A 57,671-nucleotide genomic window follows, 5' to 3' on the forward strand; every position below is an offset into this window, starting at 1 on the left:
CCCCTTTTATTTAATGATACGCCGACCAGCGTGATCTACACGCGTACGATCGTCGGCTGCGTCAGATTGGAATAAGAGACAGGGCCTATAGCTCAACGGTTAGAGCAGGGGACTCATAATCCCTTGGTTCCAGGTTCGAATCCTGGTGGGCCCACCAAATTGGCAGGCGGCATGCTTCGCTGTACGTTGACCCAAAGTTTGGCCGCTTTGGCCAAACTATCTGACAATGTCAAAAAGTTTGGCCATCGGGGCCTGTCGGAGCGGCACCAAGCCCTTTGGGGCGGGCTGGGTCTAAGACTGGGTGCGAGTCGTTCGGGGGGATTGGCGAAAGGGGAGAAGCTGCTTGGCAGCAGGCAGTGGGGTAAACACTTCTGTTGCCCTTCGATTTGCGACGGCTGTTAGACCTGTGACAAGCCTTAATGTCCTAGGACTGAAGCAGTATCTACCTCATAAATAGCCCGCGTCCCTTCCTCTCTTTAGCATTACTCGGTTGTTTCTTGTCAGTTGAGGACTTTCTGCGAGCACTCTTAGCCGCTCATGGGTCCGCAGCACATCAGAAACTAAAAGCCTTGCCACGTGTTTCTTCACTAGAAAATTGGCATGCAAGTGGTCGACGAGATCATCTTGACTCCTGAATTTGCCACCTATGTAAGCGAGCATTGCTCCACCTAGCGTTAGCTCAGTCTTAGCTTGGCGCTTCCTCAACTTGTTGGTCTCACGCACCTGGCGTCGAAATTCTTCGACGTAAACTTTGCACAATGCGGGTTGCCGATAGCGAAGGAAACCCTTCGATACGCCAAGGGACTTTGCAAACTCCGGGAACGACACTAGGGGTTTTTCGGGCAATCCAGCGATAGCATTCAGGAGGCTTGTTTTAGCCTCCGTACACACATCTTGGGCTCGTCGTGGCTTATCGCATTTTGGAAGCATTAGTTCGTCAAGAGCTAAGGAGCCGGCGATATGAGCGGCTCCACGAGGGTCTGTAAGAACATCTGCGAGCTTCACGCCAGCTACATGGCAACGTTTGAGCATTGTCGAAAGCGTTGGGCGATGTTGCTTTGAGCTCCAGGTTCTGATCGCTCCCTTCGTGGAAACGTCGTTCCGATAGGCCATGGCAGGACCAATGATCGAGACCGACTCTTGGCAGAATAGGCCAAAGGCTCGAGGCACGGATTCGCGCAAAGCGCCGGTCGCTATAGCCTCTATCAGTCCTCGGCAATCCGTTTCACCGAAAACCGGGCGATCGACTCGTGACCATGTCTTCGGACCTTGAACTAGCGAACTTAGGCATTTGGCGCACTTCGTCATGCCAGCAGTCGAATGGTAGGCGAGTTGCTGCGCTCTACAAGCGGGGCATCGGTTCACGAGCGACACCTGGTGCATAACACAGCGCCCAGTAGGCGCCAATGCCCAGAACAGCCTGTCGTAGTAAGGAGTGCCCTCACGTTCGCTCCAGTACATACAGGCCGGGCACCACGCTCTTCCTCGGCGAAGTGCGCCATGGGCGACAGCGTCTGCCGCGTTTCGAATTGGTAAGAGGGTTGTCCTATACAAATCTGGCTGATTAGCGGCGAGAGATACCACCTTGACGTAGTTCTCCACAGCCTCACCGTAGCCGCATAGTGGGAGACGATTTGCCTTGTACAGAAATACCTGCTTTAGTTCGACCGCTTCCTTTTGTTCACGTGACCACCATTGCTCGAGATGGCGCGCCATTGGAATCATGGTTGTAGAGTGAAGTGCCGCAAACCGATAAAAGTAAGAATGAAACTGTTCCACGTCTTCGGTGCCCCATCCAAGGGGGGCAAGCATGAAATAGTCATTCATTCGACACCTTCGGGTAGGTCGGCAGTTTGCGATTTGGATTCCGCTGGAACGGGCGGCGACGCTGCTTGGTTCGTGGTGTCGACGCAGAGGCGGATGTATCGAACGAAGGATTTCTTAGGCGCGCAATCGCCCTCTGTCCGGCTTCAATGTCACGTTTAATGACGTCGTGCTCCGCCTGCGTAGGAAAGGCGGAGCGTAGAACTTCTCGCGTAATCGCTTTGCCGTGACTTCTAGCGCGCGCCAACCAAAGAATCTTTTCCAAAAGCCCGAAGACACCGTTTGCCGCGTAAAGTAATGTTTCGACCTCCTCCAGAAGAAGCGAAGGAGGATGGAGAGACATGTGCTTGCCAAACAGCTTTAGTATTCGGCTCCACTCGATAAGATCGTCAGGACAGTTGGTGTACGGTGCAATTTCTACGCATATCAATCTTCCAGCAAAGTGCGCGGAGTCAAACAACCCCCGGTAGACCAACTCGTAACCTCCGAAGAGGGCTAGGGTGCGATCAATAGCTCCGAGACATTTAATCGACTGCAGGACATTTGATCTCAACTCGCGATCTTTTGTGTGCGTGAGATGGTGAGCTTCGTCAAGTAAAGCCAAGAGCGTTTCACGAGCTATCATTCCTAACTCAAGCGAAAGCCTTAGCGAAGTCTCATCACGACCGCGAGACGGTCGATAGTGATCTGATTCGTCAAAATCGCCCACATGCTCATGCATTGGATGCCGAATGAGTTTGAGCAGGCGAAGTGTTAGATATTTAGGTGAAATGCGCCCGTCTTGGCTTGTCGCGACGACAAGGTGAACAAATGGAATGTGTGCTGGAGATTTGGGCTGCAGTTCAACGCTAAGATTCCTGACAGCATATTGAAAGATGAGGGACTTGCCCGCTTGGGTAGGGCCAACAAGAACGATAACCTTGCCTGGCGGTGAGAGACGAAGAAGCTCCGTGATCTCGTCTCTCGCCCGCTTGAAATTTCTGTGGAGAACCGGGCCTGGAAGAAGCATGGGTTTCATGTTGGATCCTCCTCTATCTGCAAGTCTTCGATATGCTCCATCTTCTCTAGGTAGCACTTAGGCGTTGAGGATTGACGTTGCTCTCCATTAGGTATTCCTATCGATGGTTGGAACTGTTCCTGCTTATCGATGATCGAGGTGAGCAAGTCTTTCTTTAACTGGTAAGTGCGCTTTTCGGCCTCCAGCGCTAGAGATGCGATGAGGTTTCTCAAATGCCGTTTTTCTTCAGTTCGAGCGATGACCTCGGATGAATGAAGCGCATCGTTGATAGCTGCCGTGGAGCTACGGCAAACGTGCCACTCATGATTGAGGCACGCGTAAACGATAGAGCTATCAAAAGGCTCGACACGAACATAGGCGCTTTTCTTGGGTCCACGATAGGCAAGAAGAGCGGGGCAGCTGTATGAGATGCCATAGACCCTAATGCCGCGACCCACCTGTAAGCGATAGCACTCAGCGGGTGCATCGACGGCAGTTTGTATTAGAAATCGAAGATCCAACGTCACCTTCTTACCGCTGAAGGGAAACGCCTTGTCGCACATATTTCTAAGATGCGCTCGCGATTCCAGACAACCGGGTTTGTTCTCTTGGTTGTATCCACTAAAGGTGAATACTTCGAGGAGTTCGATAAGGTCCTGGATGTTTAGCTTTGCTCGGGCAGCTGCTTTCCACTTTCCAGATGTCTTTCGAGCATCCGCCACCGGTGGTATGAATCCTGGTAGGCCTCTGGCGAATTTTTCTTTGAATGTCCCGAACAATCGCTCGATTTCCTTGCCAAACTTTGGATCCTCGGGAGGCCTCTCGAAGCGCGTAACGCCTAGACTTGCAAGAAGCGTTGTAAAGTGAACGCTGTCGAACTCAGGCCCACCATCTACGACCAGAATTTCGGGAAGTCTGTGATGTCGCCGTACGCAATCACGTATGACCATTGCGCATGAATGACGACTTGGCGCTTCGTAAGATATCCATAGCCCTAATACTTCGCCTGTGTACGCGTCGACCATGCCGGTTAGCCAAGCCCGTTTGGAAATGACCTGGCCATCCTCTGTGCCTAGTGATAAAGCAACGTCAACGGCATAGTGGTCGATATGGGCTATCGAGAAAGCTCGCGTTGGAATTAGCGTTCTGCGCTGAGGGTCGACCGGGGAGGCCGCCGCATTGAAGGCACGCCTTCCACCCCTCCTCATCGCTAGATCGGTTCTGAGGGAGAAACGTCTGAAGCGGCGATAGAACGTTGATCGAGCCACCGGTCTATCTTGTCCTCCTTTCATGGCCTCCTCAAATTGAGAGAGGTATTCAAGGTAGCCATTTGCGGCTGAGGAGAGATTTGGGTCAGCTCTTGTCTTGATGACAATGCTGTCTAGTAGTTCCAAGTGGTTTTGTGCGAGCCGTGGTGCGCGATTGCCGGAGTTTGCCCAGCGGGGGAATAGCACTGACCGATCGCCATCACTTTTCCTCAAGTCTTGCTTGTAGCGACGTTTTGATCTCTCAGATTTCTCCTTAAGTCCTTCACTTTGATCGATGAAACCACAGGCCGCAAATCGAGAGGCGACTTCGCAAACGTGCCTCGGATCCGGGAGATCGTTGGTGGAGACGGTATTCTTTTCCACGATCACACTGTGGAAGGGAAAGCCGATATCGTTAGGCAGATCTAAGAGGTCTTCGCTTGTCGATATCCACAGCTTACGAGGAGAAGAAAGTAGGCATCGATCCAGGTCTGCATAGAGGACGCCTTGATCAATTAGTTGCATCACAGCTGTCGTATCTTCGACCCCGAGCTGATCTAAAACGTTGCCAATTTGTATTAGGTCGACCCGCCGTACGATTTTTTCTATCCTGCGGCGAAGAACCGCCAGACTATCGCTGTCTTCCGCATGGCGTGCAGCCAGTAGCATTCGAAGGTTGTCAGCGCGTACGGCAGATGTTTTGCTGTTTGGTACTACGACGTGTTCGATACCAAGCATGGCGAAATAGTCTCTCGCCGGCCTGTGAGTAAAGCTCCCTTGTTCGCATACCCAGTCGTTGCTTCGTTCTTGGCAGTTCTTTGTTAGAGCATCATCAGCTTTGATCTCGTACACGACGATGCGGTCGCTATGAACCACTAAGAAGTCGGGTGTGTAGGTCGTTTTAGTTCGTATCCCTCTTCGATTCACAATTGATAGCGGTACTGCTTGAGGTTGGTCATACACGGCAACGACATCACGTCGGTGCATCATCTCAAGGAGAAAGAAATACTCGCCAGACGCTGATTCGGCTTGAAGTAGTACCTGCAGCTCCGGGATTGGAACGTCTGCGATCATGTTTCGCACACGGTGCTTTCCGATCTTCCGGCTGGGAGGCGATGAAGCGACTGCCTCTACATATGCCTTACCCACCTCTGGAAGATCTAATTGATCGATCTTGCGCGTTAGGGCTTCAGCGTATTCGTCACGTGATGTCTCCGGCGCGATCGAGTGTGCCCCGCGACTGTCGGCATTGATATTCATTGCTCTCACTCCTCATGGGTGCTCCACATAGAAATGTGTGCATTGGGAGGGCCAAAGTCTTAAGGTCTCTTGCAATACCCGGACGGGAACTGCGTACAGCGATTCGCCCTTCTATTCTTAGATAAGTGAGAAGGGGCTTGACTTTGGCAAGTAAGGCTCTGAATATGCAGACAAGCGGCGACTCCTAACACTTGCCGCACACGAAGGGCCTCGCATGGCTGTGCGGGGCCTTTCGCTTTTCAGGGCCTTATATGGCTTAACTATCCGCTCATGCCTCGGCCCTCCTCGGCTGCGATCTTCTTGGAAGATGAGCTTGTAAGCGCTGTCTCTAACCACGCTTTGACGAGATGCCTTGCGGCAAACCAGCCTCGTCTGCCTGGAATCTGAAACATAGGGATCGGAAGGCGGCCGGCTTGTCGAGCCTTATTCAACGCCTCACTTGATTGGAAACCCATGATGCGAGCGGTATCGGCCGCGCTGAGGATGGGCGTGCGGGGGAGAAATAACTCGACTTCGGAAGCTAGCTCGTTAGGAACAGCCATACGGCGAGTCCTTCACGGATTTGGACAGCCGGTCATGCCAAATCCGGGTCTGTCGTCACTGGGGCACGAAACTCCGATTGTTCAGTGATAGACTGGCACGCAGGAACTATTTCGTCAATAAGTTATTGAATTTGATATATTTATATCACTCCAATAGATTCGCTTTACACCGCTATGCAACGTATGCCGGGCGACGTCCAGCTAGTTATATGCACCGGGTCTCGCGAGGAGGGACGGCCGAGATTCGCTGCGGCGATGGATGGTCAACGACAGGTGAGCGTCGTTCGAGTACCGAAGGACGCACGCCGAGGGGTTGAGCAAGAGCGCGCTGTACGCGTGATCGCAGTGGGCCATGGCCGCGAAATGCTTGCAGCGATCGGTATGAAGCTAAGTGTGAGAGAGGAGGAGTTGGTCGAGCGTTTTATTGATGCGACGGCCGACTATGTCGAGTTGGTGGGAGTGCCTTGTGTCTGAGCGGATTAGCGAGAGTGAACGCGCCCGGAGGCAGGAGATCTTGGACTTCGCCTATGCGAACGTCGGCTTGGAGAGATTGATGCCAAGCGAGAAGGTAATTGCTGCGGCACAACGCTGGGCTCGAGGCGAGATTTCGTTTGAGGAGCTACAGATTGAAGCCGATAGCTCTTTATCCAATCGAGACAGCAGTGAAATTTGAGATTGGAGCCGTCTACAACCCGCAGCGGTATATCCAAGCATCCGTTTTCACTTTATTCGCGCTCGCTCGTTTACAGCGCGTTGTCTTGACGGAATGAAATCCCAATCGAATCTGGACACTCCTCGCCCCGTGTCTAGACGCCTAGCAACGCGACGACCAATCACGCCCTCGTTGATGTCGCTCAAGCATTGCTAGTCAAGGCGGACAACCCGGTCAGCCTTTCGCTAGCTACAAGTGCACGGGTTTGCTTGGAGATCCGTAAGTGTGGCATTGGAATGGCAGCAGAGAAACCACTTCGGCGGGCAAACTCTCACTGCGCCGCGGCGCGGTACGAAGAGTTGGGCGGCGCCCATATCGATGATCTGGCGTCGCCCTAACGCATACATGCCTCAAGGCTCAATCAATGATTTTGATCAGCCGCAATCACTCGCTCGACATCTTGCTTTAGAAGATAGATTGAAACGACCAACAAAACGAGGTCTTTCAGCAGGAACGCAGAAACGATTGTCATCGCGGGGAATCCGCCCGCGGCAGCTTCCCATGCACCAGGAGCGAACGGCAGGATGGTGAAGGTGGCAATAAAAGTGAAAGTGGCCCCAAGAGCACCCAGTACGCCCAGTTTCTTATTCCAGAATCCGAGAAGCAGCAGCAAACCAAAGGTCCATTCCGAAGTTCCCAACAGATAGCTAGTGCCACGTACACCCAACACCGGAATCGTCCAGAAAATAAGTGGTCCATGGGTGATAAGCGGAATCAGTCCTATGATTTCAGCTTCGAACCATTTGTCGTACCCGAACCACGCGAAGATGATGACCATTGATGCGCGAAGTAGGTGGTAGTCGACATCTTTCTTCAAGAGACCGGTTTTAGCGAAAAGCTGGACGAGCGCGTTCATCATTTTTTTCCTTCGATAGTGAGTCGGGAAGTCGGTTGCCGTACAAATCGGTCTACGACGGCCATGTGGTGTGTGCATTTGCCGTGTCGTTCGATGTGGTTACTTTACGACCGACGATCGAGATGATTAATATCGAAAAATTCAAATAACATGCTTGAAAGTTTCAAGCGGAGGTCATTGTGTCCCCACCAGGTGATTGGTTGAGCCGATTTCTGGAAATCACCCCTGTGCGCGGGAAGCTTGAAGTGCACTGCCAATACGGTGCGCCCTGGCGTATCGATCAGGGGGAGGCGGCAGCTGGCGAAATGCCCTACCACATCGTGCTTGATGGCTCGGGTTTGCTCGAGGATCCGGCAGGTGGCCCGCCGATTCCTTTGGCAGCGGGAGATATCTTGCTTATCGCCAACGGGGATGCGCACGTATTGCACGACGGTAGCGGCAAACGGGCCAAGCCTGCTATGCGACGAACGGCTGCGAACCTGGTTTTCAGCGAGAACAAAGGACGCGGCGCGCAGCTCGATATGCTATGCGGTCGATTCGTCCTCTCTCCGTCACACGCGCAGTTGCTGCGCGGTTATTTACCGCCATTCCTCGTGGTGCATGCTGCTGGCGACGTATCGGATGACGCGCGCGAAACTGGAGCCCAACTATGGGGGTTGATGGCACTGATGCGGGCAGAGAGTGGCATCGATTGCCTTGGCGGTCGCGCCATGCTCAATGCATTGTCCACGGCATTGTTCGCGCTGGTATTGCGCTTTGCCAGTAAGGCGAGCGAAGCGCCGGCAGGGTTGCTGGCGTTGGCCGGCTATCCGCGACTTGCTCCTGCGTTGGAGAGCCTCTTTCAGGATCCTGGCGCCGCATGGACACTTCCAGTCCTCGCGCGCAAATGCAACATGTCACGCTCTTCCTTCGTGCGTCTATTTCAGGAAAAGCTAGGCCGATCAGCAAGCGAGCTTTTGACAGACATCCGCATGACCCTGGCCGCAAATCAATTGCGCGAGTCGTCACTTTCGACCGGTGCTATTGCAGAAAGCGCGGGATATCAGTCAGAGGCAGCTTTCCAGCGGGCGTTCAAGCTCCACCTGGGAGTAACGCCGGCTCATTGGCGACGGGCTGCGCAGGTTCAAGACAGCGTGCCCTGAACCCGCTAGCTAAGGGGAGTGTAGGTCCCCGATCAATTATCCCTTTGGGGATCTTTTGCTCATCGCGGAGCGCTGGTAATACAGCGCTCCGCGATGAAGTTACTTCACTGCCGGAAAATCGATCGACGTATCGTTGATGCGGTTGAAGACGTTGGTGAAAACGATCAATGCAATGGCCAAGCTGATATCGACCAGCTGCGCGTCGGTATAACCCGCGCTCTTGATGGCAGCAAATTCTTCCGCAGAAATGGTGCCGGAAGTCTTTACCAATGTCCGCACGAAATGGACCAGCGCATCACGCTTGGCATCGTCTGTTGACTGACCCGCACGGATCTTACCCAACGCGTCGGGTTTGAGACCTGCCATCTTGCCGAGCAACGAGTGAGCAGCCACGCAGTAGTCGCAACCGGCCACTTCGCTGACTGTCAGTTTGATGGTTTCCTGATCTTGTTTGGTCAAAGTACCGGCTGCCAGGACGCCGTCAGCTTGCAGGACTGCTTTGAGGGCAGCGGGATTCAGCGAGCCAATCGCCCCAAAAGCATTGGGCACACGACCCACTGCTTTTCGAATCTGGTCGAAAACTTCCGCCGTCGCGCCAGTGGCTGTTTCAAGGTCAGGGGTAAGGATGCGAGACATGAGTGACTCCAAGAGGATTAAGGTGGAGCCACTTTAGAAGGTGGAAACGATCTCTTTAATGCCGCTTTGTGCGAAATACATGCTCAAAAGTTTCATCTAGCGAAGTCCATGACGGATCGATCGAAGACGTGGTGGCTGCGTCTCTAGAGTGGAGCGGCTCGCAATCCAGTCCGGCGATGTTTCGCAGACGTCGCCGCCCGTTCAACGACCTATCTCCCAAGACCCCATGAATGTCCCTGTTTCCGGGGATACATGACTCACTGGCTATGGCGCCCCCCTTGCGAGTCTTAATGAGAGTGCCTTGATATCGGTGCCACGCATGCTGCCCTACGATTGCCGCGCCGTGCCACCGGAGTAGCCCGTGCTGCCGCCCTAAATCGATGGGCGGCGAGGACTACAGCTCAGTTAGGCGGTGGAGGGCAACGGCTGCAACACGCCACCCCGAAAGAAGCGAACGCCGACTGCTAGCAAAGCTGCGTCTATGTATTCGTGACCGCCAGACTAAGGCAGTTGGCCACCCGATCACTTCCTGTCGTATCCACTCGCCAATCACCTAGGTTTGCATTGCCACCCATCCCTGGTGCTAAGCGACCGCGCGCTACGTCGATGTTGGTACGAGGTGTGGCAGGTCAAGCAGGCATCCCAAGTCCCAGCCGTCTTCGGCCGAATCGTTTCGCTTCCCGATCCAGGTAATCAATTTATTAGGGAGGAGGCGATGCCGGTGGGTTGATTGGCAAAGGGGCGCATCCGCTTGCGCGCAGCATAAAGCGAGAGTAACCTCTCTAAAAGTATTTATGAAGTTACTCAAAGTGACGGCACCTTACTGCAATTGTTTGCAGGAGGTATGGTGCAAGCGAGTCGACGAACGCATGAAAACCTCAATCGGCAACGAAGAGAGACTAGAAATGGCTCAGCTATCCGCTACTGTGGTGTTGGTTCATGGGGCATGGGCTGATGAATCGAGCTGGAAGAAGGTGAGAGATTGGCTCGACAAAATCTCTGTCAAGACGGTTACTGTCGGGTTGCTCATGGCGTCCCTAAAAGAAGACGTGACAACGCTCGACATGGTGCTGGCGGCGATTGATGGACCCGTGATCTTGGTGGGTCACGCTTACGCCGGTGCCGTCATCGCCGAGACGCAGAGCGCGCAGGTGAAGGCGCTCGTTTATATCGCGGGTCTTGCGCCAGATGAAGGTGAAACCGTGGTGGACGTCTTCAATCGCTTTGGACACGACGACCAAGCGCCGGTACTGGAGCCTGCAAGCGATGGACGCATCTGGTTATCGCCGGAGGCATTTGTGACGGCATTTGCGCAATACGCCACGGCAGAAGAACAAAAGGCACTTGCTACAGCTCAGCGACCAATTTCGCCAGCGTGCATTGTGACGCCTGTTGGTACACCTCTGTGGAAACGCGTCCCGACGTGGTACCTGGTGGCACAGCATGACCACATGATTCCTGAAAAAACACAGCGCTTTATGGCTGATCGGATAGGGGCACATACGCGTGCCTATCCTGTTGATCACTTGCCAAGTGTGACGGCACCTTCACTGGTGGCCGACATAATTGTTGATGCGCTCAACGTTAGCGCAGCTTGATGGGTACGCCCTCCAAATTATCGTAAGGGAAATTGCCATGTCTACTATTCACTTCCGTAGCGCTCAGGTCGACGGTGTTGAGGTTTTCTATCGTGAGGCCGGCACGCCGGGTAAACCGAAGTTGCTTTTGCTCCATGGTTTTCCAAGCTCAAGTCATATGTTCCGAGATCTGATCCCCTTGCTCAGTAACGACTTTCATATCGTCGCACCTGACCTGCCGGGTTTTGGACGAACAGATATGCCTTCGCGCGATACATTCAAATACACCTTCGATCACCTGGCAGACATCATCGATGGCCTGACAGAGGTGATTGGTTTTGATCGCTACATCGTTTATGTATTCGATTACGGTGCACCGACGGGATTTCGATTGGCCATCCGACATCCGGAGCGGATCCAGGGGATCGTTACTCAAAACGGAAATGCGTACGTTGAAGGTCTCAGTGATGGCTGGAATCCGATTCGCACGTATTGGGAGAACGCAACGGTGGCCAACCGCAACGCGTTGCGTGCTTTGTTAACACCGGAAACGACGCGGTGGCAGTACGTGCACGGCACTACTGACGAGTCATTGGTGTCGCCGGACGGCATTGCTCTGGATAACTACTATCTTGCGCGCAAAGGCGCTGACGAGGTGCAGTTGGATTTGTTCCTCGATTACCAAAGCAATGTCGCTCTCTACCCTGCGTTCCAAGCATATTTTCGCGAACACAAGCCGCGTTTGCTGGCGATTTGGGGTAAGAACGATCCATTCTTTCTTCCACCAGGTGCTGAGGCATTTAAGCGTGACATCCCCAATGCGCAAGTGACCTTTCTTGATACCGGGCACTTTGCGCTAGAGACTCATGCGTCTGAGATAGCAGATGCGATGCGCTCGTTCTTCAAATAACCAGCAGCAACAACCTAGGAAGTAGGGGTGCGCTATGTCTGAAACGACCGCTATTGTAACGGGCGCCAGCCAGGGTATTGGCCAAGCAACTGCGATACGCCTCGCGAAAGATTTTGGTGCGCTTGTACTCGTCGCACGAAGTCGGGAGAACTTGCAGCACACGGCGGAGGCGGTTGAAGCTTTGGGTGCAAAGGCACTACTCGTCGATTGCGATCTTAGCCAGCCAGCTGCTGCAAAGCTCGTCGTCGAGGCGACTCTGTCCGCCTTTGGTCGCATTGATGCACTGCTTAACATTGCTGGTGCCGTTCCTCAGGTGGATCTCTTCGAGATGACCGACGAGCAATGGGATGCAGGTATGGCGCTGAAGTTGCACGGTGCCCGTCGCTTGACCTTGGAAGCGTGGAGTGCGCTGCGAAACGCCAAAGGCGCGGTCGTATTCACTTCGGGTAATTCCGCGGCCATCCCCAAAGCGCCCTATGCAGCGGTAGGTACGATCAATGCGGCCATCGTAGCGTTGGCCAAGGCTTTCGCAGATCGCGGTATCGCAGATGGCGTCCAGGTAAACAGTGTATTGCCAGGCCCTGTTATGACGGGACGCAGGCGTTCTTACCTAGAGCATTGGGCGCCGTCGCACAACATGAACGTTGCGGAAGCGATGGAGCACTTTCCCCGTGAAGCGGGTATTGCGCGTTATGGCCAGCCCGAGGAAATCGCAGAGCTGATGGCTTTTATGGTGTCGCCAGCAGCCCGTTGGATGACTGGTGCAATGCTTCGCATGGATGGGGGCGAAGTCAAATCGTTGTGACAGTGCGACGTTGCGGCCGTGGTCTTGTGGGCCATTGGCATGGGTGTGGCAAGGAGCGCGCAGTGATGAAACGATTTCGGCTAATACAGTGGACGATGTAAGGACTCGGCTGGACTAAAAAGTTCGCTGAGGGTGATGTCATCCAGTGATGGGATGAATGCAGTCAACTACCGACGGTAAGGCATCTGCCAAGTACCTAAAGGTCGAGTTCGACGTCACCCCGGGGTCGCGAGCAACAAATCAGAACGTCGCCTCCACCTGGGGCATCAAGGGGGACTGGTTCGTAGTCGACTTGACCATCAATGAGGGGTGTAACGCAGTAGTGGCAAACACCCGTGCGGCAACTCCAACGCACGGGTACGTCGCAGGCTTCCGCTAGCGCTAGCAAAGATGGAAATCGGGCATCCCAGTGAACGGATAAACGACTGCGCGCAAATGTAACGCTCGGCCCGACCGTTGCGGCCTCGATAGGCGGGTGCGGGGAGCGCACAGTACGTTGTGTGACGCCAGGTTCAACGGGCGCATCGGCAACAAAATTTTCCATGTAGATGTCGCCCCACTCCACACCACTCTTCAGAAGCTCGGCTTTGAGTCCTTCCATGAAAGCGCTCGGTCCACACAGATAAAAGGTGCTCTCTAGTGGTACACCAAGGGCGAATAGCCCCGCCGCGGTGATACGCCCCTCCACGTCATAGCGGCGCTGCAGGCGATCATCATCGGTAGGCCGACTCAAGAACGTCAAAGCGCGAACTTTTGATCTGTCCTTCAAAAGGCGTGATATCTCGTCCGCAAAGGCGTAATGGGTTCCATCGTGAGCACCGTGGACCCACCACAAGCGCGAATCTGCTTCGTCAAGTTCCGATACAACGGTTTGCGCAAGCATTCCCAGCAACGGCGTGATTCCGATGCCAGCACTAATTAGGACTATGGGTTTCACGGTTGGATGGAGGAAAAAATTGCCCCGCGGCGCACTGACCTCAAGGGTATCGCCTACTTTGAGGCTATCGTGCAAGTAAGCACTCACACCACCCTCGATTCGCTTTACACCGATGCGGTAAATGCCCGCATTGTCATCGCATAGTGAATAGCTACGGATCTGACGTGAATCCGTTGCTGAGCGTGCCACGCGTATGGCTACATATTGTCCGCCGCGATGAGGTGGCAACGGCTCGTCATTTGGGTCCGCGAGACTAAATGCACACACGTCATCGGACATCTTCACTCGGGCTACCACCCTCAATCGGCGGAAACCAGGCCAAGCAATTTCGGGTTGGGAGGGTGCCGCGGAAGCGGTAAGCAAATCTTCGAAAGATTTTCGCCACCCCACGCTGAGCGCTGGCAAATTAGCCGCGCGGCGAAGATCTTCCTTGCTGCGGTTCCCCTTGTATAGCAACGAATCTATGTCGGCGACACTCATCGCATCACTCGCGCGACTGATGCGCTCAATCCGATCCCCAGCACCAACTTCCCCAGTCTCCAGCACGCGCATATAAAACCCTGGCCGGCGGTGCGCAACCATCAGTGATGGTAATTCGGGATGCTTCATACGGAAGCCCACCTTGTAACACGTGACGCGTGGCTGAGTGACCTCAAATAGAGCTGAGCCGATTCGGTATCGATCACCTATACACACATCCTCATCGGAAAGCTCCGTTACGGTGAAATTCTCTCCAAATTGCCCAGGCTCTAGTCCCTCGCGCTCCAATACTTTCGCCCAATAGCGAAGGGATTCCTCCTGATACACGAGGATCGCGCGATGTTCGCCACCATGACCAACAAGGTCGCCTTGTTCATCACCTGCCAGGTTGAGTTTTGTCATGGTTACGCGACCGGCAACCGGCGCTTTCCAAATAGCTGTCCGAACCACCTTGTCTTGCCAGGTGATGTCCTTGGCCCTGCCCACGTTGATCGACAGTAAGACAGCCATCGTTATCGATCCTTCCTCATCTTCCCCAATCGCTTGAGAAAGTGTTCTTACTTCGTAGCGGCGCGTGCTAAATACACCGAAAAGCGCCCCCGGGAATCTGTCCATTCTCGAATCGGCACCCAGCGGCTAGCGCGCAGCAATACAGAAGCGCCATGCGAATCGTATTTGTGACTATTCTCTGTATGGATGGTTTGCCCGGCCTGTAATTCAAATTCCTGAGAGTCAACCGTAAAGCGAACGTCTCGCACCGCCTCCAAATGCATTTCGATGCGGGACTGCTTAGCGTTCCAGCGCGCGCGATGGCAAAACGCACTCACCGGAATCGACCCATCCAGTTCACGATTGATGCGTTCTAGTAAGTTGAGGTTGAACTTGGCAGTGACACCTTGTGCATCATCATAGGCCGCTACTAAGGTGCGCTCGTCCTTGATTCGATCAATACCGATCAGCAGCATGGAATCCGGTCCAAGCGTGTCCGCCATGAGTCGCAACAAGTCCACCGCTTCGGCGGCTAACAAATTGCCTACTGTCGACCCAGGGAAAAACGCTAGATACGGTGCGTGCACTGCCGATGGCAAGGCAACGCGCGACATAAAGTCCCCTGCAATGGGATGCATGGGCAATGACGGGAATCTTTGACCTAACACGCTAACCGACGCGGCAAGAAACTCGCTTGAGATATCGATCGGCACATAAGCGCTTGGGTTGATCGCCGACAACAACAACGGCGTCTTCATCGATGAGCCAGAACCATATTCCACGACAGTCCGACAGGGATCGATGAGCGAAGCCAAATCCTTCGCGTTGTCTGTCAAGATTTCACATTCAGCCCTAGTGGGGTAATACTCGGGCAAACGTGTTATGTCCTCGAATAGTTCCGATCCGCGGCGGTCATAAAACCACCTTGGGGATATGGTCGGTTGGCGCAACGCCAAACCACTAAGCACACCCTCACGGAATGCGGGATCTACTTCGTTAGAACACACATCGAGCATACGCTCCATCATCGACTCCTCGCCAAACGCACACCTGCAAACTGCCAACGCTGGTGTGGATAAAAGAAATTTCGATAGCTCGCTCGCACATGGCCGCGCGGCGTCGCACAACTACCGCCCTTAAGTACAAATTGTCCGGACATGAACTTGCCGTTGTATTCCCCAATGGCACCGGCCTCAGCCCTAAAGCCTGGATGACCAAGAAACGCAGAGGCCGTCCACTCCCACACGTCACCAAAGAGCTGTCTGAGCCCATGTCCGCCGAGATCGGCCTTCGGCGCTACAGCTCCAGGGCCGTCGAGAAACGTGCCCGATGATGAATCACAGCTTTCTGCCGCACTTTCCCATTCGGGCTCCGTGGGGAGCCTTGCCCCCGCCCATCGCGCGTACGCATCGGCTTCGTAATAGCTCACGTGGCAAACCGGTGCGTCCATCCGAATGTCCGACCAGCCACCCAAACCGAAGGATTGACCCCACTCACCGTCAGCTGATTTTCGCCAGTACTGAGGTGCAGCGATCTGTTGCGCGTTCACCCAAGCCCATCCATCTGAGAGCCAGAGCGCCGGGTTTCGGTAACCGCTGTCGTCAATGAAATCGCGCCATTCGCGATTAGTGACGAGACGGTCCGCGAGGGCATACGGGTCCAACCATGCCCTATGCCGGGGGCGCTCACAATCAAAGACAAATCCATCGCCATCGGCCCCGATGCTTACAAGCCCAGCCTCACGTTCTATCCAACTCATCGTGCCGCGCTGTTGCGATTGACTTGAATGCATTGGAGGCCAAGGCGTTGCTTGGAGTGGACTGCTGTGCATCAAATGCTGGAGATCCATCACGATGAGCTCTTGATGTTGCTCTTCGTGATGGCATCCAAGCTCAATTAGCTCTTTCGCGCGAGGAGAGAGATCGCTCCATGCAGCAGCCAACCGGAAATTTACATGTGCGCGGTAGTCATAAATTTCTTCGATCGACGGCCGAATAAGAAGGCCGCGACTGGCTCGAGCGACGCGCGCTCCTTCAGCTTCGTAATAACTATTGAAGAGATACGGATATTGCGAGTTGAACTGGCGATACCCCGGTAGATGATCCCTTAGCACAAACGTTTCAAAGAACCAGGTCGTATGCGCGAGATGCCACTTCGCTGGCGAAGCATCAGGCATAGATTGCGCTGAAGCTTCCGCATCGGAAAGAGGATCACATAGTGCTTCCGTTAACGATCGCAACCGAAGAAACCTTTGCAGCAAAGGCTCTCCTATCGCAGCCGGAATACCCGCAGAGAACAACGCCGTCATGTCCAAACACCCTTCAAAGAGATCTCAAACAAACCATCACTAGCGCAGAACGTTCCGCTTCACAGTGATCCGCAAATGATCAAAACCTTGATGAGTTTTCAATTTTGTTTTCACTCGCGAATTCTGGCTATAACCACTACGAGGTACTACAAGGTTACTTCGCGAAATGGCGGTCAAGGCCTCACTCACCATCCAGCAATTTCATCATTGGGTCGTTCGGACCCCTCATCAGCCAAACCTTGCGTTCGCCTGTGCTTCGTCCGATGGGCAATAACCTGCGCCATTTCAGCGATAAGCCTCTACTCGCTCCAAATCATTCGCAACAACCCCATCGTGAAAGGGCGGTGAAACTGTCCCAGATGAGTTACGTCGCGTAGAAATAGGCAAACTGAAACCAGCAACTGCGCCGCCATGCCGACACAAGGCCGGCTGACAACATAACCACTATAAACTCTATTGACAGGTTACTGCAATAGGGCACAATCGTGCTCATGCAAAGGAGCGTAAAGTCATGGCAGAGGAACTCGGTTTGCTTGCCGGGAACTGGCGTCGTGGAATGCGTGATGCCGCCGATCGAAGGCTGGATGCACGTACGCCCTTGGGCTTGTTATCGCCTTGCATGGTTCGTGGCGTGCATGCAAAGGAAAGTCCGTTACAGCCCCAAGATCTGCAAGGGGGCGCGAGTATTAGCGAGGTCGCCCGAATGGCGATTGAGCATGCAAAGCATCATGGCTTCCAGCTCTGGCCTAGCTGGTAGGCCCATGCCTGATCGAAGGCACCCTAAGAGGCAACGTTAATGACGACACGCGATCAAGAACCCGCTTCAACCGTATCCCTCGCCATCGAGGTTGTTTTGGTGCCCGTCACTGATGTTGACGTTGCGCTTGCGTATTACACGGAACGCGTTGGTTTCCATCTGGATGTGGACTATCAGCCGATGCCCGATTTCCGTGTCGTGCAACTTACTCCACCTGGATCTGCGTGCTCCATACAGCTGGTGAAGGCGGACTCTTCTGGTCGGCGCTGCCAGCTATTTCTTGTTACCACTGATCTGGCTGAGACCCGAGGAAAGTTAATTGCTCGCGGCGTGGTGGTGGGCGACGTTCGGCACAAACAACCATTTGATGCATGGGCGGGGGGATGGAGCCCGGGCTTGGATATTCAGCGTCGCGACTACGCTAGCTTCGCTGATTTTGAGGATCCCGACGGCAACATTTGGACGCTGCAGGAGCGCGGCTTTCGGAAAGCTTGAATTCATCAATAGCTGAGAGGTACGCAACTATGGGACTGTCCTGGCAGCAAGGGCCACTGAGCGGCGCGTCCGTGGGCCACTTTATTACACCAACGCCACTACCAGAGCGGCTGTTGTTTGCCGAGCGCCTTCGTCGTCGTATGCGAGTTAAGTTCGCTGATGAATGGATTGTGGATAGCGAAGACGTGATTTTGTTGCATGAGCCAGCTCGCTATCCGGTTGCGTACTTCCCAATTAGTGCGGTGCTGCCTGGGGTTCTGGTTCGCGAGAATCGAACGACAAAGCATCGCGATCTCGGTAGCACTGATTGGTATGCAGTTACAGTTGGCGCACGTCGAGCCGACCATGCAGCCTGGCAGCACGCGGACTTACCGGATTACGCGAACGTGCTTCGCGAGCGTGTCGCATTTGCTTGGCGCGCCATGGATGCTTTCTACGAGGAAGACGAGCGCATCGTTGGTCATGCGGCTGACGCTTATCATCGCATCGACATTCGTCGAACCTCGCGCCATCTGGTTGTGAAAGATGGGGAGAAAACTATCGCCGACACTAAGCGCCCGATGGTGCTCTATGAGTCCGGTTTTGCGCCACGATGGTATGTGCCGCGCGAGGACATCGCTGAAGACGCACTCGTACCGACTGAGGGGCAAACCTTTTGCCCATACAAGGGACTCGCCAGCTATTATGACGTCGGTCATCAGCGCAAAGCTGCGTGGTACTACCCGGAAGCGTGGCCCGAAGTTGCGGCTATATCAAATCTGATCTCGTTTGAGGCTGATCAGCTTGATATCTACCTCGATGGCAAGAAACTTCAGCTCGAGCCAGGTCAGACTGTAGTGGCGCACGGAATCGATCGTGGTCTCGAGCCCGACGAAATCCTCACTCGCCGCTAATAACGTAACCTCTTGTTTATTGCCGCCCTTAATTGGGGCGGCTCTTTGATTCGCGGGCGCCTTAGCGGTAATCGCATGCGTCATGCCGTTTCCGGCACTAGGTTGCGGTCGCGAGCAACGCGAACTGGCCATTTGGAAGTCTTGAAACGCCAGCTTCCGAACTCCCTAGGTCATTCCTCCGGCGCCCACTCACCGAGTGGCGTTACGGCTTATCGTCCTGCAAACCGTCGTGGGAACTCAGGGTTTTGGCAGATTCCGCTATCTCGGGGCGCAAGTAGAGGATTAAACAAAAGCAAACAATCACCAGGCCGGCAATCGGATAGATGAGCGCGATCACCGCGGCTGCCAAGAATGCCAGCAAGGTCAATACCGAACGCCTCAGCATTGCTCTACGTACAGGGCCAGGGATTGCATGCATATGCTGACGGTCGAGCACTTCCATGCACAACATCATGTAAGTGGCATTAACTAACAGGAAAACGAACGCGTAGATTGCCACTGGTACAGGTGCCAACCTCGTGTTGGCGATCCAAATCGTCGTGAATGGCACAAATGACACGCTAAACAGGTGCGCGAAATTGGCCCAAATCAGCTGCGACGTAGGAGTGGGCCTGTGTCGGAAGAGATGGTGGTGATTGACCCAAACAATCGCAAGGAAGAGATAGCTCACCCCATAACTTACAAAGGATGGCCACAATCCAAGCAGTGCGTGCCAATCCTCACCATCGGGTGGCCGAAGTCCGAGGACCAACAAAGTGATGATGATCGCGAATACCGCATCACCGAAAAACACTAAACGGTCAGCATTGTTATGCGATGCACTCATGGCCTTCCCCCCGTTTTGCGTCACGATACATCGTCAACACTCACATCGGTTGCACGTCGTGTAGCAGCGCGCCCGAGGCACGCCGCTTTACGTAGCATGACAGGTGCCAACTTACGGCACCTGTCATGATTCGACCTATCCCACTTCTCGGGGAGCGTTACCCTAGAGCAGGCAGCCACTTGGCAATTGCCTGACCGATCTCATCCGGCGAATCCTCCTGGATATAGTGCACACCCTTAACCGTGACTTCGGTCTGCGCCGGCAAGCTGCGGCAGAATTCGAGATCCGGCCCTGCTGACAGGATACCGCCCGGCTCAGCTCGAATAAACAATTTCGGGACATCAGTCGTTTTCAGCCACTTGTCGTATTCCTTCACGATCGCGACCACATCGGCGGGATCGTTCTCGATAGGAATCTGTCGCGGCCAGGTCAGTGTCGGCCGACGACCCTCACCAGGAGTAGCAAACGGACGGCGATATTGGTTCATCTCTTCTTCCGACAGAGTACGCAGGATCGCACCCGGAAGGATTTTCTCGATGAAGTAGTTTTCTTCCAAAACCATCTGCTCACCAGCTTCGGAACGAAGCCCCTCGAGCGCATGACGCATCTCGAACTTGTCCCAGTGATCCCAGCGCTGAGGCACGACAATTGCTTCCATATACGCGATGCCCTTCACAGCGTCGCGATGGCGGTTTGCCCAGTCGAAACCTAGGGCCGAACCCCAGTCGTGAATCACCAAAGTAACCTTCTCACGTACGTCCAGCGCCTCAAGTAGTGCATCGAGGTAGCGACGATGCTCCACAAATCGATAGGAGTCCGGACCGCTATTCGGCAGCTTTGCAGAGTCGCCCATTCCGATGAGGTCGGGAACAATGCAACGACCAAGCGACTGCAAGTGCGGCACAACATTGCGCCACAGGTAAGAAGACGTCGGATTGCCATGAAGGAAAACGATCGGGTCACCTTCACCCACTTCGACATATGCCATCTCGCTGCCGAGGATGTTCTTACGCTTTTTTTCGTACGGGAATGCTGAAGAGATCATGTTAACTACTCCGAGAGAGGAGAATTGAGCCAGAGCATTGATGCTGTAGCAGTCATTCGCCTCTTAATGAACTAAATACCGAGTGATTTTTGCCCATTGCTTCCAATGTGCAGAGCCAACAAATTTCGAATTAACAGTGCGTCATCTTATTCACCTACTAATCTTTCAGATTGCTGCGCGTCCTTTTGAACATCACGACCTTCTGATGCGACTCCTTTAATTCTCTGCGGTGCAATGCCAGACAAACGTCCTCACACCACCGCCGTGTATTCGGGTATTACGTCGAAGCTGCAGACGGGTTTCATTGCGCTCGCGACGCGACATTAAGTCGGGCTGCCAGCAAGTACATTGCGTCATCGACCTCCATTTCCGGCGGATCCGACACGCCATACGGTCAATGCCTGCGCGCTATGCAGCGCTTGGCTTCCTTCATCTCGATGGCGGCCCAGACCAACCGTCGAATGTTGTAATCGCGATTCACGTCTCAATCACACCGTCCAACGTTCCCTTGAATGGAGTAACCGCCTCGAATGCGCTAAGAAGGTTACTCTCGCGATTTACGCCTGTCAAGCACATGGGTTCGATTAGACGCGCCTATTTCGACGGTCCTGTCTGAAAGGTCTAGTTGCGATATCGCCGCCGCGCCCTATGCGTCGCTAGGGGGCGTTGAGTACTCTGTGAGAAGAGAGCATTGGGCTGGAGAAATATGCTTTACCGCTAACTGCGGTGCATCCATGCCGTGGCGGACTAAGGGCCACTTGCAGCGCTCGGGTGTGTGCTTGGCGTTGGAAGCCATCGGAGTCACGCTTTCGCACGAAGGTGCAAAGCAGACGTTCGACAATGCATGCAACGAAACAACGGGGGCACGCGTAGTGCTGTCGTGCGATGACGCCCCTTCGCATGCTTGGCGAGAATGGGCCCAACCTATCATCGTGGATTTAAAGTTGCGGACACCGCGGATGATCGGAGCACCAGCTCGGGTGACCGCCGCACAGGAACATTTCGGTCAGTGCAATTCCAGTGAGATCAATTCTCGCCTGTTTCGCTGACCCACATTGAGTGCGCCAGTACAGGCAAATTGAGAAATCGCACCCAATAGTCACTCAACGGTCCGCAGACTCGAACCTCACGACTTGTTCGTTGGTCCCAGTGCGCAGACCGCCCTGATCTTCTTGTTCATCGGGCCGTGTCCCGCTCATTGCTGCGCGCCTAACCTTCCTTCGATGACACGCGCTCTTTGCGAAGAGGTGTGGCTATTTTGAGATAGCTACCATCCAGATATGCGCCAGCACAGCGACGCACCAATCTTTTTGTTTTAGGTCGGATGTGACCGAAATCGCTGTGAAAATGGCTCTCCCCGAAAACAGAGCATCGACAGCTGTGTCGTGTGAGTCCTATACCAACAAACGTCGAGCATCGCGCTCAGGTTTTCCTAAGATCCAGAGTGGAGATCACACTCGAATCAATGACCTTTGACTCTCTCGCGATACATGGCCTGCTTCGCGCGATTGCCGCAGGTGGTCATGCTGCACCAGCGTCTGCCTCGCCTATCTAGAAAGAACATGGAGCATTTGCGCCCTTCACAAGACCTAATCGAAGCAAAGTCGTCGGAAACCACAAACCTTCCGATCGCTTCGGCGAGTGGGACCAAAAGTGCATCGGCCACAGCCCACCGTCGTTGCGATACCAACTCAAGTTTGGAGAACTCCTCTTCTGTGCGCCGAGAAGGTTTCATAACAATCTGACTGAACAAGGCATCCCTTTCCAGGATTCGGTTAACCGGCGCCAATTCAGTAACGGCTGCGGCAGAAAGGGGATGCCCCCTGTGCTCCCCGACAAAAGCGCGAAACCACTCACGTAGCTCGCGCGCTCGAGTCGCAACAGCTCCTAGGTCATCGCTGGGCGGCAACGCGCGAAATGTATTCAGCACATTGTCTGGCACTAGTTTCGCTTGCTCTAACCATGACAGGAGCGCCTCTCCATCGAGCAGCCACTCGTAAGGATCATCTGCCCTGACCGTGAGGGTGTTGAGGAAGTCCAAGGCAACCGAATCACCTATGAACACCGCCGGGAGCCTGTTTGATGTACCCATTTGCTTTTCCCTTGGTGCCACTCACCGTGCGGCACTGAACGCTTCACATTGAGTTATGATAACCTCTCTAAAGTTCTTTTAGAAGTTACGTAACTCATGCGTCCGAGTCTCCGCACGCACAACGGAGGCGAGGGCCCCGGGTCTAGGTCTCTAGGCGTGTGAGAGCGTGAACCCTGGTAGGCCGAGTAAGTAAGCACGTTATGGGTATTCACATCAGCGTTATCGCCGATTGCCCCGCGAAGGGCGGAGGTGAGTTTTTATCCGCGCGGGCTCGGGCCTCGCACGCCAGTGGCGCGCCATGGCTCTTTTGTCTGTTGACGTTGCTTGCCGTTGCGACAGGACAGCTGTGGTGGCGTCGGCGACCGGAGACTTATTTCACGGCAGAGCAGGAATATCTGGCCCTAGATGCAACGAGGGAGCTCATGAGCGCTTGCTGGAATGTGGCTGCAGGCGATGAGCACATAGATCAGCGATCACAGATGGCAGAGCACGCGCTTGCCGCTGCTCTTAGGCTAGTTGTAGTACCAGGGATTGACGTTTGCTTGTGCGGACTGTCGAGTCGCTACCGATCCGTTCTGTGTCACGGACGCACTAACAGTCTCAGCGCTACCCGAGCTCCATCAGGCGCCAGCACTGCAACACCCCTGCCGGCATGCCGCGTTATGGGCATCTAGGTCATTCACCCAGTGGAACTCTAGCGACAAACATCTAGCGCTACGCAGGTTGACAACGCCAGCGCCTGTTGGTGGTGTTGCTCAGCTGCGTCGTGACGATTTCGGGCGATTCGCAGCGTCCTTGACGCGCTGCCTGTGCGCCGCTTGCTTTGCACGGTTGCCACAGATGGCCATACTGCACCAACGTCGTGCGTGGCCCTTCGTGTGATCAGCAAAGAGCAGCGTACAACTCGGGCCCTCGCAAGCCTTTACATGCGAGAAGTCTTCATCGCACACCAGACGGGCCATCTCTTCGGCGATGGGTAACAACAGGGCTTCTGGTGATGTCCAGCGCCGGGAATGAGATAGCAGCAGAGCTGACTCTGCGCCGCGTGGTTGCGGCAAGATTTCAAAATAGCCTTCATCGCGCTTCAAAAGTCGATTAAGCGGCTCAAGGGCATTTACGTCTGCAGCCTTTAAAGCCCGACCTTTGCGCTCCTGGACGAAGGTCCGAAACCATTCTCGCAGCGCGCGAGCCTGATCAGCCAAACGATCCAACTCGCCTGGAATTGTCCGCGACCGCATAGCATCGAGTACATCTTCATCTACAAGGTGTGCCTGCTGGAGCCAGCTTAGCAAGCCCTCTCCATCTGCGATCCAGTCAACTTCGGTGTCGACCGGCGTCGCCACAGAGTTAAGAAAATCGAGGCCGAGCGAATCGGCTAGGAACATGGCGGGAGGTAGCTGCGACATAACCTATATTTCTCCTGACTCCATAGAGTAACTGCTTTGGATGCCGTTTGCAAGTTATTAGAGTTCGCGGCGTCGAAAGTATCCTGCTAGCCGGATAATCTAAATCCAGCTGCTCTGGCGGTCTCCCGTAGCACTGCGATGCTATCTAGCACCAAGCCTTGCCTTCCTCGCGTAGGTTCAGACGTTCACCCCTGATAGTGAAGATCGCAATCAACCGGCCGATATAACTATGCAAGCCATATAAACACTTAGAACCGTCGAGAAGGGGAATCTCTATGACGAGCGGAAGATGGTGGGAGTTCTACTTCGTCAGATACGCAATGGGGACCGTGATTGGTGCCCTTGTCGTCATCACACTTATGCATATCGACCCTGCGCTAAATCGGGTGCTCGGACGGTTACTCGATGGACTTGATGGCGGAGGCCGTTTCGCTGTTCTCGGCGGGCTAGGTTTGGTCTACTGCTACATATCTAGTATCCCGATTCTTGTTTTGCACGCAGGCCGCTTACTTCTCCCGATCGGGCCGCGGATGGTGAAACGCAGCAAGCTGAGAAAGCTCTATGAAGAAGCACTACCGGCAGTCTTTACAGCTACCGTATACGCCTTCTCAGTGCTCTATGTTTTCGTGCAATTTGAGCTCTTGCGCTCGCCGGAGTTGGACAACCGAATCGCCAACTTAAGCTTCCTAGCGTTCATCGTTACAGTCATGGTTCTCGCTGGTCTAACCTTCTCCCTCACTTTCTTCAGGAGCAGGTGCTACCAGTTCTACAAGAACCTTGCCAAGGCAAGAGCTCGCCAAGGAGATGCGGGGGAGCTTATAACGTCGTACAGGCACCTCAGAGAGCACGGAAATTCAATATTCATTGTTGCCCTCGAAGCAGTCTTCGGTTTAACGATGCTTAGTGCTTACCGCGTGGCATCTGGCCTAAAGCATGAGCACTTGGGTTTGATCTACGCACCCCAGTTCTATCTGTATGGCGTTATTGCCATGGCTTGGATCTTGCCGGGTGTGGCTGTTTGGCTATTCGCGACGTTGATTGAAAATGAGTTCGTACGCGATCCCATGTGGCCATAGTTGACCTGCCAAAGGCCCTCCGTCCCTCCAGGAATCGTCTGCAGTAGGCTCATCACCAATCAAAAATGATTTCAGGCAAATTCACGGGAAGAAAGGCCAAAAATCTGCCCTGACTCACCTTCGCGACCAATATTTCGCCAATGAATCCTCCAAAGAAACCCAAGCCCCAGATCAACCGGACCTTTCACGATGTATCAGAGGAGGAGGCCGCTAACGTTGAGCGGGCATCCATATTGGCCAGGCTTGGTTGGTCGAGTTCCCTTGGATGGAACACTCTGCTTGAATCAAAACGCATCCTAATAATCTCAGAAGCCGGCGCGGGAAAGACGTATGAATGTCGAACCCAGAGGCAGGTTCTTTGGGATCAAGGGCAGCCCGCCTTCTATCTCGACCTGGCGGAGCTCTCCGTCAACAACCTACGCGACCTTCTATCGGCAGACGAGGAAGCTAGGCTCGATGCCTGGATCGCAGCACAATCAGACGTTGCAACATTCTTTCTCGATTCGATCGATGAGCTTAAGCTAACCCTTGGCTCATTCGAAACTGCGTTGAAGCGATTGGGAAAGGCCGTTGCCGGCCAACTAGGACGGGTTCGAATTGTTATCACGACGCGACCAATCGCCGTTGATCAACAACTCATACGTCAGCACTTTCCAGTTCCAGATCCTCGTGGGCTCTACGAGTCCTGTGATGCTTTGCGAGAACAGCTCCCATCTGAACTTGCCGCGTTAGTTGTGGACACCGTGTATCTACTCGACCTGATGTACTCACCGTTGAGCGATTACTACTCGTTACTCGCATCGAGGTATGCAACGATCACTCGTTGGCTTGAGCGATGGCGTTCCGATCTGTCAGGAGGTTGGCTAGCGCTTGAGCCACCCATTCAGTTCCAGGCGTGGCCCAATCGGCATCGCAGCCACGTCGTGTGGGGCTCGCTCGGCTTTCGCAGTGTCCAGAACCAACTAGCTGAGCGGCTCAATAGCACGTTGCGCGGTGCTGGCTAACTAGTGCCGATCCGACGTATTGATCGCGCGACAGTCTCTCCTTGCTCGCATCCCGTTCACGTCACAACGGAACGTCCTGTATCGAGCAACCTGAAGAAGTACTGATCCTATGAATGATCTCGAGCGGGTACTCATCGCGGTAGCAAGCCTAACTAAAGACAGTGGAATGGTCGCCAAGTGGCTACTCGATCCGCTAGACACATTTGATGGAAAGACGCCACTACAACTCGTTGAGGAAGGTCGTGCCGGCGACCTCCTCAGATATTTAGCATCGGTGGAGTCTGGATTCGTTGGCTAACAACGGTCGTATCCCGCCAGTGTCACCTAGGGCCGTGCGCTTTCGTGGGTCGACGCCTGTGCTTGCTCTCCGGAAGCCTGATGTGGCCGCGGGGCCGGGATCTCGGTGGGGTTTGTTCACGCTTCAAGGCGAGTAGCGGGCAAAGACGAAATCACGATTTTTCACAGGCAAGTGGCATGAAAAACAGGCGGCCACGTCCAGCTTGGAGGGCTTCCCTTGCTGGAACTGGGTGTACCCCCAGCCACCGGTGGTTGCGTATTCCCGTGAGTTCTTGACCATGAATTGAATGTGCGTCGGGGCGCCCGCAACGAATGACTGGGCATGACCGAAAGCCTTGTTGTTTTCTTCAGATGGCACGTACGCCCATGCCACGCGGGCAATGACTGCGCCGTCTGGGAACGGAAGTGTGCCGTCGCGATAGGCCTTAACCGCAATATCGTTGCCGAGAACCGCCCGTATGTCATTGAGGTTGCCCTCCTCGTGGGCAACCGTAATCAACGTCCAGTCGCGATATGCAGGAGGTAGCTTGCCATCGAGGACGGCGGTGTTGTCATACCCTTCCTCCGATGCGGACGAGAGAATGGACCCGCCTAGACTCAGAGTAGTCACGGCAAGGACTGCGAACACATGAATATGTTTCATGGCGCGTTCTCCGGTAGTGCAGATGATCGGATGTCGCGGTAGTTCGATGAAATGATTTCTTCAACGTCTCGATTGAGATTAAACTCAGAGGCTTGAGTTACTGCCGATTTGTGCCACTTTTAGCGTTTCTTGCTGGTAGCGTTACTGACAGCATTCGCTATTAGTAGGGGTTGTGAACTTGTTCTCAAGGTGGCCGCCCCGTCAGGCCAAGCTCCCGAACAAACCCGCGAACTAAACGTTCCGGCAGATGCGATTACCTACCCGTTTCGAGCAGAGCCAGGACGTGAAGTTCGATTGTATCCACTGGTAGGCATCTAGCAGTGCGCCGAGTTGGGGAAGAAGGACACTGGCGATAGCGAGCAGGATGGCATTTACGTAGGGAAGTGCTTTCATTTGAATTGGCTCAATCACTGGGTAGGCGCTCGCCTTCGACTTCAAGAAGCCGATCTAGGCGGATGGTCTCGCCCGACCCCATCGCAAGATATTCGGCTCCATCGCGCGCATAGACATCCAAAATCGTCGTGCTGCGATGGGCATCGGCACCCGTGGCATCGATGAAACTGATGTTCACAAGCTTGCGCGCTGTTGCTATGTCCTCCAGTCGATCGTGAAATTCGCAAGAGATGGGTGCGTAGCTGCAGGAATTAGTGTTCATGACACACGCTTTTGAAAGAGATGATCTGGTCGCCGACGTTGACGCTGTCAGCGCATTTGATCGCTATAGGACGGGGCAAGGGCGATAGGACTCGTCCTTAGCGGTGCGGCTTGGCGAAGCGTTCTTGTTGTAGCTGAGCTCGCCTTTCGTGCTGCAGATCGATGGCAATAGACGTGGTGTCGCCCTTAACGAGACCGCGAACTTACCCGTGCACGACAAACAGCACGACTCCAAGAATGGACGCGGCTATCATCAATGAAAATATGCGTCCAAAGCCTATTGAAGATTTAGAAGACATTTTGCGTCTCCAGAAAAGTTGGGAAGAGGTTCGCGAACGTTGTGCCGCCGCAAAGATGGTTCTGTGATGGCAAGCGACGCAAATCAGGCTGCACGTGTCGGATAGTCGATGTAACCCTTCGGTCCGGGGCTGTAGAGCGTTGCCGTGTCTAAGGCATTCAGCGCTGCATTCGTCCGCATACGCTCCACCAGGTCCGGGTTGGCGAGGAACGGGCGCGCGAAAGCGATGAGATCTGCGTGGCCAGCTCGCAGCGCCTCTTCGGCGCTCGCCCGATCAAAGCCACCCGCAAGAATGAACAAGCCCTGGAACGCAACACGCAGCTGCAACTTGAACGCGGCTGGCACTGGCGGCGCGCCCATGTAGTTGTCCATGGCCGAATGATCGAGCACATGAAGGTATAGCAGACCCAATTTCGACAGTTCCTGAGTCAGTGCCAAGTACTGAGCCTCCACCTGCGGGTACGCGCCCGTGCTGTTGAACACTCCGTAAGGCGATAGTCGAATGCCGACGCGATCGGCACCGATGGCGGCGACGGTAGCTCGGGCGACATCAAGAGCGAACCGATTTCGGCCGTCGATGCTGCCACCGTACTCGTCTTCGCGTTGATTCACATTGGCGTTTAGGAACTGCTCAATTAGGTACCCGTTGGCGGCATGCAGTTCAACGCCATCGAATCCCGCTTCGATCGCGAGTCGCGCTGAGTTCGCATATTCATCGATGGTGTGGGCGATATCGATAGCGTTCATGGCCCGCGGCGTGCTTCGCGGTTGCATACCTTGGGAGTCCGTGTACATCTCGCCTGGACAGGCAATAGCCGTTGGACCGAGCACTTCCGCACCTGTAGGCAGGTTCGCCACATGGGAGACGCGACCCGTATGCATGAGCTGGACGAAGATCTTGCCGCCATTGGCGTGGACGGCATCAGTGACGGCTTTCCAGCCACGCACTTGCGCACTATTGAAAAGACCGGGAATGCGCGCGTAGCCCACACCATTCGGCGACGGTGACGTGCCCTCGGCGATGATCAGACCCGCGGAGGCACGCTGACCGTAGTATTCAGCCATCAGGGCGCTAGGAATGTTGATGTCGCCTGCACGGCAGCGCGTCATGGGCGCCATGACGGTGCGATTGGCAAGCCGAATCGACTTGGCTGTGAGAGTTTCGAAAAGCATAGATTTTTCCCAGCAAGGGCAGAATGTTGGAAGAGACGTGGGTGGAAGGGGCAAACCCTTCAATCGCAGGCCAACCTCAGGATTGTTGCGGCAGATAGATTGGCCTGGCCGCTGACAATGCTTGCTTCACCTGTACGCTGCGTTCATCGGCGAGCACTTCTTCCAGGCCCGCTTCAAGTCCGTCGAGCGCACGCTTGACGATCTCTTCGGCGCTGGATTTCGGAGCATCGAACGCGCTCGCGAGATCGGTATCCACGAAGCCCATGTGCAATGCCGTCACTTGCGTCCTTTGTGCTTCCAATTCGAAGCGCAGGGCATTGGTGAGCGACCACGCAGCGGACTTGCTTGCCGCGTACGCGGCCATCGAACCGCTGTTGACCCATGAAACGACCGACAACACGTTGAGCAACGCACCACCGCCGTTGGCTTTGAGAATCGGCGCGAAGTCCTTGCTCATGCGGAGCATGGCGAAGAAGTTAGTCTCGAAGATGCGCCGTGTGACGTCTTCGCTGTCTGATGCAAGAAAGCCACCAAGCTGCGTGATGCCGGCGTTGTTGATCACCAGCGTCACATCTGAGGCGAGTTTCGCGGCTGCCGCCACGTCGGTCGGATTGGTGACATCAAGCCGCACGGGCTCGACGCCGGGAAGCGTAATGGTGGCTGGGTCGCGTGCAGCTGCGTAAACCTTGCGGGCGCCGCGTGCCAGTAATTCGCGAGTGAATGCCAGACCGAGCCCACGATTGGCTCCGGTGACAAGAACGGTAGCGTTCTTAATCTTCATAAAAAGTCTCCAATAGGAGTAAACAAAGGGTTGATGGAGCTCGGAGGCCGCTGATCCTTGCCGCTCCCTGGCGAGAGTCCGTTATACGGTTTGACCAGCAAGGAAGTGGCTGCGTAAGTGGAATGCGCGGTGGTTGATATCGGGCGGCACTTCATACCGGTGCCGTTGTAACCAGTGAGAAGTCGATCTTTCGTCGGATGATCCGAAAGAGAGGTGGCACAGGGTCCTTCCGAACTGGCCATGGGCCGGTTCGTCGCTAGTGGCGTGACGAACCGGTCTGGCCTTTCCTTACGCGGTGATCACTTCCGTCACTACTTCGATATTGCCTTTCGTTGCCTGGGAGTACGGGCAGAACTGATGGGCCGAATGGGCAAGATCGTTAGCAATGGCCTGGTCCAAACCAGGAGCGTTGAGAGTGAACTTGGCTTCTAGGAACCAGGCTGGGCCGGTCTCGCCAATGTCGATCTGGAGATCCACCGACGTATCTTCCGGAAGAGTCACTTTCTTCATTTGGGCCACGATACCCAGAACGGTGATCCAGCAGGCCGACCAGGCACCTGCGAACAACTGCTCCGCAGTGGGGTGAGTTTCGGCGGCGACGAACTCGTGTTTCTCTCCGCCCTTAGTAGCCGACAGCTTGATGTCCAAGACGCCGTGTTCGCCGCGCTGGAGTGCCGGGTCCAGATTGAACTTGGTGTAGGTTTGGCCGGTGTAGTGAATTTTATCAATCTTGTTCATGACTCATTTCTCTGTGGGGATGTTTGGGGGATTGGATAAATTGATGGGCCCCGTCGTGCTCACGGCGAGGTCTTCTTTCATGGGTTGACTGGATGGAAGCATTGGCAAGCACCCTCAGGAACTCGGCGCTGGACGCCAAGTTCGAGAGTGAACGCTCCATTGGTGAGAGGGTATGGAGCGGCCTTAAGCAAGGACGACCAGACCCATGTCGTCAGTTCTCTTCAGGAATTCGATGCCAAAGCTCCACACAAGCTCCGAGCATCAATTTCTATGACGCGACTCTTGATGTTCTTTATTGGGCAAAGCGGCCGTTCACCGGAATTGGTGGCGGGCTGATTCGCCGCTGATCGCTCGACGAACTGAGGAGGCCACGCTTCAAGCCGTGGTGACTACCATGTCAACTTCGATGTTGCCGTCCACCGCCTTGGAGTAGGGGCAAATCTGGTGAGCTGAATGGGCGAGCGCTTCCGCAACATTCTGGTCCACACCAGGAATACGAACATTGAACTTGGCGCCGAGGAACCACGCCGGGCCGGTCTCACCAATGTTCACCTGGATGTTCACAGCAGTGTCTTCCGGCAGCGTCACCTTCTTCAGCGAGGCTGCAATGCCCAGGGCAGCGATCCAGCAAGCCGACCAGGCCCCGGCGAACAACTGCTCGGCGGTCGGGTGCAGCTCCGCAGCGATGAATTCGTAGCTTTTCCCGCCCGGAGTCGAGAGCTTCATGTCGACGACGCCGTGCTCGCCCCGCTGGAGCGCTGGGTCACGATTGATCTTGGTGTGGGTCAGGCCGGTGAATTGAATCTTTTGAATCTTGGTCATAACAAATTCCTTACAGGGAGTTTTCGTGGGTGGGGTTGGGCAAATATAGAATCGAAAGCGATTAGCTCGTATGCGACATGTATGGGTGCTAGAAGGGAGTGATGCTCTATCTGGAAATCTCAAACGATTGCTTCGCCCCATTTCCAAACATCCATCGCGTGCGGTTCAATCGCATGCGATGTAGAAATATTCAACGAGAAGCTCGGCGAAGTCAATAGAAGTTTGAAAAAAAGTTCTTTCTTTACATTCGGTCTATGTGGCATGGAAGTTGCTTCCGTCGCGATGGGCGCTACCGATTTCATCGCATGCGATGTATGATCGAGTGAGGCGCCCTGAGGCGCAGAAGAGATACGGATATGAAATCGAATCCTAAGTTGGCTGACTTTCTTTGCTTTGCCGTGTATTCGGCAAACCTTGCGTTCGGCAAGGCCTACCGACCCATCCTCGAGCAGCTTGGTTTGACCTACACGCAATATGTGACCATCGTTGCCCTGTGGGAGGAGGATGGTCTTACCGTGAGCGGGCTTGGCGAGAAGCTGTTTCTTGAATCGAACACGCTGACGCCCATACTCAAGAAGCTTGAGGCAATGGGTTATGTCGAGCGCTTGCGTAGCGCGGAAGACGAGCGCGTTGTCCGCGTTCACCTGACCAAGAGTGGACGCCGCCTTCGCGAGAAGGCGTTGAGCATCGACCTAGATGATGCCGTTGGCCTAACGCCCAAGGAATTCGCCGCTCTTCAGAAGGATGTCGTGGGGCTGAGGACTAACCTCCTCAAATCGCTCGACCGCGAGGAATAGTGGTGCGCTGGGCCCTTTGACGTGGGAAATGGGCATGCATAGACGGCGCTAGGCCTCCGATGCATGCCCGGGTCTTAGTCCGAAATCAGGTGCGTGGCGTGGGTGATGGTCCCTCCGGCACGTAGATCGGCAGCGACGAACGCGGTTTCGACAAGCTCCTCTTCGGTTGCGCCTGCCTTAACCGCCTCTGCCTTGTGGATCTCGATGCAATAGGGGCATTGCGTGGTCAGCGCCACTGCTACCGCCATCAACTCCTTGTACTTCTTTGGGACCACGCCGTCGGCGCGTGCCGCCTCGTCAAAGGCGAGGTAGCTCTTCCATGTCTCGGGCGCCTTAGCACCAAGCGACTTCAGTTTCCTCATGTTCGCCATGTCGTACATGCTCATCATCGTCCTCCTTCGCCGTGTGGTTCCGGCAAGAACATCGTTTGGCATTCCAACACACGCTTACTAAGCGAGAAGCGCAATGCTTTCTGCATTGCAGAAAAATGCGCTGTAGGCGTTAGACCGCGCTGCTGCCGACGTGGGTAAGCCGTTCAATGAAACGCTTCGGCCGACCCACCCGCAGTCACGCGGTTCGGAGCGGTCTCAGACCGACGCGGAGTTCCTCGGTGAATAACGTTGGCTGCTCCCACGCCGCGAAATGTCCACCCTTATCAAGCTTGTTGTAGTGAATGAGCTTGGGGAATGCCTGCTGGGCCCAGCTATGCGGCGTGGCATAGAGCTCATCTGGGAAAGCGCTCACGGCTACTGGAATGGTGACGCCTTTAACGCCGAAGAACGACAGCTTGTTCTCCCAATAAAGACGGGCAGAAGAGATCGCCGTGCCGGTGAGCCAGGTGAGCGTAATGTTGTCCAGGACATCGTCGCGGCTTAGACCGCTCGGATGACCATCAAAAGCCCCTGCGATAAGTGTGAGGCTTCGGGCATCATGATCGAGCAGGTAGGCCGCCAAGCCCACTGGCGAGTCTGCGATGCCGTACAGCGTTTGCGGGCGCAAGCCCATCTGGTACGCGTAGCCGATGCCCTTGGCGTAAACAAAGGTCAACATGTCATAAGCATGTTTCTCGTCTGCTGAAAGATTGGCCGGCGCTGGCGCACCAGAGGAGACGCCCTTTTCAATCGCCGGCGAGAGCACGCCAGGCATATTGGAATGAATGCCGATAAGTTCCGGCGCGTTCAACAAGGCCATCTGCTCGGTTACGATGGCGCCCCAGTCACCACCCTGCGCCACGAATTTCGTATAACCAAGGCGCTTCATTAACACGAGCCATGCGCGCGCGATGCGTTCCGGACCCCAGCCCGTACCAGTGGGTTTGCCGGAGAATCCGTAACCGGGCATCGAAGGAATGACCACGTCGAAGGCATCAGCCGCAGATCCACCGTGCGCCGTGGGATCAGTCAACGGCTCGATGATCTTCATCTGCTCGATGATCGAGCCGGGCCACCCGTGGGTAATGATGATCGGGAGCGCATTTGGATGCTTCGACTTGACGTGGATGAAATGGATGTCAAGTCCATCGATCTCCGTCATGAAGTTGGGAAGCTTGTTTAGACGGGCCTCGACGTTGCGCCAGTCGTATTCCGTAGACCAGTACGCAGCAAGCTTCTGCATGGTGGCAAGAGGGACGCCCTGCGTGCGATCTGCGACGGTTTCCTTTTCCGGCCACCGCGTTGCTTTGATTCGGCGACGCAGATCGGCAAGGTCTGCATCGGGAAAAGTCATATGGAAAGGCCGGATGGCCGTGTTGTCTCCGGCTGCTTGCTGTGTACCTGTTGCGCTCATGGCTTCACTCCTTTCAGAAAATAGACTGGACATCCCGAGTGGTGTCACAGCGACGACAGCCGCAGCAGCGCTGCAGAAATGCCGACGACTAAGGTCGGTTGCCTCTGGAATCTTTTTCATCACGTTCTCCTCGACGCGAAATCACTTACTTCGCCGCATGTGAACGGGCACGTCCCACGTGAGGATTAGAGGAGAAGAGTGTGCGAGCGTCTATTGAGCAGAGGCTCAATGATCTATACGGTAGTAAAGATCAACGCAATCGTATTGAGCGGTCGGGATTGAGCTGTTCGCAATCAACCAAACACCCGTTCTTTTTCACGGGAGCGTTCGTTATCTTTGGAGAAACGGGCGCGGTCAGGTGCACTTAGTGTACTAGCGCATCATCGACGCCTGTTGGGTCGTGCTAAACCTTGGCTTAGTGAGTCGTTGGCAACGTAAAACGAAAGATGGCGCCTCGCGGGTATGCCGCATCCGCCCACAGCCGGCCACCATGTGCCTCAATGATCGACCGGCAAATGGAAAGTCCAATGCCTACGCCGTCGGCCTTGGTCGTGTAGAAGGATTCAAAAATTCGATCTCGAAGTTCGATGTCAACACCGGGGCCCGAATCGGTCAGGGCAACGAGAATGCTGTTCGATGCGTCCGACGTCGTGGTGACGCTCAACTGGCGTATGCCGACTTCGACGCCCGCCATGGCTTCGATGGCGTTGATGACCAGATTGAGAATGACCTGCTGCAATTGCACGCGGTCGCCATGCGCCGGAGGTAAATGCTTGGCAAGATCCATATGAACTTCGACATGGCTCTTTGAGAGTTCGCCTCGAACCAATGCGATGACCTCCTCAATGGCGTAGTTGAGGTCAACGCCTTCCTGGCGCGGTGGCAACTTCTTTACCTGGTCACGAATCCTTCCGACGATGCTCCCGGCTCGGTACGTATCGCTGACGACGCATTCGATCGCTTCCCGAACTTCGCCGAGGTCTTGCTGATCCGAGGCAAGGAAACGCAACGCGGCGTTTGCGTTGTTGCGCGCAGCACCAATGGGTTGGATCACCTCATGGGCGATCGAGGCCACTAATTGGCCCATGGTCGCCAGCCGGTTGGCGTGCGTAAGCTCTGCCTGCAGCTCGCGCAAGGCATCAGCCGCGAGCCTGCGCTCAGTCAAGTCAAGCACAAAGGCGACACCTTCAGATCCTTTCTCTTCAAAGGCGGCGACACCGATCAGGACGGGTACGCGTTCGCCTGTCTTACGGAAAAATTCTTTCTCGTAGGGTGGAATACATCCCGTCGCCTCCAGCACGGGAACGCGTTTTCGGCGGTCGTTGTCCAGCCATTCGGGCGGTGTCAGGTCGGTCCAGCGAAGGCCCTTGGATACCATGTCATCGTGGTCGTAGCCCAGCATCCGCAGAAAAGCTTCATTTGCCTCCAGGATTCGCCCCTGGATATCCCAAATGAAGATGCCGATGATGTTTGCATCGACCAGTCGGCGAATACGAGACTCGCGACTGGCGAGGTCTTGATAGAGCCTCGCGTTTTCGAAAGAAATGGCAGCTTCCGACGCTAGCAGCTTGAGGATTGCCAAACGCGATGCTGTGAAAGCATCGGAGGTAAGGTCGTTCTCCAAGTACATGATGCCAAGCAGCATGGCTTGTTTGACGATCGGCATGCAAAGTACAGATCGTGTTTGGTGCGAGTGAATGTAGTTGTCGCTTACGAATGGGCCACTTGTTGAAGCGTCATGCAGAACCACGATCTCCTTCGTTCGGGCTACGTAGTGCAACACCGACTGAGGAAGATCGTCAGCTCCAACGGTTGAATTCGGGATCGCCACCGTCACCAAGCCATCGCGGCTCGTTTCGACTTCGACGGCGAGTTGGTACCCATTTCCAACTGGAAGAATTAACGAGCCTCGCTGAGCGCCCGCATGTTCAATTGCTGTGCGCATCAATGTTTCCATAAGGCGCTCGAAGACCATTTCTCCAGACACTGCCTCGGATACCTTTATGACCGTTGCAAGATCCAGACGATCGACTGACGTAAGGATGGTGCTTGTCGCGTCAATGCCCGATCTGTCGTTTAGGAGTTGTGGATAGCGCGCCTCCAGTTGTCTGGCCTTACCATCGGCTCCCCAGCGAAGGTAGCCAAGGCGCGCATCACGGAAGTAGGCGAACGCGATCTTCTCGAAGCCACGGGCTTCATAGAATGTGCCGGCCCGTTCGTTGGCTATGGCTTCGTTGTGGACATAGCCATACTTGCGTGCTGACCTAATGGCCTGTTCATAAAGGTCCTGAGCATCGAGCAACCGCCCTTCGACGCGCGCCAACTCGGCGTTCACCAGTGCCGATCGGTTTTCAAAGGTGGCTGGGTTGAGATCAGACCAAATCTGGTTCTGCTCGGAGTGGGCAGTAAGAACGGCATGGTGTTCTTGCTTGTCGACGTCAGTTGCGCTTCCGTAAGCCGCGGCATGGGCAAGCGCGGCGTAGAAGTGAAAGTCCGCAGTCTCGAACATGCCCGCGGAAGTCCATAGCAGCCGATGTCCATTTCTTGCAGCTTCCACGGCGGCACTGATATCGCCGGCGATAACTCGACCTTGTAACTTGCGTGTCCAGTAGTAGAACTCAGCAAAGACCAGATTAGGGTTGCTTGCTAGGCGTCGCTCGGTACCCACCTCGGTATAGTCGTCATGATCCAAGTTGCCCAGCAAAGCCGCTTTGCCTCGCAGGCCCCGGATCAGGCCGAGTTGGGCACCGCACAACTCAATCACCAGGCCAAAGCGTTGCATCTTGGCAAATGCCAGGCCGTTCTCAGCTTCAGTTTGGACTTCGCCCAGTGGATCACCTACTGCCAGGCAGACGGTGATCAGTTGATCCCAACTGTAAGCGGCAAACGTGAGGTCTCCGATGCGGTGTGCTGCATCGACTGCGCGCTTTATCAAGTCCCGGCCGTTTGCGACATGCTCCTCCCATGGTGTGACCATGGCTCCAATGGACATGTATGTTCGTGCCTGATATCGCGTTAGCCCGCGCTTCTCGACCAGGTCGTAACCGACGTGGCCGAACCGGAATCCATCCCGGTAGTTGCCAAATCTTGGGCCAGCGAACATGGCGAGCCAGACGTATGCGAAACCGGCTGCGTCGGAGTTGCCGTGCTCCAGACTCAGGGTAACGAGTCGGCATACGACAAGTGAAGAGAAGTGCTCGTCGTAGAGAATGGACGGTGTGACGATCTCCGTGAAGACGTCTAATGTGTCGAGAACGTCCGGATCGGTTATCAAGGGTACGTCTAGAAGGTCTTCAATGCTCCTGTCGCCCAGTAACTTCCAAATGCGATCGTATTCCTGCTGGGCATCTTGCTGCGTGGGTCGCTTAGACCATGTGGTTCCTTCGTGACGAAGCCATTCGAGAAACACTTCGGCACTGCGGTCACATCGGTCGAGCGTGGTATAGAGCGTGAGCCGGAGGCGTGTAGTCACGCACAGGTCGTGGCGGTTTCGCGTGCGATCGGAGAGCCGTTCCAACCTGAGTTCCGCAGCAGCCATATTGGCAGTCAATAGCTCACAGTCCGCCATGAGATATTCGAGCTGAAAGATGGTGCTGTAGTTTTTCTCCCACGCGTCGTCCTGCAACAACGATCTACCTTCCCGTAAATACTTAAGAGCGGATGCGTACGCTGTCGATACTTTGGCCCGTCGTCCCGCTATGAGATTGAGATCAGCGACGTAAGCGCGATCTTCGCTCGAGGAAAGCAAGTGCGCGCCGCGATTGAGCTGATTGACGATCTCGAATATTGCCTCCTCGCGCTCATTGGGAGGTATATGCTCTGCTAACAACATGCCGATACGAAGGTGTGCTGCTGCGCGCTGATCCTCAGGAATGAGTGAGTAGGCACCCTCCTGAACACGGTCATGGAGGAAGCGGTACGCATTGTCGGATTTGAAGATAAGGCCCGCTCGTACCGCCTCCCACAAGTGTTGATGCATGTCGTCCAGTGGCGTTTGGTAGACCTTCTGCAACATGCCGAATTCAGCGCTATTGCCCATGCAGGCGAACTGTTGCAGCGCTCGTTGTGTGTCGGTCGGAAGGCGTATCAGCTTTCCCACCATCAACTCCACAACGTTATCCGTGTATCCCTTGGCACGAATACTTTCCAGGCTCCATGACCATCGGCCTCTCATGTAGTCGAAGGCGAGTAGGCCTTCGTCCGATAGCGCCGAAATGAACTGGATCGCGAAGAACGGGTTTCCGCTGGTCTTCTCGTGAAGCAGGCGGGCCAGCGGTTCTGCGTTCTGATGCGAGCAATGAAGCGAGTCTGAGAGAAGGCAACTCAGGTCGTACATGCTCAGTGGAGCGAGCACGATGTCTTGCAATCCAGCCCCAGCTTGTCGCATTGCATCAAGCTTGCGCATCAGCGGATGGGTCGAACCAACTTCGTTATCGCGATAGGCGCCGATGAGAAGTAAGTGCTTCAAGTCAGCTTGAACCAATATGTCCTCAAGAAGATCGAGCGTCGCGGCATCAAGCCATTGCAAGTCGTCGAGGAAGAGTGCAAGCGGATGTTCGGGCCTCGCAAATACGCTGATGAAGCGACGAAAGACAAACTGAAAGCGCCGCTGCGCATCTTGAGGTGGCAATTCCGGCACGGGAGGCGGATCACCAATGATGTGCCTTACTTCCGGTACGAGATCGGCGATGAGTTGGCCATTTGGACCGAGCGCTTCGTCAAGCGATTCGCGCCAGAAGCGGAGCTCCTCCTCATTCTTGCTCAAGAGAGGTCTGATCAGACTTTGGAAAGCTTGTGCCAGCGTGGCATAGGGGATGTCACGCTTGTATTGATCGAATTTCCCCGCGGCGAACAGTCCTCTTGGGGGAACCAGGGGCTTGTGAAGTTCGTTTACGACAGCGGATTTGCCGATACCCGAATAGCCAGAGACTAGTACCAGCTCAGGCCGGCCACCGGCGACGACGCGATCAAAAGCATTGAGGAGCGTTTCGAGCTCGTGGTCTCTGCCGTAAAGCCTCTCCGGAATCATGAGGTGATCGGGCATGTCCTCTGTGCCCAGCTCGAAATCGTCGATTCGACCGTCCTGATTCCACTGGGCCTCACACCGGCGAAGGTCACTCTCGACGCCAGCGGCCGTCTGATATCGCTCTTCCGCGGTCTTGGCGAGCAATTTCATGACGATGGCCGATAGGCCGCCGGGGATGCTCTTGAGTTGGTCGCTTGGCTTTCTGGGCTCTCGCGCGACGTGGCAGTGAACCCATTCCATCGGATCGGCTGCCATGAACGGGAGGCTGCCCGTCAGCATTTCGTAGAACGTAACGCCAAGGGAGTAGAGATCGCTCCGCGAATCGATAGAGCGATTCACTCTCCCCGTTTGCTCGGGTGCCATGTAGGCCAGCGTGCCTGCGATGAATTCAGGTGGTTCTGGCGATTGGCGCTCTCGCAGCAAGCGCGAGGCGATGCCAAAACCAGTTAGACGAACGTTGCCCGTCGAGGCATCAAAGATAACGTTCGCTGGCTTGATGTCCTTATGTACGATGCCACTGCCGTGGAGATGTCTGAGCGCGGCAGCAAGAGAAGTGGCCACATTCAAGAACCATCCAATCTCCGCCGGCTGCCCAAGCAGGAGATTAAGGGGCTCGCCCTTTTCGTAGTCGACCACGAGCATCGTACGTCCGCGGTCTCTAACGAGCTCCAAAGGACGAATGGCCCAGTTGGTATCGAGTTGTTCCTTGAGGCTGATTTCGTGGACAAGGCGAGCGAGGACATCGCCGGTGGAATGCTCGTCGCCGCCTCTCAACGGGATAAAGGCAAATCTCTCGGCCTCTTTGTCGTCTTCCCGGGTTCTACAGAAGGCACGTTCGCCGTCCTCCCATAACACCTCCAGGGATCCTTCTTCCCAACCAGCACCGAGCAAGGAAGAGGCTTTCATATGCCTGTCACCGCCTATGGTTGAAAGAGACCGATTTTCCTGGCGCCATCACGAATGTATGCGTCGAGACCTTCGCCTTCTCTACGTCGCCGCACTGCCGCGAGCGAACGCCGAACGCAGGCAGCCAACAAGGTGGCCTTCGTCCAGCGGCTTGTAGAGATAGCAATCGACACCCTCTGCAAGCATCTGCTCACGTGTGGCGTCGTCAGGATACGCAGTCACGAGAATGGTGGGGATAGGCTGCCCCTTGGCGATCAGATGCCTGTAGAGCTCGATACCCGTCATCGAAAGCATATGAATGTCAGCCACCAGACAGGCTGTGGCGGACCGCTTAGGCGAGCCAAGAAACTCGATAGCTGAGGGAAAGACCGCGACGGCGTAACCCAACGACCTCAGCAGCCTTCGCAAGGAATCGCGAAAAGACTGGTCGTCATCCACGATGGAAATCAGCGATCGCTCGGACAATGGAGGCTCCACCAGGCTTGTCAAAGCCGGAATGCCGCGCCCATTGGCACGGACGGGTAACACTTCCACGCTTAAGAATAGCGCTGCCCGCGCGCTTAGGCTCTAAACCATGGTTTAGGCTGATGTCGTGCTCCGGCACGCGTCGGTTGGACTAGACTTTTCAGCAGTGGGGACGGCGAAGTAGCTGCATCGGCGGTTGCAAGAGGAAGAGAGGTGCCTTCCGTGGATCTTGGGTCGCGAACAAAAGCGTTGTCGACAGACGACGAAAGCGGCCACGTCATGGTGGTCGATGACGATGAAGCATTTCGGTCGTCGCTGGGTCGACTACTCAGGTCAATGGGATTGCAGACTCATCTATTCGCATCAGTCGCCGAATTCATGGGATCGGTACTGCCAGAAGCACCTAGTTGCCTGGTGCTCGATGTGCGGTTGCCTGGCCAGAGTGGCCTGGATTTCCAGAAAGAAGTCGCAACGCAGGATATGCGTTTGCCGATCATCTTCATCACAGCCTACGGCGATATCCCGATGACGGTGCAAGCCATGAAACGGGGTGCGGTGGAGTTTCTGGCCAAACCATTTCGCGATCAGGACCTGCTAGACGCAGTGAACCTTGGCCTTGCGCGAGATCGACTAAGGCGAGAGCAAGACCACGCGCTTGTCGCTTTAAGAAAGCGACTGGATACCTTGACGCCGCGTGAGCGCGTGATTCTCTTCGAGGTCACGAAAGGTCGCCTCAACAAACAGATCGCGGACGATATGGGTATCAAGGAGGCTACGGTGAAAGTGCACCGTAGCAACATGATGCGCAAGGTCAATGCGGCGTCAGTAGCGGATCTCTGCAGGTTGGTGGATAAATTGAAGCTCCCCCAAGAATGACCTCATGGGCCACCGGCTCGAACTGGACATTTGAGAGTTGCTTCGCACACCACGTAAGTAGCCTTGAAGGCCAACGGTGCACAGTCTGGCTGAGCGAACGAGAAGGCAGCATCGCGTATGAGTTTGACGAGAGCTCAGTTGTCCGGTCAGTTCGATAGGCTTGATGCCGAGTTGGCCAAGCTGAAAGTGGAAGGTCGTCCTGAAGAAGTGCTGTGGGAAGTATTCGAGCAGCTAATCCAAGTGCCAACTTCCGCAGTAGATCATCGTGATCGTGTCTGGTGGTGGGAAATGATTTACTCGACGATGGAGCGCCATGGCCTCACTGAACTCAGTCGAGGCCGCGTCCAACGCGAATTTTCCTAGTCGTCATGCGCTTGGTACTACAACGCCTGCTCATAAAAATACTGCGATCGATGGCTTGATAGGATCAATTTTCCTACAAGTTCTGCCTCCGATGCGGGCCAGACGCTTCATATCAACAAGACTAGGGTGGGTACTCAACGGTGAGATGATGTCGAACAAGTCGCGTGGTCATCACTATCTTTCTCAGTGCTATTTGAAGGGCTTTACCGCCGACGGAGCCAGGACGTCGCGACTCGCCGTGATTGATGGTAAGGAGCGAAAGGCATTTCGGACTGTGCCGGAGAACGTCGCCAAAGTCAGGGACTTCAATCGCCTTAATGCAGAGGGTTTTGACCCAAATGCCTTGGAGCAAAAGCTGTCTGAGCTCGAGAGCAAAGTGGCTGAAGCGATTGCGGAACTTGAGCGGGGTGCGCCATTTCAGGACGAGCGGCGGGAAGTCGTGTTGTCACTTGCTGCAATCTTTGCCATTAGGAACCCTCATAAACGAGAGGTATGGCGCCAGAATATGGCGAACCTTATGGATCGTGTCATGGATACGGCGCTTCACTCAAAGGAGATGTGGCAACGTCAGATCGATGCGGCACGTGAGGATGGGCAGCGCGTTGACGATGGCGTGACCTACGAGCAGATGAAAGATTTCCATGAGAGGAAGGAATACCGCATCGAGCTATCGAACGATCGCCATATTGAGATGGAGTTCGTTGGTCTGGATGCTGTTCTTCCTTACTTTCTTAGCCGTGGCTGGTCTCTCTTTCGCAACTCGGATGATGACGCGCCATTTATAACGTCCGAAACCCCAGTGACCGTCATGTGGACTGATGGAGGAGAAGGTCGATTTCCTCTGGGGTACGCATTACGAGGTACTTCGGTTTGCTTCCCCGTAAGTCGTAACCTCTACCTCATCGGCCGATTCGATGATTCAGACACGGACCAGCAAGTCGATGACATCTTCGTAGCGTTTGCAAACGAATCGACCATAGCTCACGCACAAGGAAGGCTCTTCGCCCCTTCGTACGACTTCCGGTTCACTACTCACGAGAACAAGATTCTGGATGGACGTTCACTTTTGGCCAGCCTAAGCATCACAGAGCCTCGATGAAGGCATGGCGGTCCTGACCCGTGCGTTCTTCTTTGGGGGAGCAACCCACGCGAGCTGGCAATGAGGGGACGGTGACGTTGACGCGCCGGTTCAAGTCCAAGACCGGAAGGGCGGGACAGACGCTTTCTGATCATACGAACAAATTTTAGATCACCGATTTGCCGCTCAATGTCCGCTCTCGACTCATGGCGGACCGCTCATGTTCTCGCTGATTGAGACGCGGCCTGCGTAAGGTGAGGGCATGATTGTTATAGAGCGCAATGCGTGGGAACCCGGCGTCCGGTACTACTTCCGGTCGAACCATGGTGCGACACCGATTTGTGAGCTCACTCAAAAGGGCGATCACTGGGAGGTCTTGTTTTATCGCGGGGCGACTCACCCTGGGCCACATGTGTATTTCGACTTCGAAAAGGCAAAGCGGCACATTTTGAGATACGTCGGCCCACGCGAAGCAGAGCTGCAGGGTGAGCTGGCTCTTTGGGCAAAGGCTGGCCTTTCGATATTTGCTGGTGGCGAGGCACCGCCTCGCTCTCGAACCGACACCGCAGATGCTGAGCCGAGTCGGCCCAGCGCGAAACGCCGTACGCGGAGGCGGTATCACTGAGTTCTCAGGCTGTGAGATTGGTCCCGGCTAGCGTGGTGGTCATGACTACTCGCGCTGACCTTCAAAAAGCCCTGAACCGCGTTGAAGCCCGTTTGCCTGGTCTCTTGGACGCCTATCCCGAGGGCCACGAATTCTGGCCGGCCTTCGCTGGCGAAGCGGATACCGTCTTGGAGGGAGCGCCGCCAGAGCACCACGATTGGGTGGCCGGTAAGCTCGAGAGTATGCTGACCTTCCATGGGGCGCCGGCCCCTTAGGAGCGAGCTGTGTGCTACTCCGCTGAGGTGTGGGAAGACTTTCGCAAGTATGAGCGTCTAGGCGGCACGCTCGATATCCATGCCTTCGCCCGGATGATGGACGCTCGGCGCGTCACGGGTGATTTGTTCAAAGCCGTGCCCAATGCCATGCGCGAACCATTCCTGCACCCGCGCAACGAGGGTGAGCGGGACGTCCAGACAAAGATGCTCGATGCCTATCGGTCAGCCACGCTGGCGATTGAGGAAGAGATTGCTGCGCAGACTGAGCGCCTCGTTAAGGCAGAGGCTGTTCTGGCCTCATCCAAGCCCACGAAGAAAGCCGAAACTGACAAGCGTGTGGCGACGAACAAGATCGCCGCTGCACGTGAGAGGCTGAAGGAGATCGAGGAGCACGCGGAGTCCGACGGTTACGGTCGTATGTGGCCCGGCCAATTCGCACCTGTGTTAATCCGCGACCCCGCCACAGGCGCACGCATGATTGTTCCTGCACGCTACCGCTGCCGTCTCCCTGACTGGACAAAAGCGATGGAGTTGGAAAAGCCTGGCACGTACAACGCCCGCAAGGACAAATTGCATACGGTTTGGAAGAAACTGTTCGGTTACAACCATGGCGTGATCGTGGCGCGGCGCTTCTACGAAAGTGTGTCCCTTCATCGTTTGCAGCAACGCGAGCTCGTTCCAGGAGAGCGCGATATTCCAGTCGAGGTCCGATTTGAACCGGAGCCGAAACAGGAGATGTTCCTTGCCTGCCTCTGGCGGTACGTCGAGCCGACGGAGACAGAAGAAGGGTTCTATTCCTTCGCTGCCATCACACGCGACCCGCCGCTCGAAGTCCAGGCTGCTGGGCATGACCGCTGCATCATCGCCTTGAAGCCCGAGAACATCGACGCATGGCTTGAGCCTGATCCAGGTCACCTTTCAGCGATGTACGCGATACTCGACGATCCCATCGACGCCTATTACCAACACGAACTGCCGAAGAAGAACGGTGATGACGATGACGCTAGCGCTTCAGCTGCCGCCATCCCCACTACGATCATCCGTCGCGGTAGGTTCGATGGTCGATAGAAACCGGTGCGCTATTGCCAAAAAGGGGCGCAGAGCACACACCAGTTGTGCTTGTCTGAAGCGGTCTAACCGAATCACTGTTCGGCAACTAAACCATGGTTCAAAAGTTCGAAGAAAACAGGCGGTACGCCTCCCTGTGGTTTAGATAGACTTCGCGATGCCCTTACTAAGGGCTATTCGTCGAAACCAATGGGTCGAGTAAGTCGACTACGGCGGAATACGAAACCAAATCATCGCGGCGCATGCTCGTTTCAGGGCCTGGCATTGCGCTGGTGTCGGGCCTCTACCTTCGTATCAAGAAGCTTGAGGAGACCCGCCATGATCAAACTTTCCCAATTCAAGATTGATCGCAGCCGTCCGGGCTGCTGGAAAGTTGCCTTCAATAACCCGCCCATCAACATGTTTGTGCCGGAGACGATCGCTGAAATGGAGTCGTTGATGTCAGCGATCGAGACGGATTCTTCAGTGCGGGTTGTCGTATTCGAGTCATCGAATGCGGATTTCTTCATCGCCCATCTCGACGTGGCCAAAGCACTGCAGCAACCCGACGTGCTAACTGTGTGGCGCGACATCGTGCTTCGTCTCGCGGCAGCGCCTGTCGTGAGCATTGCCAAGGTACGCGGTCGCACGCGCGGAATCGGGAACGAGCTCGTTCTGGCATGTGACATGCGATTTGCTAGTCGGCAGAACACACTCTTCGGTAACCCGGAGGTTGGCGTTGGGCTCGTTCCAGGTGGCGGCGGTATGGAATGGCTGCCTCAATTGGTGGGTCGTTCAAGGGCCATGGAGATTGTGTTGAGCGGCGACGATTTCGATTCGGATATTGCGGAGCGCTATGGCTGGATCAATCGAGCGCTTGATGACGGTTATCTGGACACTTTTGTTGACACGCTGGCACATCGCATTGCTTCGTTTGATCGCGAAACGCTTGCCGCTGCAAAGGAACAGTTGAATCGATATGGCGTGCCGACGTCCGCGGAGCTTAAGTCAAGCACCGAAATATTCTTCTCCATCGTGGCAGGGCCATCGGCACAGGCGCGTAGGGTGAAGGTGCGAAACGTTGGCTACGGCGTACCGGGCGATTTTGAAATGAACTTCGGCCGGTATCTGACGCAGTTCGGACCGGACGCTGATGAGGTCGAAGCCAAGGTTGGTTGAGGTCTGTGGCTTAAGCGAGTCCGGAGATTCGCCATGTCTAAGTCGATCTATCCGGTTGGGCGTACCGCTTACCTTCTTGTCGATCCGTACAACGACTTCCTTTCGGACGGCGGGAGGGTCTTCCCGTTCATCAAGGCAATCGCCGATGCAGTGGGATTGCTGGAGAACCTGCGCAAACTGGATGTCGCAGTGCGAAAGCGCGGTTTGGACGTTTTCTTCGTTCCTCATAGGCGTTGGGAGCCTGGCGACTATGAGGGCTGGGATCATCCAAATCCCAATCAAGTGAAAGTGTCACAGCGCCACCACTTCGCACGCGGTGAATGGGGTGGCGAATGGCACCCCGACTTCACACCGAAGCCCGGAGACACCATTGTCCGCGAGCATTGGGGTTCCAGCGGCTTTGCAAATACGGACCTCGACTTTCGCTTGAAGCAAAGAGGCATAACGCATGTGATCGCGGCTGGTCTATTGGCTAATACATGCATTGAATGCACAGCGAGGTACGCGAGCGAGATGGGCTACCACGTCACTTTGGTGCGCGACGCGACCGCGGCTTTCAAGCCCGAAATGATGCATGCAGCCCACGAGTTGAACGGTCCTACATTCGCGCATGCCATCCTGACGACGGACGAGCTAATCCAGAGGCTGGCTTCGTGAGCGTGCAATGCCATGACACGACAGATCTACATTCTCGATCAACATCTGGGTGCCGTTCTCTCCATTCGGGAGGACGGAAGTGGCCTCACCGTATTAGTTGATCGTTGTCCTCATCCGGATGGGATCGTTGTGGACGGAAGCGCCGGCCACTTGTACTGGACCAACATGGGGCCAACGTTTGACGAGCCTTGTGGCTCCATTGAGCGCGCGAGATTGGACGGCAGTGAGCGCACGATGATTCTCGCAGAAGGTTTGACGCATACACCCAAGCAACTCCGCCTGGATGCGGCTGAGCGAAAAATCTATTGGTGTGACCGCGAAGGCATGCGCGTGATGAGAGCCAATATGGATGGAACCGAGATCGAAACATTGGTGATCACCGGGGACCCAGAGGCCAATCGGGGTGATGCGACAAGGTGGTGCGTCGGGATCGCGCTCGATCTCGTGCGTCGACAGGTCTATTGGACGCAGAAGGGGCCTCCGGGCGGCGGTCTCGGTCGCATCTCTCGTACATCCATGGATCGCCCCAATGAATCGGATGCAGAGCATCAAATCGAGATCCTCATTGAAAACCTTCCAGAGCCAGTCGATCTGGAGCTGAGTGAAAAGGGCGACAGCTTGTGCTGGACTGATCGCTCCCAAGGATCAGGTGGCGGAAGCCTCAATCGGGTTCGGGTCGACCCGGCCAGCGGGGCAATTGGTATGCCACAGCTAGTCGTGGCGGAAATGGATGAGCCGATTGGTCTGGCTTTGAACGCGGATGAAGACCGGATGTTCGTGGCCGATCTTGGCGGCAGTGTCCACGTTGGCGATATCGAGCGTGGGCAATGGAACCGCCTGCTATCCAACGCCGGAAGGTTCACCGGGATCTGTGTGTTGTAACAACTGAATCGCTTGCCGGTGTCGCGGTAGAACGCACACCGAAGCACGCCCAAGCTCAAACACTTGACCAGAACTTAGCGCGATCTACGTGGCCAGGAATGACGGCAGCCTCTGTTGGCAGGAAAGGCTGGCACGACTCTGACCAAGAATCGTAAGCGGGTATTTATGTAGAACTATTGCAGCGATAGTCAGCAAGTAGATCATCGCTTTTATGAGATCTTAAATGTTTCTCCAAGCTTCCGAAGGGGCATGAACGACCAAGACAAGCTCAACGCTCATCGACATCGGTGAAGGGGCGCCTCATCGACTTCGAATGACTCATGTGACGGCGCGAGATCCGAAGTACACCTCCAATGCTTTGTTCATCGGGTTCTTCCGTAAGACGCTAGAAGCAGTCGGCCGGATCGAAGCTATACGATGCGCGGGAAAAGAAACCCCGTGCTTCGCTTATAACTTGAATAGGCGTCGCCATAAATCGAGAGAAGGACTGTCTCTTCACGAGTGGCCGCCCAGAGAAAGGCGACGACTATTAGAGGCCAGCTCGCTAGACTCACGACTGTGGGCCAGTGAATGAGCCATCCGGTAATGAATAGCAAAAAGCCGAGATACTGAGGGTGCCGGACGAAACGATAGGGGCCGGTGGCAGCCAGTCCGCCGCCGGCTGCATAAAGCTGGCACCAGGACCAGGCAATCAGGACTAGCCCACTGAACGCTGTTCCCATTCCGAGTGTCAACGGCCAGTGTCCGAAGCGCTGGAAGTAGACGTCGCCAAGAAGTGGCATTGAGACCCAGCGCGACAGTACGTACATAACTAACGGCACGCCGAACATTTCGGTAAGCAAAGATGACATAAAGGCAACGACTAGGCCGGCTTCGACCCAGCCCTGGTGGCGATCGCGCCGAAATAGTAGTGCGCTGCTGATCGCAAATACTGCAGCAATATTCAACCAAAGAAGAGCGTGGGGCCCGAGCCAATCGTTAAGGAACCGCTCCTGTCGTGTGGGCCAGTCGTGCCTGGGATCGAGCTCCTGGAAATTCAACATGATAGAGAGGAGCGCTCCCATAATAATCAGGAGACTACACAGCCGATATCTTGAGGTATAAGTCCGACGCCTAGATTTGTCCCGGCGCATCACCTCCCCCTTTTAGCTAGGTTGCACCCGCAAAGGATGGGCGCCAACATAATATTAGTAAACGCTCAGTGCGAAGTCCTGGCAAGACAAAAACGCAAAAGGGGATGGCCGATGTGGCGGATCCGTACCTCGCTAGGCGTAATCGCGGTTGCGATGTCTTTCCTTTGTCGGGCTGGTCAACTTCCGATACCCCCCGATGAGCTCAAGTATCCCAACGTCGTAAAGTCGACGCTGGAATATAAATCTTGGGGTTTGGGGCCACAGGATCTGAATGATCCTTTCACTTGCCGTCACATGCCCGATGGGCGTTTGCTCATTTCCGATTTCGAAAATCATCAGCTGAAGATATTCGACTTCACAAGTAGTCGCCTATCTAACGTCTCACTTCGCACATCGAAGGGCGTGCCGATGACTGGCCTGCTTCCATTTGCAGCATTGATGACTAGTGATAACCATGTGCTGCTTGTGGATCGTAGTGAGGGCAGTCTGCTTGAATTTGGCAGCGACGGTCGGCTGCTGCGTCAATTCGGCGCCAATGATCCGTCCCAACGTCTTTTCGAAGGTGGAAAAATTGCTCTGAACGGTGATCGCGTGGCCGTCGCAGATGAAGGACACAATCGTGTCCTAGTTTATGCGCGAAATGGCAAGCTGCTAGTCAGTCTGGGTTCGTACGGCCAGCATGATGGGGAGTTTAATGGGCCACAGAGCGTCGCCTTTACAAGGAACGGCGATTTGCTTGTGCTGGACACTTACAACAATCGCGTCCAAGTGTTCGGTCCTGACTATCAGCATCGCGCTACATGGGGTAGATGGGGCTCCTTCAAGGGGTTCATGGCGAATCCTAGCGACATATATGTCGACCAAAACGACGATGTCTATGTGACTGACCTGCTCAATCACCGGGTTCAGGTATTTAGGCCTGACGGTACGTTCAAATTGCAGTTTGGCCGGCATCCACCTACGTCTCATGAGGGAAACGGGCGGATTCACTATCCAACTAGTGTATCGGTCAGTGACAGGGATCAAAGCATTGTGACCTGCGAACCCTTTGAGAGCCGCTTGCAACGGTTCTCGTTAGGAAGCGTCAGCCAAGTAAAGAATGTAAATGACTCAGCATGGTGGGAAAAGGGTGCCCGGTTCCATTACGGATCCAAAGCGACCGCGGCCGGCTCAATGCTCGCAATATCTGAACCCGATACGCATGCGATTCTTTTCTTTCATCTAGATGGTACGACGCCGATCTTGACGGAGATCATCGGGGGCGAAGGTAGCAATCCTGGCCAATTTGTTCGTCCTGCCGGACTTGCAGTGGACGCCGTTGGTCTGCGCTTGTTGGTGAGCGATTCAGGAAATCACCGTATTCAGGAATTCAAAATCGATGCCGATGGGATTAGCCAGTCGCTAGCGTTGTCGAAGAGCAAGAACGGTCTAGCCACCGCAGATCTCTCAGCGACTTTCAATAGTGCGCCGGCGGCTCCACATAGTCTCAGGTTTGTAGCGAGTCACGAGATTCGCTTTGCCACCACATCTACGTCTAAATCATTGCAGACTCGAGACGAACCACAACAGACATCGAACGCAGCGCTGGAGCCTAGCGCTATAAAAGTTGGCCCAGATAATCTGATCTATGTAGCTGATCCAGAGGCGGGACGTGTCCTGGTGCTATCAAATGACTATCAGCTACTGAGAGTCATACAAGGGACAAAGAAGACGGGTGCTATGAGCAATCCCCTTGATTTCTCGTTCTCGCGCGACGGCCATTTCATCTTCGTGGTCGACCATTACAACTACCGAGTCCTCAAGTTTACGGTCGAAGGCGCATTTGTGGCGCAGATTGGTGGGCCTGGACCCCAGCCAGGGCGCTTCGTGCTTCCTTTCGGTATCCAATCTGGCCAGGATGGCTTTGTCTACGTATCTGATGTTGGCGGCCAGAGGATCGTCAAATTCACCGAGGACGGTCATTTTGTTAAGCAGTGGGGACGTTGGGGGACCGCGCCTGGCGAGTTCTACAAACCTAAAGGCCTTGCTCAGCTCGCCGATAACACCTTGGTTGTAGTGGACTTCGGCAATCATCGGGCTCAAATGTTCGATCCAGAAGGGCGATTCTTGCGTACTTTTGGAATCGAAAATGCTGTAACAAGTGCAGTCCGGCCATGATTAGGTTCGCACTGGCACTAGGTGCTGCAAGCGTACTCGGTGCACCAGCGGCAGCCAACGTGACTTCAAGTAATGGTCGCTGGGAAGCTTCCATGGATCGCGTCGCGATTGGTGTGGGAGAGCATGCGGCCTTAATACTGAGTATCCGTGGTGTTCACACAGACGGATGCCCGAAGCTTGATGGCGTAATTTTGGAAATGCCGCAACATGGTCACGGGACGGACTATAAGCCGCAATTCGTGTCAAGCGGACTGTGTAAGTGGCGACTGAGTAATGTGACACCTACTATGCGTGGTGTTTGGCGCCTCCGTCTGGTCCTCAAATACGGGGACGAAACTAGCGTTGCGGATTACGAAGTTGTGGCGCAATGAGCGTTCGCCATCTCGTTCGAGAACTCTCAGGTGTCATACTTCTCTTTGTTTCAACTGCAGCCGTCTCAGGTGGAGATCCTAGTGTCGCGAACCTACTTGAGGCGCTTGGACTCACATCCAGGCCCCCACTGGATGGGACAGCGTTTAGGATGCAGGGACCATTTTTCGACAAAAATCTTTCGGCAGACGGCGCTCATAGTTGCGCGAGTTGCCACATGCCTAGCCAGGCCTGGTCGAGTGATCAGCTTTCAGTGGGAAAGCTGACTCGGGCAGTTCCATCTTTGTATGGGGCTGCCGACAAGCAATATTTCTTTTGGGATGGCCGTGCGGCCTCTTTAGAGGCGCAAGTAATGGAGGTGCTAGAGAATCCTGCGGAAATGAACAGCTCCCGATTGCTCGTTGCGCGGTATGCGTTGGACAACGGGCGCCCTATAGCATCGTGCCGTCCAACGACACACGGCCTGGCCGATGAGCTAACTTCCCTTGCGCCTTCGCAGCTAACAGCTTCTGAATCACGCAGGTTGTATTTGGGCCTTGATTTGGAGAGTCGCAGTGAGGTTGATAAGAGTTTCGCCTGCGTCGCTCATCTGATTGCCGACTATGTTCGGTCCATTCCCATTCCGCGCACGGTATGGACGAGCGCCCCAAAGCGCAAAAATGATATAGACCCCAGTGTTTGGCGCGGCGCGGTGGTCTTTGCTGGCAAAGGGCGCTGCGCCACTTGTCACTACGGACAAAGCTTTTCGGACGGCCAATTTCACAATATCGGAATCGCAAACGTTAACGAAGTAGATATATCCGATCCGGGTAGGTTTTCCGCGGTGCAATCTATGCGACAAAACGAATACAACTTGCTGGCCAAAACGTATTACCCAAGTCGAGTAGCAGAAACGGAATTCAATGTCTCAGAAGAGATGTGGGGAGCCTTTAAAACACCATCTTTGATAGGGCTTAGTAAGCGCCACAAATTTATGCACAACGGTCGCTTTGGTAGCATTGGCGAAGTGGTTGACTACTATGACACACTGAAGTTAGCTGTTGTTCCAACTCATCACTATGTAGGTCTCCTAAGTCCTTTGAATTTATCTCAAGAAGAACGGGCAGATCTAATTGCTTTCCTAAACTCACTCTGATCACGCATCTTTCGACGGCGCGGGTTTGTAGCGGCAGGCCCTTTGTAGGAGAGGTGATCTCCTCAGTTGGGTGTTAGCTGTGCGTGGTTCGCCCTTGATAGCCGCTGGGGCTGCGGTGTCATCATCCAGACCTCCACGATGGTGCACAGAAGACTCTCGCACTCAAATCAGAAGTCGGTAGCTCCTAAATGGTGACAATGGCGCTGGGCTGCATGACACGATGGGGACTTCGTATACAGACTGAGCTTGTGTATGGGGCAACAACAAATGGCAGTAATTGCCCAAGCCCCACGGTCGTAAAATTGCTCCCCACGCAGGTGTGCCTCCTCTAAGCACGCAGGAAACCGAGCGCGATCAGGACGTATAACGCCGTGCCCGTTAGGATCCAGTGCGCCCTTCAGGGCGGGGAACATCGTTCATTCGATGGCTTTGCAGCCAATGGCCTCGTTGACAATATCCAAATAGACGTCGATGTTTGGTCCGTAGAGCCTTCACCTTCTAGACGACAGACAAAAGACACGTCGCCTGACGACGTACTAGCTGAGGATCTAAAGCCGTGCCAGTCAAGCATGCCATTTGGACCGTAGATCATGCACCCCAGCCCTTGGCGAAAGCGCGTCTATCGAGTGAAAACTTTCTTGAAGAAATGATAGTTCGGCGCCCGGAAATTTTGTCTGGGGAGTGGATGCTCATCGGCCGCCAAGAACAAACGGGCGTTGGAGGGCGCATCGATCTTCTGGCCATCGCGCCCGATGCGTCACTGGTGCTTATAGAGCTGAAGCGAAATCGCACACCCAGGGAGGTTGTAGCCCAGGCATTGGACTACGCCGCATGGATCGATCGGCTCACTCCCGAGCGGATCGCCCAGATATATCAGCGCTATTCCAGTGGTGGCGAGCTATCCGAAGCATTCAAGGCTCGATTCGGCAATGAACTTGACGAAGAGTCACTGAATCAAGCCCACCAGATCATCATCGTTGCCGCCGAACTGGACGAGTCCACCGAGCGAATCATTGACTACCTCAACGCTCGGGATATTGCCATTAACGTGATCTTTTTCCAGGTCTTCCTGCACGGCACCCAGGAGTTCCTAAGTCGTGCATGGCTCATTGATCCAGGTGAGACGCAGGCGAACGTATCGGCCAGCATGACCAAGTCAGGTGATAAGGAGCCTTGGAACGGTGAGTTCTATGTGTCCTATGGCGGAGATCGGTCCTGGCACGACGCACGTCAATACGGCTTCATCAGCGGTGGCGGTGGCAGCTGGTATTCCCAAACACTCAAGCTTCTGAAACCGGGAGATAGAGTTTGGGTAAAGATTCCCAAAACTGGGTACGTCGGGGTCGGTCGTGTCAAGGAGCCGAGGCAATTGATTCAAGACCTGACCTTCGACACGGCCAAAGGGCGACAACAGGCTATGGAAGTACTGCGCGACGGACCGCGGTTTGGGCGGGCGGCTAGCGATCCAGATATCGCTGAGTATGCTGTGTTGGTGGACTGGCTTGACTCGGTCGAAGAAGCGAAAGCCTTTAACGAGCTTGGGCTATTCGGTAATCAGAATACTGTCTGCCAACCAACCACGCCTAAGTGGCGCCATACAGTCGAGCGATTGAAGATCGCTTTCCCTTGCTGGGAAAGGTCAAGCTAACGCAACCAACCCGTAACTTGGTATTCCAGCAGCGGGATCTTGAAGTGCGCACAACTTGCGCCTTCTGCACCATATAGGAAGCTCGGCGAATGAAGATCAGGAAGTTCCACACGGCGCGGGAAGCGCTTCGTGATCACTCAGCATTTGAGGTTCTCTTCGGAGAGGTAGTCGATTCTGAGAGGAATCACTTCTCAATCCTGATCGGCGAGAACGGTACTCGAAAGAGTCGTACGCTCCGCGACATCGTGGACATCGCTGCGCTCAGAGAGGTGCGTGGGGGCGGGGTATACGAAACTAAGACCGGTTCGATCGAGCTTTGGCAAAACAAGGCATCGAACAGCCGTGATGGCGTAGCCAAAATAATTGCTGTATCCGGCGTTGCGACGGACCGCTTCCCATCTCGCATCACATCCAGGACCCGCACTAGATCGCCGGATTTCTATCGCTACATTGGTCCGCGAACCGATAACAATCTGGTGAGCAGGGTTCAGGGTGTCAATCAGCTGGCTCTTAGCCTCCTCACTTCGGCTGAGCGCGTTAAGTCTCGATATAGGCAGCTTAAGCAAGTGTTCGCAATGCTGCAGGTTTCTCACGGCATCTTGTTCGAATTTATGATTTCCCCGCGAGAGAACGGTGGATCGTGGACGCTGAGTGAGCTTCGTACGCAAGCCTCTTCGTCAAAGAATCGGTGGGCGATTGATAGGACGTCCGCCGATGAGTCACTGCTAAAGCGGTGCGTAAGAGTACTCAAGAGTAAAGAGCCGATTGAGCTCCGTCTCGATTTGGATGACGTGGTTCGAATAGATGCTTCGCCTGATGATTTGGAGGCACTCGCCTGGTTGCTTGGCTCAGGTCTCCTTTCGGTGCGAAACAGCTACGTCAACGAAAACGACGACAATGGAATGCTTCCATTGTCCGAGTTCAGCTCCGGGCAATGGCACCTATTGTCGTCCCTCCTATTCACCGCTATCGCAGTGGAGGATAACTCGCTCATTCTGGTGGACGAGCCCGAGAATAGTCTGCATCCCGCTTGGCAGCAGGAATATCTTCGCTTGATGCGCTCAGTAATCAGTAGTTCGCGTGGTGTCCATGTCATCGTGGCAACCCACTCGCCCCTGGTTGCGGCCTCGCTGAATTCGGAAGACGCAGAAGTCATTCAGCTCAAGAACCGCCGTGGCCGGATAACCGCAAAGGAAGTGGAGGCTGGTCCATTCGGATGGACTGCTGACAAGATTCTGCAGGAAGTATTCGGGCTGGAAAGCTCGCGAAGTGTGGAATTTACACAACAAATGGACGAGGCCTTGGCGCTTTTTGCCAAGGGTGACCGCACAAATCCTCGGCTAAAGAGGCTGGTGACATCGCTCGAAGCAACGCTCCCGCACTTGGCATCGGACGATGTCGCTCGTGAAGTGATTGAGACTCTATCGGCCGTATTGGATGTGCCTGCCAAGGGGAGGGCGTAACGTGGCAGAGATACCAGCGCATTTCGAAAGGATCGAAAGGTTCTGGTTGGCGCCGCCGCATAAGGCTCGAATAGCTGGGGGCGTCACGGCATACGGCTATCAATGGAATCATTCAAATTTCGATTGGTTTAAGACATTGGTGAATGATCGGCTGAGAAAGCGGCAGAAGAATAGATGTTGTTACTGCCGCAGACCACTTGTATTTGACAAGGGGCACGTTGAAATCGATCACATTGTGCATAAAGGCTCAACAAATAGTCCTTACGCGAGATTCGCCTTTGAGGCTCAGAATTTGGCCCTCTCATGCAAGGACTGCAACAACAACAAGGGAAAAAAAACTGTTCTCGCAAGGGCCATTCGTGCCGGCTCGAACTACCCGAAGCAGGCGAAGGCTTTTTCTTGGGTGCATCCCCATTTCCACCGCTACTCAGATCACATCACGATTCATCAGGGGTGGGTCTATGAGTCCAAGAACAAGTCACCAGAAGGATTGGAAGTAATAAGAAAGTGCATGTTGGACAAGCTCGCGGGGAAGGAGCTTGCAAATCGACGTGTAATTGTGGATGGCGCTGCAGACCTTAAGGCTGCTGTCATCAGGGCTGTAGCCATGGTCGAGGATGTGGGTTTAGAGAGGCTGTGTCGCGAACTTGGTGGGCACCTGTCTCGCAAATGGAGGTCAGCGAGTTCCGCCGAAGTAAAGCAGGTCATACGCGATACGCATGCCGCTGTCCAAATGATTCGGATGCCATGATGGCTCTTTGAGACCGTTGGTCATTTCGATGTCATTTGGTCCGCGGGACTGCTGAGGTCGATTCGTCAAACTAAATTGGGGCAGTGTGGATAGCTGACCGTTTGACTTTCGCATTGGCGTTGGCTGCGCGTTTCGCCCTGAGAATGGCCCTCGCGAATCTGGGCGACAAGTAATGTGCGGCGTTAGTGTTGGGCTTCCTTGCCTCAGCGAAGAAGTCGATCTTCCACCTTACCTTACAGAGCACGTATGGCGACGTTGATCATTTTCTTGAGTGACATTCACATCGCTGCGGCAAGCGATCAAATCCTTGCTCACCACAAGGAGATCGTGGACGCGTCTTTCTCAGACTACTCCGATGGAGTCACAGACTGCCATCTGATTATCACTGGCGACATCGCACAGTCGGGAAAGAAGCAGGAGTACGAGCTCGCCAAGGTGTTCATTGAGAACATTTGTACTCACGTCGTCAATCGCGTAGGCAAGCGTCCAGGCATAGTTCTATGCCCGGGAAATCATGATTGTGACTTCTCATCTGACCAAGCGGTCCGGACCATGATCATCGATAACATGGACTATCGGGCTGAGGTCAAGCTGGGATTGAGCGATGCCCTAGCTGAGCCGCTAAAGGCCTATTTCGAATTTGTTGATGATGTTGCGTCGCCCGTCCATGGTCCCGGCAGGTGGACAAGCGACTATCGTTTTTCCGGTGATATTTGCATCAACTACACCGCCTTGAACGTCGCCCTCACATCGGGACTACCAGAAAGACAGGGGAAGTTGCTTTTCAGCCTAGCCGCAGATGCCGGGCCCAGTGCGGCGGAATCGGCGCTGTCGATCTATCTGTTGCACCAGCCACTGAACTGGTTAGCGGCGGATTGCGCACGAGAAGTCGGGGACCTGATCAGTACGAGGGCCGATATAGCTCTGTTTGGACATGAGCATAGGGACCGGGGATTCGTCGTGGCGGGATTGTACGACGAGTCGAAAGTGATCAACTTCAATGCTGATGTCCTACATGATCGCAAGGGCAAGTTGCCTAGCGCATTTCGGACGGTGCTGATCCAGAAGGGTGGGAAGATCAAGTCATCGAGATACGTGTGGCAGGCTCCCAGTTACCTGAAGGATGAAGCAAAGTCGGATGGCGCTTGGCGCGACTGCTTAAACCAGGAGTCTCGCCGGAGTGTTCTTTCGTTCAAGAAAGACTTTGTCGCCTGGATCGACGACATAGGTGCAACCTACGCGCATCGCCGGAAGGAACGGCTAACGCTCTCCGATATCTTTGTTTGGCCTAATCTGAGAATAAAGACCCGAGATAAGAGTGCCCAATCCTTGCTCATTGATGCGGAGGAGTTG

Annotated in this window: 44 protein-coding genes and 1 tRNA gene (1 of these 45 running past the window's edge); 23 read left to right on the forward strand and 22 right to left on the reverse strand. The window is 54.8% G+C overall.

Annotated elements, in window-relative coordinates; translation table 11 throughout:
- Positions 1-81 precede the first annotated feature (81 nt).
- Positions 82-157: transfer RNA gene (locus DK366_RS18895), tRNA-Ile, on the forward strand.
- Positions 158-1,819: 1,662 nt separating this feature from the next.
- On the opposite strand, the gene DK366_RS18905 is transcribed toward DK366_RS18895, so the two are convergent.
- The 3 genes from DK366_RS18905 to DK366_RS18930 all read right to left on the reverse strand — a co-directional run bounded on the left by DK366_RS18905 (position 1,820) and on the right by DK366_RS18930 (position 7,438).
- Positions 1,820-2,842, reverse strand: coding sequence for an AAA family ATPase (locus tag DK366_RS18905; RefSeq protein WP_109127111.1), 1,023 nt, complete (start codon positions 2,840-2,842; stop codon positions 1,820-1,822).
- A complete protein-coding gene (locus tag DK366_RS18910) occupies positions 2,839-5,328 on the reverse strand; it encodes a TnsA endonuclease N-terminal domain-containing protein (protein ID WP_109127112.1) in 2,490 nt (829 codons plus the stop codon). The genes DK366_RS18905 and DK366_RS18910 overlap by 4 nt, the downstream gene beginning before the upstream one ends.
- Positions 5,329-6,943: 1,615 nt before the next feature.
- Positions 6,944-7,438, reverse strand: coding sequence for a DUF417 family protein (locus tag DK366_RS18930; protein WP_109127154.1), 495 nt, complete (start codon positions 7,436-7,438; stop codon positions 6,944-6,946).
- Positions 7,439-7,638: 200 nt separating this feature from the next.
- On the opposite strand from DK366_RS18930, the gene DK366_RS18935 reads away from it, so the two are divergent.
- Positions 7,639-8,580, forward strand: a complete 942-nt coding sequence (locus tag DK366_RS18935) for an AraC family transcriptional regulator (protein ID WP_232821117.1) — start codon at positions 7,639-7,641, stop codon at positions 8,578-8,580.
- A gap of 99 nt (positions 8,581-8,679) precedes the next feature.
- Here DK366_RS18935 and DK366_RS18940 read toward each other — a convergent pair whose 3' ends face one another.
- Positions 8,680-9,216 (reverse strand): carboxymuconolactone decarboxylase family protein, encoded by a 537-nt coding sequence (locus tag DK366_RS18940; RefSeq protein ID WP_109127117.1) that lies wholly within the window; start codon positions 9,214-9,216, stop codon positions 8,680-8,682.
- A 794-nt stretch (positions 9,217-10,010) separates the two neighbouring features.
- Here DK366_RS18940 and DK366_RS18945 point away from each other — a divergent pair.
- The 3 genes from DK366_RS18945 to DK366_RS18955 are packed head-to-tail and all read left to right on the forward strand — an operon-like array spanning position 10,011 to position 12,508.
- Positions 10,011-10,814 (forward strand): alpha/beta hydrolase, encoded by an 804-nt coding sequence (locus DK366_RS18945; RefSeq protein ID WP_198651626.1) that lies wholly within the window; start codon positions 10,011-10,013, stop codon positions 10,812-10,814.
- 37 nt (positions 10,815-10,851) lie between these two features.
- Positions 10,852-11,703 (forward strand): alpha/beta hydrolase, encoded by an 852-nt coding sequence (locus DK366_RS18950; protein ID WP_109127118.1) that lies wholly within the window; start codon positions 10,852-10,854, stop codon positions 11,701-11,703.
- 34 nt (positions 11,704-11,737) lie between these two features.
- On the forward strand, positions 11,738-12,508 hold the full coding sequence (locus DK366_RS18955; RefSeq protein WP_109127119.1) for an SDR family oxidoreductase: 771 nt from the start codon (positions 11,738-11,740) through the stop codon (positions 12,506-12,508).
- A gap of 196 nt (positions 12,509-12,704) precedes the next feature.
- On the opposite strand, the gene DK366_RS18960 is transcribed toward DK366_RS18955, so the two are convergent.
- The 3 genes from DK366_RS18960 to egtB are packed head-to-tail and all read right to left on the reverse strand — an operon-like array spanning position 12,705 to position 16,722.
- Positions 12,705-14,435 (reverse strand): MOSC and FAD-binding oxidoreductase domain-containing protein, encoded by a 1,731-nt coding sequence (locus tag DK366_RS18960; RefSeq protein WP_109127120.1) that lies wholly within the window; start codon positions 14,433-14,435, stop codon positions 12,705-12,707.
- Positions 14,436-14,482: 47 nt separating this feature from the next.
- Complete coding sequence (gene egtD / locus DK366_RS18965) at positions 14,483-15,439, reverse strand: L-histidine N(alpha)-methyltransferase (RefSeq protein ID WP_198651628.1); 957 nt, start codon at positions 15,437-15,439, stop codon at positions 14,483-14,485.
- A complete protein-coding gene (egtB, locus tag DK366_RS18970; RefSeq protein ID WP_109127156.1) occupies positions 15,439-16,722 on the reverse strand; it encodes an ergothioneine biosynthesis protein EgtB in 1,284 nt (427 codons plus the stop codon). The genes egtD and egtB overlap by 1 nt, the downstream gene beginning before the upstream one ends.
- 796 nt (positions 16,723-17,518) lie before the next feature.
- Here egtB and DK366_RS18975 point away from each other — a divergent pair.
- On the forward strand, positions 17,519-17,974 hold the full coding sequence (locus tag DK366_RS18975; RefSeq protein ID WP_109127122.1) for a VOC family protein: 456 nt from the start codon (positions 17,519-17,521) through the stop codon (positions 17,972-17,974).
- 29 nt (positions 17,975-18,003) lie between these two features.
- Positions 18,004-18,867, forward strand: a complete 864-nt coding sequence (locus tag DK366_RS18980; protein WP_109127123.1) for a DUF427 domain-containing protein — start codon at positions 18,004-18,006, stop codon at positions 18,865-18,867.
- A gap of 202 nt (positions 18,868-19,069) precedes the next feature.
- On the opposite strand, the gene DK366_RS18985 is transcribed toward DK366_RS18980, so the two are convergent.
- The 4 genes from DK366_RS18985 to DK366_RS19000 form a co-directional block, all read right to left on the reverse strand.
- A complete protein-coding gene (locus DK366_RS18985) occupies positions 19,070-19,693 on the reverse strand; it encodes a TMEM175 family protein (protein WP_109127124.1) in 624 nt (207 codons plus the stop codon).
- A gap of 157 nt (positions 19,694-19,850) precedes the next feature.
- Complete coding sequence (locus tag DK366_RS18990; RefSeq protein WP_109127125.1) at positions 19,851-20,738, reverse strand: haloalkane dehalogenase; 888 nt, start codon at positions 20,736-20,738, stop codon at positions 19,851-19,853.
- Between the two features lie 1,462 nt (positions 20,739-22,200).
- Positions 22,201-22,830: an ABATE domain-containing protein gene (locus DK366_RS18995; RefSeq protein ID WP_109127126.1), complete on the reverse strand. Its 630-nt coding sequence runs from the start codon at positions 22,828-22,830 to the stop codon at positions 22,201-22,203.
- A 755-nt stretch (positions 22,831-23,585) separates the two neighbouring features.
- A complete protein-coding gene (locus DK366_RS19000) occupies positions 23,586-24,236 on the reverse strand; it encodes an ABATE domain-containing protein (RefSeq protein WP_109127127.1) in 651 nt (216 codons plus the stop codon).
- A 275-nt stretch (positions 24,237-24,511) separates the two neighbouring features.
- Here DK366_RS19000 and DK366_RS19005 point away from each other — a divergent pair, with 275 nt between their 5' ends.
- Entirely contained in the window at positions 24,512-25,312 is an 801-nt protein-coding gene (locus DK366_RS19005; RefSeq protein WP_109127128.1) for a hypothetical protein, read from the forward strand.
- A 140-nt stretch (positions 25,313-25,452) separates the two neighbouring features.
- Positions 25,453-26,316, forward strand: coding sequence for a hypothetical protein (locus DK366_RS21620; RefSeq protein ID WP_109127129.1), 864 nt, complete (start codon positions 25,453-25,455; stop codon positions 26,314-26,316).
- Between the two features lie 421 nt (positions 26,317-26,737).
- On the opposite strand, the gene DK366_RS19020 is transcribed toward DK366_RS21620, so the two are convergent.
- Together DK366_RS19020 and DK366_RS19025 are read right to left on the reverse strand one after the other, a co-directional pair.
- Positions 26,738-27,256: a cytochrome P460 family protein gene (locus DK366_RS19020; protein ID WP_109127131.1), complete on the reverse strand. Its 519-nt coding sequence runs from the start codon at positions 27,254-27,256 to the stop codon at positions 26,738-26,740.
- A 403-nt stretch (positions 27,257-27,659) separates the two neighbouring features.
- Positions 27,660-27,911, reverse strand: a complete 252-nt coding sequence (locus DK366_RS19025) for a hypothetical protein (protein WP_109127132.1) — start codon at positions 27,909-27,911, stop codon at positions 27,660-27,662.
- A gap of 236 nt (positions 27,912-28,147) precedes the next feature.
- On the opposite strand from DK366_RS19025, the gene DK366_RS21710 reads away from it, so the two are divergent.
- Positions 28,148-28,276, forward strand: coding sequence for a hypothetical protein (locus tag DK366_RS21710; protein WP_255412624.1), 129 nt, complete (start codon positions 28,148-28,150; stop codon positions 28,274-28,276).
- A 16-nt stretch (positions 28,277-28,292) separates the two neighbouring features.
- Here the strand turns inward: DK366_RS21710 and DK366_RS19030 are convergent, their stop codons facing one another.
- From DK366_RS19030 to DK366_RS19045, 4 genes are all read right to left on the reverse strand, one after another.
- A complete protein-coding gene (locus DK366_RS19030; protein ID WP_109127133.1) occupies positions 28,293-29,381 on the reverse strand; it encodes an alkene reductase in 1,089 nt (362 codons plus the stop codon).
- Between the two features lie 76 nt (positions 29,382-29,457).
- The gene (locus DK366_RS19035; protein WP_109127134.1) at positions 29,458-30,162 is read right to left on the reverse strand and encodes an SDR family oxidoreductase; all 705 of its coding nucleotides are present in this window, start codon (positions 30,160-30,162) and stop codon (positions 29,458-29,460) included.
- Positions 30,163-30,450: 288 nt separating this feature from the next.
- Positions 30,451-30,900 (reverse strand): Ohr family peroxiredoxin, encoded by a 450-nt coding sequence (locus DK366_RS19040; protein ID WP_109127135.1) that lies wholly within the window; start codon positions 30,898-30,900, stop codon positions 30,451-30,453.
- A gap of 375 nt (positions 30,901-31,275) precedes the next feature.
- A complete protein-coding gene (locus tag DK366_RS19045) occupies positions 31,276-31,722 on the reverse strand; it encodes an Ohr family peroxiredoxin (RefSeq protein ID WP_109127136.1) in 447 nt (148 codons plus the stop codon).
- A gap of 356 nt (positions 31,723-32,078) precedes the next feature.
- Here DK366_RS19045 and DK366_RS19050 point away from each other — a divergent pair, with 356 nt between their 5' ends.
- A complete protein-coding gene (locus tag DK366_RS19050; protein ID WP_109127137.1) occupies positions 32,079-32,519 on the forward strand; it encodes a MarR family transcriptional regulator in 441 nt (146 codons plus the stop codon).
- A 74-nt stretch (positions 32,520-32,593) separates the two neighbouring features.
- Here the strand turns inward: DK366_RS19050 and DK366_RS19055 are convergent, their stop codons facing one another.
- The 4 genes from DK366_RS19055 to DK366_RS19070 all read right to left on the reverse strand — a co-directional run bounded on the left by DK366_RS19055 (position 32,594) and on the right by DK366_RS19070 (position 40,701).
- Positions 32,594-32,905 carry a carboxymuconolactone decarboxylase family protein gene (locus DK366_RS19055; protein WP_232821118.1) on the reverse strand — a complete coding sequence of 104 codons (312 nt, stop codon included), beginning with the start codon at positions 32,903-32,905 and terminating at the stop codon, positions 32,594-32,596.
- Between the two features lie 181 nt (positions 32,906-33,086).
- A complete protein-coding gene (locus DK366_RS19060) occupies positions 33,087-34,424 on the reverse strand; it encodes an epoxide hydrolase family protein (RefSeq protein WP_109127138.1) in 1,338 nt (445 codons plus the stop codon).
- Positions 34,425-34,719: 295 nt separating this feature from the next.
- The gene (locus DK366_RS19065) at positions 34,720-40,236 is read right to left on the reverse strand and encodes an ATP-binding sensor histidine kinase (protein WP_198651629.1); all 5,517 of its coding nucleotides are present in this window, start codon (positions 40,234-40,236) and stop codon (positions 34,720-34,722) included.
- An 81-nt stretch (positions 40,237-40,317) separates the two neighbouring features.
- Positions 40,318-40,701, reverse strand: coding sequence for a response regulator (locus tag DK366_RS19070; RefSeq protein WP_109127139.1), 384 nt, complete (start codon positions 40,699-40,701; stop codon positions 40,318-40,320).
- Positions 40,702-40,923: 222 nt separating this feature from the next.
- On the opposite strand from DK366_RS19070, the gene DK366_RS19075 reads away from it, so the two are divergent.
- From DK366_RS19075 to DK366_RS19110, 6 genes are all read left to right on the forward strand, one after another.
- Positions 40,924-41,577 (forward strand): response regulator, encoded by a 654-nt coding sequence (locus tag DK366_RS19075; RefSeq protein WP_343125630.1) that lies wholly within the window; start codon positions 40,924-40,926, stop codon positions 41,575-41,577.
- Positions 41,578-41,890: 313 nt separating this feature from the next.
- A complete protein-coding gene (locus DK366_RS19085) occupies positions 41,891-43,039 on the forward strand; it encodes a DUF4238 domain-containing protein (RefSeq protein WP_109127141.1) in 1,149 nt (382 codons plus the stop codon).
- Between the two features lie 867 nt (positions 43,040-43,906).
- On the forward strand, positions 43,907-44,965 hold the full coding sequence (locus DK366_RS19095; RefSeq protein ID WP_109127142.1) for an SOS response-associated peptidase family protein: 1,059 nt from the start codon (positions 43,907-43,909) through the stop codon (positions 44,963-44,965).
- Between the two features lie 318 nt (positions 44,966-45,283).
- A complete protein-coding gene (locus DK366_RS19100; protein WP_109127143.1) occupies positions 45,284-46,123 on the forward strand; it encodes an enoyl-CoA hydratase/isomerase family protein in 840 nt (279 codons plus the stop codon).
- A 33-nt stretch (positions 46,124-46,156) separates the two neighbouring features.
- Complete coding sequence (locus DK366_RS19105) at positions 46,157-46,780, forward strand: isochorismatase family cysteine hydrolase (RefSeq protein WP_109127144.1); 624 nt, start codon at positions 46,157-46,159, stop codon at positions 46,778-46,780.
- 12 nt (positions 46,781-46,792) lie between these two features.
- Positions 46,793-47,662: a 3-hydroxyacyl-CoA dehydrogenase gene (locus tag DK366_RS19110; RefSeq protein WP_109127145.1), complete on the forward strand. Its 870-nt coding sequence runs from the start codon at positions 46,793-46,795 to the stop codon at positions 47,660-47,662.
- A gap of 410 nt (positions 47,663-48,072) precedes the next feature.
- On the opposite strand, the gene DK366_RS19115 is transcribed toward DK366_RS19110, so the two are convergent.
- Complete coding sequence (locus tag DK366_RS19115) at positions 48,073-48,705, reverse strand: methyltransferase (RefSeq protein ID WP_157956619.1); 633 nt, start codon at positions 48,703-48,705, stop codon at positions 48,073-48,075.
- Between the two features lie 201 nt (positions 48,706-48,906).
- Between DK366_RS19115 and DK366_RS19120 the strand changes: the two genes are divergently transcribed.
- The 6 genes from DK366_RS19120 to DK366_RS19145 all read left to right on the forward strand — a co-directional run.
- A complete protein-coding gene (locus DK366_RS19120) occupies positions 48,907-50,952 on the forward strand; it encodes an NHL repeat-containing protein (protein WP_198651630.1) in 2,046 nt (681 codons plus the stop codon).
- A gap of 520 nt (positions 50,953-51,472) precedes the next feature.
- Positions 51,473-52,456, forward strand: coding sequence for a cytochrome c peroxidase (locus DK366_RS19125; RefSeq protein ID WP_157956620.1), 984 nt, complete (start codon positions 51,473-51,475; stop codon positions 52,454-52,456).
- A gap of 556 nt (positions 52,457-53,012) precedes the next feature.
- On the forward strand, positions 53,013-54,104 hold the full coding sequence (locus DK366_RS19130) for an endonuclease NucS domain-containing protein (RefSeq protein WP_109127149.1): 1,092 nt from the start codon (positions 53,013-53,015) through the stop codon (positions 54,102-54,104).
- Between the two features lie 89 nt (positions 54,105-54,193).
- Complete coding sequence (locus tag DK366_RS19135) at positions 54,194-55,567, forward strand: ATP-binding protein (RefSeq protein ID WP_109127150.1); 1,374 nt, start codon at positions 54,194-54,196, stop codon at positions 55,565-55,567.
- 1 nt (position 55,568) lies between these two features.
- Complete coding sequence (locus DK366_RS19140; protein ID WP_157956621.1) at positions 55,569-56,318, forward strand: HNH endonuclease; 750 nt, start codon at positions 55,569-55,571, stop codon at positions 56,316-56,318.
- A 246-nt stretch (positions 56,319-56,564) separates the two neighbouring features.
- A protein-coding gene (locus tag DK366_RS19145) for a metallophosphoesterase (protein ID WP_109127152.1) crosses the window boundary here: on the forward strand, positions 56,565-57,671 show its 5' portion. Its footprint extends 1,983 nt past the window's final position; the window shows 1,107 of its 3,090 coding nt (coding positions 1-1,107); the start codon lies at positions 56,565-56,567; its stop codon lies beyond the right edge, outside the window.

Origin of the sequence: Dyella sp. C11 (assembly GCF_003121485.1) — a bacterium.
Taxonomy (GTDB): Bacteria; Pseudomonadota; Gammaproteobacteria; order Xanthomonadales; family Rhodanobacteraceae; genus Dyella.

What these genes read in the sequence shown, in the direction of transcription:
- DK366_RS18905 (WP_109127111.1), bottom strand. Translation starts at nt 2,842, where the DNA reads ATGAAACCCATGCTTCTTCCAGGCCCGGTTCTCCACAGAAATTTCAAG.
- DK366_RS18910 (WP_109127112.1), bottom strand. Translation starts at nt 5,328, where the DNA reads ATGAATATCAATGCCGACAGTCGCGGGGCACACTCGATCGCGCCGGAG.
- DK366_RS18930 (WP_109127154.1), bottom strand. Translation starts at nt 7,438, where the DNA reads ATGAACGCGCTCGTCCAGCTTTTCGCTAAAACCGGTCTCTTGAAGAAA.
- DK366_RS18940 (WP_109127117.1), bottom strand. Translation starts at nt 9,216, where the DNA reads ATGTCTCGCATCCTTACCCCTGACCTTGAAACAGCCACTGGCGCGACG.
- DK366_RS18945 (WP_198651626.1), top strand. Translation starts at nt 10,011, where the DNA reads ATGAAGTTACTCAAAGTGACGGCACCTTACTGCAATTGTTTGCAGGAG.
- DK366_RS18950 (WP_109127118.1), top strand. Translation starts at nt 10,852, where the DNA reads ATGTCTACTATTCACTTCCGTAGCGCTCAGGTCGACGGTGTTGAGGTT.
- DK366_RS18955 (WP_109127119.1), top strand. Translation starts at nt 11,738, where the DNA reads ATGTCTGAAACGACCGCTATTGTAACGGGCGCCAGCCAGGGTATTGGC.
- DK366_RS18960 (WP_109127120.1), bottom strand. Translation starts at nt 14,435, where the DNA reads ATGGCTGTCTTACTGTCGATCAACGTGGGCAGGGCCAAGGACATCACC.
- egtD (WP_198651628.1), bottom strand. Translation starts at nt 15,439, where the DNA reads ATGGAGCGTATGCTCGATGTGTGTTCTAACGAAGTAGATCCCGCATTC.
- egtB (WP_109127156.1), bottom strand. Translation starts at nt 16,722, where the DNA reads ATGACGGCGTTGTTCTCTGCGGGTATTCCGGCTGCGATAGGAGAGCCT.
- DK366_RS18975 (WP_109127122.1), top strand. Translation starts at nt 17,519, where the DNA reads ATGACGACACGCGATCAAGAACCCGCTTCAACCGTATCCCTCGCCATC.
- DK366_RS18980 (WP_109127123.1), top strand. Translation starts at nt 18,004, where the DNA reads ATGGGACTGTCCTGGCAGCAAGGGCCACTGAGCGGCGCGTCCGTGGGC.
- DK366_RS18985 (WP_109127124.1), bottom strand. Translation starts at nt 19,693, where the DNA reads ATGAGTGCATCGCATAACAATGCTGACCGTTTAGTGTTTTTCGGTGAT.
- DK366_RS18990 (WP_109127125.1), bottom strand. Translation starts at nt 20,738, where the DNA reads ATGATCTCTTCAGCATTCCCGTACGAAAAAAAGCGTAAGAACATCCTC.
- DK366_RS18995 (WP_109127126.1), bottom strand. Translation starts at nt 22,830, where the DNA reads ATGGGTACATCAAACAGGCTCCCGGCGGTGTTCATAGGTGATTCGGTT.
- DK366_RS19000 (WP_109127127.1), bottom strand. Translation starts at nt 24,236, where the DNA reads ATGTCGCAGCTACCTCCCGCCATGTTCCTAGCCGATTCGCTCGGCCTC.
- DK366_RS19005 (WP_109127128.1), top strand. Translation starts at nt 24,512, where the DNA reads ATGACGAGCGGAAGATGGTGGGAGTTCTACTTCGTCAGATACGCAATG.
- DK366_RS21620 (WP_109127129.1), top strand. Translation starts at nt 25,453, where the DNA reads ATGAATCCTCCAAAGAAACCCAAGCCCCAGATCAACCGGACCTTTCAC.
- DK366_RS19020 (WP_109127131.1), bottom strand. Translation starts at nt 27,256, where the DNA reads ATGAAACATATTCATGTGTTCGCAGTCCTTGCCGTGACTACTCTGAGT.
- DK366_RS19025 (WP_109127132.1), bottom strand. Translation starts at nt 27,911, where the DNA reads ATGAACACTAATTCCTGCAGCTACGCACCCATCTCTTGCGAATTTCAC.
- DK366_RS21710 (WP_255412624.1), top strand. Translation starts at nt 28,148, where the DNA reads ATGGACGCGGCTATCATCAATGAAAATATGCGTCCAAAGCCTATTGAA.
- DK366_RS19030 (WP_109127133.1), bottom strand. Translation starts at nt 29,381, where the DNA reads ATGCTTTTCGAAACTCTCACAGCCAAGTCGATTCGGCTTGCCAATCGC.
- DK366_RS19035 (WP_109127134.1), bottom strand. Translation starts at nt 30,162, where the DNA reads ATGAAGATTAAGAACGCTACCGTTCTTGTCACCGGAGCCAATCGTGGG.
- DK366_RS19040 (WP_109127135.1), bottom strand. Translation starts at nt 30,900, where the DNA reads ATGAACAAGATTGATAAAATTCACTACACCGGCCAAACCTACACCAAG.
- DK366_RS19045 (WP_109127136.1), bottom strand. Translation starts at nt 31,722, where the DNA reads ATGACCAAGATTCAAAAGATTCAATTCACCGGCCTGACCCACACCAAG.
- DK366_RS19050 (WP_109127137.1), top strand. Translation starts at nt 32,079, where the DNA reads ATGAAATCGAATCCTAAGTTGGCTGACTTTCTTTGCTTTGCCGTGTAT.
- DK366_RS19055 (WP_232821118.1), bottom strand. Translation starts at nt 32,905, where the DNA reads ATGAGCATGTACGACATGGCGAACATGAGGAAACTGAAGTCGCTTGGT.
- DK366_RS19060 (WP_109127138.1), bottom strand. Translation starts at nt 34,424, where the DNA reads ATGAAAAAGATTCCAGAGGCAACCGACCTTAGTCGTCGGCATTTCTGC.
- DK366_RS19065 (WP_198651629.1), bottom strand. Translation starts at nt 40,236, where the DNA reads ATGAAAGCCTCTTCCTTGCTCGGTGCTGGTTGGGAAGAAGGATCCCTG.
- DK366_RS19085 (WP_109127141.1), top strand. Translation starts at nt 41,891, where the DNA reads ATGGCCTCACTGAACTCAGTCGAGGCCGCGTCCAACGCGAATTTTCCT.
- DK366_RS19100 (WP_109127143.1), top strand. Translation starts at nt 45,284, where the DNA reads ATGATCAAACTTTCCCAATTCAAGATTGATCGCAGCCGTCCGGGCTGC.
- DK366_RS19105 (WP_109127144.1), top strand. Translation starts at nt 46,157, where the DNA reads ATGTCTAAGTCGATCTATCCGGTTGGGCGTACCGCTTACCTTCTTGTC.
- DK366_RS19110 (WP_109127145.1), top strand. Translation starts at nt 46,793, where the DNA reads ATGACACGACAGATCTACATTCTCGATCAACATCTGGGTGCCGTTCTC.
- DK366_RS19115 (WP_157956619.1), bottom strand. Translation starts at nt 48,705, where the DNA reads ATGTTGAATTTCCAGGAGCTCGATCCCAGGCACGACTGGCCCACACGA.
- DK366_RS19120 (WP_198651630.1), top strand. Translation starts at nt 48,907, where the DNA reads ATGTGGCGGATCCGTACCTCGCTAGGCGTAATCGCGGTTGCGATGTCT.
- DK366_RS19125 (WP_157956620.1), top strand. Translation starts at nt 51,473, where the DNA reads ATGCAGGGACCATTTTTCGACAAAAATCTTTCGGCAGACGGCGCTCAT.
- DK366_RS19135 (WP_109127150.1), top strand. Translation starts at nt 54,194, where the DNA reads ATGAAGATCAGGAAGTTCCACACGGCGCGGGAAGCGCTTCGTGATCAC.